A 41,948-nucleotide genomic window follows, 5' to 3' on the forward strand; every position below is an offset into this window, starting at 1 on the left:
CGCGTTGTCCGGGCCGATCGCGGAAGGCAAGCTGCGCTCGATCGCCGTCGAGGTATGCAGCGCGCTCGGCGGCAAGCCGGAGGCGTGGCAGTGAGGCGCACGCCAATGCATCGTCGACATCTCACGAGGGACACACCTTGACCCGCAGCCTGCCGCCGAACGTCTCCGCCGCTCAGTTCGACCGCGCGCTCGCCGGCTGGCGCGCGATCGTCGGCGAAGCGCAGGTGGTGAGCTCCGCGGCCGGACCTGCCGCGTATCTCGATCCGTTCGCGCCGGGCGAGCCCGCCGCGTTTTCGGCGAGCGCCGCGGTGTTGCCCGCCTCCGTCGACGAGATTCGCGCGGTGCTACGGATCGCAAACGAATTCCGCATTCCGTTGTGGACGGTCTCGACCGGACGCAACTTCGCCTATGGCGGCGCCGCGCCACGGCTGCCGGGTTCGGTGGTGCTCGATTTGCAGCGGATGAACCGCATCATCGAGGTGAACGAGACGCTGGCCTACGCGCTGGTGGAGCCGGGCGTCAGCTACTTCGAGCTGCACGCGCATCTGCGCGAGAAGGGCTACCGGCTGTGGGTCGATCCGCCGGCGGCGGGTTGGGGCAGCGTGGTCGGCAATACGCTCGAGCGCGGCTTCGGCTACACCGCTTACGGCGATCATGCGGCGACGCAATGCGGCATGGAAGTGGTGCTCGCCAACGGCGACGTGTTGCGCACCGGCATGGGCGGGATCGACATCGGCACGGCATGGCAGTTGTATCAGCCGGGCTATGGGCCGTCGTTCGACGCGATGTTCATGCAGTCGAACTACGGCATCGTCACCAAGCTGGGCGTCTGGCTGATGCCCGCGCCGCCCGCGTATCTGCTCGGCGAGATCCAGTTTCGCCACGAAGCGGATCTCGAAGCGATCGTGGACATCCTGCGGCCCTTGCGGCTCGATGACACGATCCGCAATCACGCGGTGATCGAGGGCGGTGTGCGCCGTGCCGCCGGATTGTCGGCGCGCGCGCACTGGTACGAGGGCAAGGGCGCGATGCCCGAGAGCGCGGTGACGGCGATGCTGGAGAAGCTGAACGTCGGCCGCTGGAACCTGCATTTCGCGCTGTACGGCACGCCCGAACTGATCGACGCGCGCTATGCGATCGTGCAGCGCGCGTTCGCTCGCGTGCCGCAGGCAAGGCTCTTCGCCGCGCGTTACGCGGGCGACGCCGAGCCCACCGCGGGCGGCGATCGCAACCTCGCCGGCATTCCGGCGATGAGCGCGTTTCGCATGCTCGACTGGCGCGGCGGCGCGGGCGCGCATGTGGACTTCGCGCCGATCTGTCCGGCGACCGGCCGCGACGCGCTGCGCCAATACACGATGGTCAAGGCGCGCGCCGCGGAATACGGCTTCGATTACTACGGCGGCTTCACGGCGGGCGTGCGTCATCTGCATCATATTTTCGCGGCGATCTTCGACCGCGACGACGCCAACCAGGTCGAGCAGGCCGGCTTGCTGCTGGGCTCGCTGATGAGCGACGCGCGCGCGGCCGGCTACGGCGAATATCGCGCGCATCTCGCGTACATGGATCTGGCCGCGGCGCAGTACAGTTTCAACGACGGCGCGTTGCTGCGGCTCTCGGAAACGATCAAGGACGCGCTCGACCCGAACGGCATTCTCGCGCCCGGCAAGCAGGGCATCTGGCCGGCGGCGTGGCGCGACCGGCGCGGTTATACGTGAGGCGCGCGTGGCACAACGTACGCGCGGCATGAAACGGCAAGCGGATCGAACAATGGACCGACGCACGTTCGTATTGACAGGCGCATGGCTGTCCACCACGGCGGGCGGCGCATGGCCGTGGCTCGCGCAGGCGGCCGCGCGCGGCAACACGCTGGCGGTGGTCGATTCGACGCTGGCGTGCGGCCCCGCGTTCGCCGCATACGTCGCGCGCATGAAGCTGCCCGCGTTCGACACCGGCGACGACATCGGCGCGCTCTGGTACACGACGCTGGCGCCGCTTCTCAGCCGCACGCTCGCGCCGGCGCCCGCATCGCTGATCGGCCTCACGCGCGCGTCGGATTACTTCGTGCTCAAGGAACTCGCCGTGCGCGCGGGCCAGATGGTGGCGCACAGCCATGAACAGAGCGCGGGGCGTGAGGTGGACCACCGGGTAGACCATCGGGCCGGCCATCAGGCAGGCCGCGGCGCGCAAGCACCCCACGTCGCATTCGTGCTGGCCCCGCGCGCGATCCGCTAGAACTTGTACGCCTTGTTCTTCGGATCGAAGGTCGAGTCGTCGAAGGTCTTCGGCGTGATGGTTTCGAAAACGATTCGTTCGAAGATCTTGCCGTCGTTGTCGTAAGACTCGACGCTGCGGAAATACGGATGCCGCAGATCGAGCCCGAGCGTCTCTTTCTTCGCGTAGAAGCGCGGCTGGCCGATCGGCGTTTCGAACGTGAAGGCCACCACGCGCACGCCTTCGATCGTTTTGACTTCCACCTGAACCGAGCGCGGCAAGCCGGCCTCGATGTATTTCTTGCCCTCGGCAAGGTACTGCCTGGCGATGTACTCGGTGCCGAGATCGCGCACGTGGTGATTCGATTGCGAACGGGCGAGGGCGCCGTTCAGCGAGGTCCACAGCGGCATGACGTTCAGCATGCCGCCGAGGTGCCCATACATTTCGTCGGCGCGTTTGGACTCGTCGTAGATGATCTCCTGGCCCGCGTGCGCGCCGTCGGGCAGCCACTTCGCGTAGATTCGCAGCGGGTCGCGCGCGAGGCGCACAAGCATGTGATCGGGCTTATCGGGCCATTGACCGCGAATGCGTTCCGAGCGCGACATCGTGAACTCGTAGGACGCATAGCCGTTCGGCCCCGCCTTGATGTAGCGCGGCAACGCGAGCGGATCGAGCGACTGGAACAGCGCGACCAGTTGCGCGTCGTCAAGCGCTGCGAGCGCGCCGCTTTGTTGCGCGTCGCGCAGCCATTTGACCTGCTGATCCAGCGTGAGCTTGCCGACCTGCGAAGCCGGCGTGGCCGGCGCCTTGACGGCGCTCGCGGTTTCCAGCGGGGGCGGCGTGTCGTCGTTTTGCGCGAGGGCCGGCGGCATGGCCAACGCCGCGAGGCAGGCCCCCAGCGCGCCGAGCAAACATTGCCGCGACAAGCCGGCAAGCAACGGCCGCCATGAACGCATGTTGCTCAATCGGCGCAAGCTCACGGACATACTCTGCTTCACGAGTCTCTCTCCACGAATAGAGCGCCAATATGCATGAAGCTCGTGCAAGCAGCGCCTTACCTGTCAGGCAGGTTTTTGCTTCGCGAGTTCCTCGTCTCGCAGCGCGCGGCGCAGAATCTTGCCGACGTTGGTTTGCGGCAACTCATCGCGGAACTCCACCTGCTTCGGTATCTTGTAGCCCGTCAGATTCTTGCGGCAATGGGCGATCACCTGTTCCTCGGTCAACGACGGGTTGCGTTTGACGATGAACACCTTCACCCGCTCGCCTTGCGCCGCGTCGGGCACGCCGATCGCCGCGACTTCGCGCACGTCGGGATGCGCCGCGATCACGTCTTCGATTTCGTTCGGATAGACGTTGAAGCCCGACACCAGGATCATGTCTTTCTTCCGGTCGATCAGACGAATGTAGCCGCGCGAATCCATCACGCCGATGTCGCCGGTGGCGAGCCAGCCGTCGCTGTCGATCGTCCTCGCGGTTTCTTCCGGGCCGTTCCAGTAGCCTTTCATCACCTGCGGACCCTTCACGCACAATTCGCCCGCTTCGCCGATATTCGCCCACGTGCCGTCGTCCTTCCTGAAGCGCACCTGGGTGGAGGGCGCGGGCAAGCCGATCGAGCCTTCGAAGTCGCGCAGATGGGCGAGGTCGACGGGGTTCATCGAGACGATCGGCGAGCATTCGGTGAGCCCGTAGCCTTCGATGATCGGTTTGCCCGTCACCGCCTTGAAGCGCTCGGCCACCGACTTTTGCGTCGCCATGCCGCCCGCCATCGCGAGCTTCAGGTTGGAGAAATCGCGCTGGCGAAACTCCTCGTTTTCGAGGAACGCGTTGTAGAGCGTGTTCACCGCCGTCATGCCGGTGAACTTCTCGTGGCGGATGATCATCATCACGCGCTTCATGTCGCGCGGATTGGCGATCAGGATGTTGCGCCCGCCGAGTCCCATGAAAATCAGCGCGTTCACGGTGAGCGAATAGATGTGATAGAGCGGCAGCGGCGTGAGCACCGTTTCCGCGTCGCCGCTCAATTGCCCCTCGGCCCACGCCTTCGCCTGCAGCAGATTGGCGACGATGTTCCTGTGCGTGAGCATCGCGCCCTTGGCGACGCCGGTCGTGCCGCCGGTGTATTGCAGGAAGGCGATGTCGTCATGCGTGGGGCGCACGGGCGTCAAGGGCCGCGAGTAGCCGATCGCGAGCGCTTCGAGCAGCGGCACCGCTTTCGGCAGGTTATACGCGGGCACCATCTTTTTCACGTGACGCAGCATGAAATTGAGCAGACGTCCCTTCAGATTCAGCCCGTCGGCGAGCAGATCGCCGAGACCCGTCACGATGACGTTCCGCACCTTCGTGCCCGGCAGCGCTTCCTCGACCACCTTCGCGAAGTTCTCGAACACGACGATGGTTTGCGCGCCGCTGTCCTTCAGTTGATGCGCGAGCTCGCGCACCGTGTAGAGCGGATTCACGTTCACCACCACCGCGCCGGCTTTCAACACGCCGAACAGCGACACCGGATACTGGAACGTATTCGGCAGCATGATCGCGACGCGCTCGCCCGGCTTCACGCCGATACTTTGCAGATACGCGGCGAACGCGGTCGCCTTGCGGCCGAGTTCGCCGTAGGTCAGGCTCGCGCCCACGCTCACATACGCCACGCGCTCGCGGAACTTCGCGATGCATTCGTCGAAGAACTGCACGAGCGATTCGTATTGCGTGACGTCGATTTCGTGCGGCACGTCGGCGGGGTAGGACGCGTACCAGATGCCGTCGGTGTTGGGCGCCTGGGCGGGCGCGTTGGCCGATGCCGGGTTCGGCGCCTGAGGGGGAACCTCGCTCGCCGCGTGGGCCGATGACGCGGACTCGGTCGGCGTCGAGGGCGGGGCTGGGTTGGGCTGGGTCATCGGTCGTCTCCTGAAGCGGTGGCTTCGTCTATTCGTGTGCTGGTCTCGCGGCCAGTCATTGAAGCAATCAAGGCAAATCTAGCGATAGCGTTTGAAGCGAAAACATGCGGTGAAACAAGTGCTAAAACAACGTTGAAACGGAGCGACGCTCAGCGTTCGAGAATCGCCACCACACCCTGGCCGCCCGCCGCGCAGATCGAGATCAGCCCGCGCGCTGCGCCGGCCGGCTTGTCGAGTTGCGCGAGCATTTTCGCCAGGCCGGCGACGATGCGCCCGCCCGTCGCGGCAAACGGATGACCCGTGGCGAGCGAACCGCCGTTCACGTTCAGTTTCGTCCGGTCGATCGCGCCGAGCGGACCCGGCAAACCGAGCTGCGTGCGGCAATATTCATCATCCTGCCACGCCGCGAGCGTGCACAACACCTGCGCCGCGAACGCTTCGTGGATTTCGTACATATCGAAGTCCTGCAACCGGAGCCCGGCGCGCGCCAGCATGCGCGGCACCGCGTAGGCGGGCGCCATCAGCAGCCCTTCCTGCTTGTCGAAATAGTCGACCGCGGCGGTTTCCGACCAGCTCAGATAGGCGAGCACCGGCAAGCCGTGTTGCGCGGCCCATTCATCGCTCGCGAGCAGCACGGCGGAGGCGCCGTCGGTGAGCGGCGTGGAATTGCCGGCGGTGAGCGTGCCGGCATCGCGGTCGAACGCCGGCTTCAGGCCGCTGAGTTTTTCGAGCGTCAGGTCCGGGCGCAGATTGTTGTCGCGCGCGAGGCCCCGGTACGGCGTCATCAGATCGTTGACGAAGCCGCGCGCATACGCGTCGCCGAGCTTGCGGTGGCTCTCGTAAGCGAGCACGTCCTGGGCTTCGCGCGAGATGTTCCAGCGTTTGGCCATCAGTTCGCAATGCTCGCCCATCGAAAGCCGGGTGCGCGGCTCGCCGTTGCGCGGCAGCAGCGGCTTGAAAAACATGCCGGGACGCAGCTTCGCCAGCGCGCCGATGCGCTGCCCGGCGCTCTTGCCGCGATTCGCTTCGAGCAGGATCTGGCGCATCCGTTCGTTGACGGCGATCGGCGCATCGGAGGTCGTGTCGACACCGCCCGCGATGCCCGCGTCGATCTGCCCGAGCGCGATCTTGTTGGCGACCAGAATCGCTGCTTCGAGTCCCGTGCCGCAGGCTTGCTGCACGTCGTAGGCGGGCGTTTCCTTCGCGAGCGTGGTGGATAGCACGGACTCGCGCGTCAGATTGAAGTCGCGCGAATGCTTGATGACCGCGCCCGCCGCGACTTCGCCCAGACGTTCGCCATGCAGGTCGTAGCGGTCGACCAGGCCTTGCAGCGTGAAGGTCAGCATGTCCTGATTCGACGCGCTCGCGTAAGCGGTGTTCGAGCGGGCGAACGGAATCCGGTTGGCCCCCACGATGGCGACGCGGCGCACGGCTGGCAGCGGGTTGGACATGCTCGGCTCCTTTGGGTCGTGCCCGGGCGGTTCAATGATGCGAACGGCGATCGGTTCAAGGCGTCCTGATTCAACAACGATTCGCGGCGGCGCGAATTCCATGCATGGATGAAATCCCGCGCACGCCTGCGTGCCTCATTGCAGCCGCCACTGCATGCGGCCGCGCAAATGCGGTTTGTCTCCGGCGATATCCCGCACCTCGATGTCGCGTTCGATCAGCGAGGGCGACGCGCTCCACAGCGACGCTTCGCCCGGCAGCAGCATCGGCACCTTGAATTCGGCGCTCAGCGTGGCCTCGGCGAGCGGCTTCGGCGGTTGCAATGCGGAGGCTGCGCGCGCGAGCGTCCACATGCCGTGTGCGATCGCGCGCGGAAAGCCGAACGCCTTCGCGGATAGCGCGGTGAGGTGAATCGGGTTGTAGTCGCCGGACACGCCCGCATAGTCGCGGCCGAGTTGCGGCGCGAGTTGCCAGCGCGCGATGCGCTCCAGCGCGGCGGGGCCGAGTTCGAGCGGATCGAGCGGATTGCCGGTCGCCGGCACGCCGCGTTTCAGATAGACGCTGTCGCCGTCCCACACCGCTTCGCCGCGGCGATACATGCGCGTATGCAGCACGAACGCCTGGCCCTTGTCGTGCCGCAGCAGCGCGCCGAATTCCACCTCGACGCGCAAGACGTCCTTGTACGCGAGCGGCCGGCGCAGCCGCACATGATTGGCCAGATGCACGAGGCCGAGCGCGGGCCAGGGAAACGCCGGGTCGGTCAGCATCAGCAGATGCAACGGAAACGCAAGCAGATGCGGATAGGTGAGCGGCACGCCGTGCTCGGGAATGAAGCCGCACACGCGCGCATAACGCCAGATCGGCCCGGGGTCGAGCGCGACGGCGGGGCGCACGAGGCGCAGCGCGGGCAGTTGCGTGGCCCGAGCGCGCTTGACGATGCCGGTCAACGCGCGCGCATAGAGCTTGGCCGGGACGGGCAACGGCTCGACGACCACGGTTTTCGGGCGCGCCGCGCTCACGGTAAGACCGCCCCCGAACGGATCACCCGGCTCACGCATGGTCACGCTCCAATCAGGCTTTGTCCGCACACGCGCACGACCTGGCCGGTGATGCCCGCCGAGCCCGGATGCGCGAGCCATGCGATGGTTTGCGCGACGTCGACCGGCTGGCCGCCCTGGCTCATCGCGTTCATGCGGCGGCCGGCTTCGCGCAGCGTGAACGGCATCCTGGCGGTCATCTGCGTTTCGATGAAGCCCGGCGCGACCGCGTTGATCGTGATGCCGCGCGCGCGAAGATGCGGCGCCATGCCTTGCACGCGGCCGATCACGCCGGCCTTCGAGGTCGCGTAATTGGTTTGCCCGAGATTGCCCGCGATGCCGCTGATCGACGACACGCCGATGATGCGCCCGCCGTCTCGCACGATGCCGGCGGCGAGCAGCGCGTCGTCGATCCGCTCCTGCGCGCACAGGTTGATGTCGATCACGCTTTGCCACACGGAGGCGGTCATCTTCGCGATGGTTTTGTCGCGGGTGATGCCGGCGTTGTGCACGACGATGTCCACGCCTTGTTCGTCGAGCGCCGCCGCGATTTGCGCGGGCGCTTCGGGCGCTGCGATGTCGAAGGCGAGGGCCGTGCCGTTCAACTGACGCATGGTCAGATCGAGCGCGTCGCGCGCGGCGGGAATGTCGATGCCGATCACATGCGCGCCCTCGGCGGCCAGCACGCTCGCAATCGACGCGCCGATGCCCCGCGCGGCGCCCGTCACGACCGCGCGCCGGCCCGCGAGCGGCGCTTTCCAGTCGAACGCGGGTGCGGCGGCTTGCGGGCCCGCGCCGGCAGCGCTGCCGATGCGCACGACCTGGCCCGACACATACGCGGAACGCGGCGACAGAAAGAATCGCAGCGAGGTTTCAACGCCGCTTTCCGCGCCTTGCTCGACATAGACGAGATTCGCGGTGATGCCGCGCCGCGCCTCCTTGCCGAGCGAACGCGTGAAACCTTCGAGCGCGCGCTGCGCGGTCCATTGGCGCGGGCTCGCGCAGCTTTCCGGCGGACGCCCCAACACGACGATGCGCCCGCACTTGCCGAGCGAGCGCAAGGTGTCGTGGAAGAATCCGTGCAGCGGTTCGAGCTGGCTGCTGTCGTCGATGCCGCTTGCATCGAACAGCAGTGCGGCGAGCCTGCCGGGCGAGCCGGAATCCGCCGGTTCGAAACGGCCCGTCATCAAGCCGTGGCGAGTCGCGAGCGGCACCCACAGCCCGGCGCTTTCATGCGCGACGCTCGTCACGCCGATGCTGGCCACCAGATTCGCCAGCGCATCGAGCAACTGCGGTTCACGTCCCGCGCCGATCGCCACCACGCCGCCGAACTCGGGCTCGTCCGCGCGATGGCGGCGCAGCACCTCGGGCTTCGGCAAGCCGAGTGAGCGCGCGAGGCGCGCGCCGAGCGGCGAGTTGACGAAGTTCAGATAAGAGTCGTTCATATCGGTCGTTGCTCCGCTGACAGCGCGCCGCGGGAAGTGCCCCTTGCGGGCGTCGGACGGTGTGTCAGTGTGCACTGAGTTGGACGCATCCGGGGTGCCTCGCCGGGATGTTTTTTGCAGGCGCTCGTCAAGACGCTCGCAACCTTGTCAGGCTGCGGCTTCCAACGCCTTGTCGAGCGCCTCCTTGCGTTGTTGCAGACCGGCGAGCATGTCGAAGTCGGCCGCGAAATCGTCGACCTTCACGACTTCCGCGCCGTAGCGCGCATAGTCGTCGAGCACGCGGCGCTCGTCGGCGTCGAGCAAGCCTTTCTGCTCGGCGGACGCGGTCCACCCGGGCAGTTGCGCGAAGCTCTGCGGCATCGGTTCGAGCAGCCCTTGCTTGACCGCTTCACGCAGCTTCTGCTCGATCCGCATGAAGCGCGGGTTCAACTGGAACGCCAGTTCGCCGTAGCCGAGCGCATCCACATCGGGACGCGGTACATACGAATCGGCCACGAGACGCTCGCGCGCCGCGCCGGGCGTCTGCATCAATTCGGCGATGTCGCTGCCGAGCCGGTCGGACGGCTCGCGGTACGGCAGGCCGAATGGAAATGCCAGCGCCCGCACGAGGCCGGCGGCGAAGCGGTTCGGATAGTTCGCGAGCACGCCGTCGAGCGCGTGCTGCGCTTTGTACAGCGAATCCTCGACGCCCCAGCGCACCAGCGGCAAGTCTTCTTCCTGACGGCCTTCGTCCTCGAAACGCTTGAGCGTCGCCGAGATCAGGTAGAGCTGCGAGAGCACGTCGCCGAGACGCGCGGAAATGCGTTCGCGCCGTTTCAGATCGGCGCCGAGCACGAACATGGAGACGTCGGCGAGCAATGCGAACACGGTCGAGAGGCGGGTCGCCGCGCGGTAATACGGCAGCAGCGGACCGTGCGCCGCGCGCGGCCTCGCGATGAACGCGCCGCCCGTCACGCCGTGGACGAAACAGCGCACCACGTTGGAGAGCGTGAAGCCCGCATGGCCGAAGAACGCCGCGTCGAAATCGCGCAGCGCGCGGGCGCGATCGGTTTCGCGCGTCGCGGCCATTTCCTTCAGCACATACGGATGGCAGCGAATCGCCCCCTGGCCGAAGATGATCAGGCAGCGCGTCAGAATGTTCGCGCCTTCGACGGTGATCGAGATCGGCACCTGCTGATAGGCGCGCGCGAGAAAGTTCGACGGCCCCATGCAAACGCCCTTGCCGGCGACGACATCCATGCCGTCGTTGATGACCGTGCGCGCGCGTTCGGTGATGTGATACTTGGCGATCGCCGAAATCACCGAGGGCTTCTCGCCGAGGTCCACCGCCTGCGCGGACAGGCGGCGCGCGGCATCCATCACGTACAGATTGCCGCCCATGCGGCCGAGCGCTTCCTGCACGCCCTCGAACTTGCCGACGGCGGTGCGGAACTGGCGGCGCATCGCGGCGTAGGCGCCGGTGCCGCGCACGGCGATCTTCGCCATCCCCACGTTCGAGGACGGCAGCGAAATCGCCCGGCCCGCCGCGAGACATTCCATCAGCATGCGCCAGCCGTTGCCGACCTGCGCGCGTCCGCCGATCACCCAGTCGATGGGAATGAAGACGTCCTTGCCCGAGTTCGGGCCGTTCTGGAACACCGCGTTCAGCGGCCAGTGACGGCGGCCGATATTGACGCCGGGGTGGCGGGTCGGAATCAGCGCGCAGGTGATGCCGGGTTCGTCGTCGGCGCCGAGCAGATGGTCGGGATCGAGCGCGCGAAATGCGAGGCCGAGCACGGTCGCAATCGGGCCGAGCGTGATATAGCGCTTGTCCCACGTCACACGAAAACCGAGCGTTTCGCGGCCTTCGAAGGCGCCCTTGCAGACGATGCCCACGTCGGGAATCGCCGCGGCATCCGAGCCCGCGTAGGGGCTGGTCAACGCGAAGCAGGGGATGTCCTCGCCGCGCGCGAGGCGCGGCAGGTAGTGGTTCTTTTGCGCTTCGGTGCCGTAGTGCATCAGCAGTTCGGCGGGGCCGAGCGAGTTCGGCACCATCACCGAAACGGCGGCGGCCGAGCAGCGCGTGGCGAGCTTCATGATGACCTGCGAATGCGCGTAGGCGGAGAACTGCTTGCCGCCGTACTGCCTCGGAATGATCATGCCGAGAAAGCCGCGCTCCTTGATGTATTGCCAGCTTTGCGGCGAGAGGTCCTGCCACACCATCGTGGTTTCCCAGTCGTTCGCGAGGTCGCACAAATGCTCGCATTCGACGTCGAGAAACGCTTGCTCCTCGGCGGTGAGCGTGGCCGGGCCGTAGCCGAGCAGCGTGTCCCAATGCGGGCGCCCCGAGAACAGTTCGGCGTCCCACCAGACGGTGCCGGCTTCGATCGCGTCGCGCTCGGTCGGCGACATCTGCGGCAGGATCTTGCGGAAGAGCTCGAGCAGCGGCTTCGCGAGCCATGCGCGGCGCAGCGGTTTGATGGTCAGCACGAGGGCGGGGAGGACGAACAGAACGGCAAGCAAGACCGTCGCGGCCGGACCCGCGGCTCCGCTGACCTGCGCGGCCGCTACCCAGACGATCATGCAGGCGAGCCACCATGACGCGCGCGCCTGAACGTAGACGAGCGCGAGCGCCGCAATGACGAGCACCAGGATGAACCACGGCATGACGTTTCCTCCCTTTTCGCTGGGTCTTTTCGCTGCGTGCGAACGCATCCACGGGCGCGGATGCGTTCGCCGTCATGTTGTTTTTTTAAAGCTGACGCTTCGGTTCGGCTGCTTCGCCTGGACGCCTGGGCGACGACTTTGCCGGGCGGCCTGCTCGCGGCTTCGGGTCGCGCCTGCTTGCGCTTCGCGTCCAATCACCAATCCCAGTTCGGCAGCGTGACGTCGCTGAGATGCGGGACCTGGATGTGCGGCGCGGGTAGATGGCGCTCACGGCGTTCGGCTATGGACCGGCGGGTTCCTTAAGGTACATCGCCCGCATTCTCCGTGCCGCTTCCTCGCTAAGCCGCCCCTTGCGACGCATGATGAAACGAGTTCGCCGGAAGATTGCCGCCAGGGCGCTCGGCTTCCGGCATGGAAGCAGGTGGCGGTTGCTTACCGCCTTGCGCCTGCAGCGCGTCTGCCGCCGCAGCCGCAGCGGCTGCACCAGCACCAGCACCAGCACCAGCACCAGCACCAGCACCAGCACCAGCACCAGCACCAGCACCAGCACCAGCATCCGCATCCGCACCCGCACCCGCACCCGCACCCGCACCCGCACCCGCACCCGCACCCGCACCCGCCGCACCCGCCGCATCCGCCGCACCCGCACTCGGGCATTCGCCTGTATCCGTCAGGCCGCTTTCGGTGGCGTCGCCCAGCACCGCCGCGAACGCGGCCAGTTGCGTGCTGTCCGGCAACGGCGCCTTCAGCGCGGCGACCATCAGCGAGGCGAGGCGCGCTATCAGTTGCAGGTCGTTCATCGACTTGCCCTGCGAGAACTCGGCAATCAGGTCGTCGGTATCGGCGCCCGCCAGCACGCCGGAGAGCGCGCCAATCGCGAAGTGCAGACGCCAGCCGAGTTCCTCGCGCGGCAGATGCGGCAACGCGCGCTGGAACGCATCGAAAAAGCGCACGGCCACCGACTCGTAGTGCGCCTTCAGAAAGTCGCGGATGAACGCCGACGGATCGGTATAAGCGCGCCCCAGCAGCCGTAGAAACGCCTTGCCGCCGGCGCGCGGATCGCGTGAGAGCCGCAGCGCCGGAATGAACATCGCGCCGAGCACGTGCTCGCAGGTGAGCCGCGCGCCGAGCATCTGGTCGAAGCGGTCGAGCAGCTTGAGCCGCTCCTGGTTGAGCCGGTCGAGCCGGCGCGACAGCATCGCGTGAATCAGCGATTCCTTGCTGCCGAAGTGATAGTTGACCGCCGCGAGATTGACTTCGGCACGCGAAGTGATCTGACGCAGCGACATCGCCTCATAACCGCATTCGATGAAGAGCGTTTCGGCGGCGTCGAGGATGCGGGACTTCGTGTCGCCGGCATGCCGGCCTGTCGTGCGAACTGCCATGGGCGTCTCCTGGTTGCCGGCCGTGCGGCCCGCGAACAAGCGATTCAAGTGCGAATTTGAAACAGGCGTTTTTTTGAGGATAAGAAGGATGACGATGGCGATCAAGGCCGTCCGTGGACTAACTCCTCTAGAGGACCCGACGAAGGCCGGTCTTGTCCGTGACGCGCGGCGCGTCGGAGCGCGCGGAAATAAAAAGGCCGTTCCGATCGTGATCGGAACGGCCTCATGGGGCTTGCTTCTCCCAAGCGGACTGTTTCAGGTGACGCGTGCCGCGACCTGTCGTGCCGACTGCGTCATGTCGATGCCGCGGCGCTCGCGGCTGAACGGAATCAGTGCGGCGATCACGAGCGCCACGATGCCGATCACCACCGCCATCACGAGCGCGTAGTTGTTGCCGTGCGCTTCGGCGGCGCTGGCTTGCAGCGGGCCGTTGACCGAGGCGATCAGATTGCCGAGTTGATACACGAGGCCTGGGAACGTCGCGCGAATTTCGTCGGGCGAGATTTCATTCAGGTGCACCGGAATGACACCCCATGCGCCTTGCACCGAAATCTGCATGAGGAAGGCGCCTGCCGCGAGCAGAACCGGCGTGCTCGAGAAAGCCCACAGCGGCAGCACCGGCAGCGCGATCAGCGCCGCGATGAGGATCGCGCGCTTGCGGCCGATCCTCTCCGACGCGAAACCGAAGAACAATCCGCCGATAATCGCGCCGACGTTCAGCGTGATCGTGATCCACGAGACGGTATGCGCGTCGAACTGATGCTGCACGCGCAGGAAGGTCGGATATAGGTCCTGCGAGCCGTGCGAGAAGAAGTTGAACGCGGTCATGAGGACGATCGCATAGAGCGACAGCCCGACATTGCGCTTGAGCGTGGCGACGAGGCCCGGACGCGCCCGCTTTTCGAGCGTCTGGAAGGCCGGCGACTCCGGCACGTGCGCGCGCACGTACAGCACGAGCAGGGCGGGCAGCACGCCGACGAAGAACATGCCGCGCCAGCCGATGTATTGATAGAAAACGCCGAACACGACCGACGCGAGCAGATAGCCGCTCGGATAACCGGCTTGCAACAGGCCCGAGACCACGCCGCGCGACTTCGGCGGCACGGTCTCCATGGTCAGTGCGCCGCCCACGCCCCATTCGCCGCCCATCGCGATACCGAACAGCGCGCGCAGCACCAGCAGGGTGATGAGATTCGGCGAGAAGCCGGACAGCAATTCCAGCAGCGAGAAGCACGCGATGTTGACCATCAGCGTGGGGCGACGGCCATACTTGTCGGCGAGCCAGCCGAAGATCAATGCGCCGACGGGACGCATCATCAAGGTCAGCATGATGCCGAACGCGACCGCCGGGATATTCGTATTGAATTCCGCCGCGATATCTTTCAATACGAACACCATGAGAAAGAAATCGAATGCGTCGAGTGTCCAGCCGAGATAGGCGGCGATCGTGACGTTTCTTTGTTCCCGTGTCCAACTCATTGATTGTTCTCCAAAGTCCCCCAGATACCCGTTCAACCGCGGGCGGCTATGCGGGCCATATGCCTGTGGCATTGGCTTCGAGCGAGTGTACGCCGACTGTCAAGCGCTTGCATTGAATCGAACAGGCGAATATCCGGATTAATCGCAGCGCAATTGACTTACACAATCTCAATGCAGGGTGAATGTCGGAGAGATGTAATTATCGTATTAATGGCGTTGAATTTTAGTTTGGTTTTTGTAATGTATTTCTTTGGCGTGTCGCCAGCTATTCCGGTAAGGCCGACCTGAGCTTTTGGCAGGGGGCAATGCTTCTCGCGTATTCCAGCGCCTCGACCAGCACCTCGACTTCCTGCCGTGTTTCATCGAGCTTCTTGCGAAGCAGCCGATTCTGTTGAAGCGCTTCCAATAGATTCATGCTCTCGGCCAGATCGTTGCTCCGCAGCGCATCTGTTTGGTCCAGGTTCGACGTCCACGCTTTCCAGCCGGAGAGGACGCTGCCCGCCGAACCCGAGCCAGGGACTTCGTTGGGCCGCAACCCGCCGCGAGCAACACGCCGGCTGTCCATGCGGTCGCTTTCCGCGCTCTCGTCGAAGGCGGCGTGGCAACGCTGTGCTGTGCGAGACGGACCAAACAGCATCGAGCTGCTCCTGTGAAATGCGAAGCCAGGCGCGAGGCCGCTAAAGGCAAGCGGCTGCGTTTGGCCGGGTTTGAGCGAGTCTGAGCGGGTTTGAGTCGATAACGAGCGTGCTCCGGCGGCCCAAGCGCCGGACCACGCGACATGACCGGCTTTACTTGAATTGATACATGTAGCCCAGCCGGGCCGCGGGAATGAAACGCTTGCCGACGAGCGGACTATCGGAAATGCCGCTGCCGAGATGGGTGACCTGCAGATCGAGGCTGACGGACTGCTGTTGCGTGAGCCGGTAAGCGACTCGCGTCCCGATGGTGGTGTTCAGCGTGGATGTCCCGTCGTAAGCCGGCCGTCCCGCACGCGCCTCCGACTGCGTCACGCCATAGTAGTAGTCGACGTATTTGTCGCTCAGCCACCTCGTGTCGACATGCGGTTCGACGGTCCATTTGCCGAATTCGAAGGCTTTTCTGAAGTCGACGGCGGCCTGCTGCCCTTTGTTTCCGCCGACGAGGTAACTGGCGGTCAGCGTGCCGAATCCGCTCTGCCACCCGAGTGCCGGGCCGTACCAGAAGGTGACGCTCTTCCGGTTCTCCATGCCGTTGAGGATCGGCGCGTCGGAGCCCTTGTAGCCCTCCAGAATGCCCACTTTGCCACGCAGGGCCAAGGTGACGCCGTTCCATTGCCCGACTTTCAGATCGAGCGTCGTGGCGAACGCGCTGATCCATTTGTTATCGACGTAGAAAAGCGGAATCGGCGTGATCCTCGCGCTGTCGCCCTTATACGGCGAGGGTTCGATACCGACGCCCGCGCCCAGTCCCCAGTGGGTGACGTTGGTGGCATTGCTCAGGACGGTGAAGCCGGAATCGTCGGGATTGGTCGCGTTCTGCGCCCGGACGCTGCCGGAACCCAGCATAAGCGAGGCGGCGGCCAGCAGCGCCCGGTATTCGCGGCGACGATTTTTTCTCGCGGCATGCGCCAATGCGGCGCCTTCACGCCGCGCCGTTTTCGATGAAATTGCCATTCAGGAACCTCCAGTCGGGGAGCCCGAGATTACGCAGGAGATTCAACGGCATGATGTGCGGTTTTTTACGGCGCCGATACAATGTGTCGCCCCTGAAATACTGGGGATGAACGGCTGACATCAATCGTCGGGCCGCTCCGGTTAGCATTTGGGAATGACTGATATGCCGCACGTACTGGTGGTTGACGACGAGGAGGACATCCGGTCCTTGCTGACCGGCTTTTTTCGCAAGCATGGCCACGAGGTCAGCATCGCGACCGACGGACACAGCCTGTTCGCGGCACTCGATGTCCAGCACGTCGATATCGTCATTCTGGATGTCATGCTGCCGGGCGAGGACGGCTTCAGCCTGTGCCGGCGGATACGCGCAACCTCGAAAGTGCCGGTCATCATGCTCACGGCGGTGGCGGATCACGTCGATCGGGTAGTGGGTCTCGAGATGGGCGCCGACGATTACCTGGTCAAGCCATTCGATGCAAGGGAACTGCTCGCGCGAGTCAAGGCCGTGCTGCGCAGGACGACGCAAACCGGGGCCGCGGTGGTGGGCACCCACACCAGACCGGTACTGTCGTTTGGCGGGTGGCGTCTGGATATCGCCCGGCGCGAACTGCGCTCGGCGGACAACACACTGATCATTCTTTCCAGCAGCGAATTCGATCTGCTGCTCGTGTTTGCCGAGCACGCTCAGCGGGTGCTGACGCGCGATCAACTGCTCGACCTCACGCGCGGGTCGTCGCACGAGGTCTATGACCGGAGCATCGACGTGCAGGTCGGCCGTCTGCGCCGAAAACTCGACGCCGACGCCGAAACGCCTTCCGTCATTCGTACGGTTCGGGGCGGCGGCTATATGTTCATGCCAGCGGTTCGACGCGGATGAGCATCCGGTTGCGTCCGCCGGACACCATCGCGTGGCGGATTGCGCTCACGGTCGGCGCGGCCATCATCGGCGTGCTCGGGCTCGCCGTGCTCTTTAGCCAGCTTGCCGGTCCGACGGCCCGAGAGACCGCGTTGCTCGACCGGGCCGACGACACGGTCCGCATGATCGATGCGGCGTCGGCGATCGATCGCCCGCGACTGGCCCGCGCCGTGCAGATCGAGTCCAACCGGGCCGAATGGTATGCGGCCAACTCGACGGTCGCTCGCCGCCTCGCCGTGGCGCAACCGCCCGATGCGGATTCCGATCTGTCCAGGTGGTTTCTGATCGAGGGCCGCCAGCGTCCTCGCGTATTTTTCAGCTCGGACGATCCGCTCTCCGCCGGCATCCAGTTTGATCGCGGTCAACATTCCCGCGCCTATTTTCTGGCCGTTGAACTGCGCGACGAAAGCTGGGTTGTATTCATCGCCACACAGCGTGACTGGGGGCTGCTGCAACCCCGCCAGATCGCCGTGGCACTGGGATGTGTCGGGTTGTCGATTCTCGCGGCATCGGTGCTTGCGACTTACTTTCTCTCGAAGCCGATCCGGCAGTTCGCGGACGAACTGCGCCGCATCGGCGGCGATCCGCGCGCCGGTCCCGTCCGCGAGACCGGGCCGGGAGAACTGCGCGCGGCGATCGCGGCGTTCAACGCATTGCAGGCGCAAGTGCGCAAATTCGTCGAGGACCGAACGGTGATGCTCGCCGCCATGTCGCATGATCTGCGCACGCCGCTCACGAAGATCCGGCTTCGCGGCGAGTTCATCGAGGACGACGAGCAACGGGCGCGCCTCTTTCGCGACGTCGACGACTTGCAGGCGATGGCGGACTCGGCCCTGTCCTTTTTCAGGGACGACTATAAGGACGAGGAGACCACGGTTTTCGATTTCGCGGGACTTCTGCGCACCATCACCGACGATTATGGCGACCAGGGGCAGCCCGTCTCGTATGCCGGCCCCGATCGCCTCGCGTTCAACGGGCGGCCGTTCTCACTGCGGCGCGCGTGTATGAACCTCGTCGACAATGCGCTGAAATACGGCAATAGGGCGGAGCTGCAACTGAACCATTCCGCGACGGAAATCGTGGTCGAGATCAGCGATCGAGGCGCCGGCATTCCGCCTCACGCGCTCGAGCAGGTATTCGCGCCGTTTTTCCGCCTCGAGCAATCGCGAAACCGCAGCACCGGAGGGATGGGCCTGGGACTGACATCGGCGCGCGCCGTCATCCGCGCTCATGGCGGCGATATCGCGCTTCGCAACCGGGAATGCGGGGGATTGCAGGTTAGTGTGACCTTGCCGCTGATATCGTGATTGCGGGGTGTCATACTCGAATCGACGCAGATGCGCCCGAAGCGTGACGACAGACGAGGTAATCGGCACGACCGTGCCGGCAATGAAGACAACCGCCCGATATGTTCAACAGGAGCACGCCATGATTTCCAGCCGCAGTGAAGTGACGCAGATGATCGTTTCGGCGAAAGTCGCGCGAGGTCTCAAATGGAGCGGGATCGCGGAGCGCATCGGCGCGAGCAAGGAATGGACGACGGCCGCGTGTCTCGGGCAGATGACGTTCACGAAGCAGCAAGCGGAGATTGCCGGCGAGATCTTCGGTTTGTCCGACGAGGCGGTGGCGTGGCTGCAGATCGTGCCGTACAAGGGCTCCTTGCCGACCGCCGTGCCGACCGATCCGCTCATCTACCGGTGGTATGAAATCGTCAACGTCTACGGCACGACGATCAAGGAATTGATCCACGAGGAATTCGGCGACGGCATCATGAGCGCGATCGATTTCTCGATGGACATCCAGCGCGAAGCCGATCCGAAGGGCGATCGCGTGAAGGTGCTGCTGTCCGGCAAATTCCTGCCTTACAAGACCTATTGACAGCCTGTTGACAGTGAAGCGGTCCATGCCGCGTACACGAATCGCCGCGCTCACGACGCTCGCCATGATCGCGTTTGCGGGGAACTCGTTGCTGTGCCGCCTGGCGCTGAAAGGCGCCGGGATCGATGCGGCGACGTTCACGTTGGCGCGGGTGGTATCCGCCGCGCTCACGCTCTGGTTGATCCTGCGAATACGTGGTGCGCCGCGCGGCATCGCAGGCAACTGGTATTCGGCATTTGCGCTTTTTGTCTATGCAGGCGGATTTTCGTTCGCATACCTCGGCCTGCCGGCCGGCACCGGCGCGTTGCTGCTGTTCGGCGCCGTGCAGGCGACGATGATCGGCTACGGCCTTTGGACGGGGGAGCACCTGCGCGTGCCGCAGTGGGCCGGGCTGGTGTTGGCGCTTGGCGGTCTCATCGGGCTCGTTCTGCCGGGCATCTCGGCGCCGCCTCTGGGTTCGTCCCTGTTGATGCTGGGCGCGGGCGTCGCGTGGGGCGTTTATTCGCTGCGCGGCAGACGGTCCTGCGATCCGACGACCACGACCGCCGGGAACTTCCTGCGAGCCGTGCCGTTCGCGGCGGCGGTGAGTATGCTCACGCTTGCGCACACCTCGTTCGAACAATCCGGACTGATGTACGCGATCCTTTCCGGGGCAGTGACCTCCGGCGTCGGCTATGTCGTCTGGTACACCGCCTTGCGGGAATTGAAAGCGGCTACCGCGGCCACCGTGCAATTGAGCGTACCGGTCATTGCGGCGATGGGCGGTATCGTGTTGCTCGGCGAACCCTTGACGCCGCGCCTGCTGGTCGGTTCGGCCGCCGTGCTCGGCGGCATTGCATTGGTGGTGGCGAAAAAGCAGACCGTCAGATAGCGACACTTGCGTGTCGATCGGCCTCGCGCATGGAGATCCGCTCGAGCGCTGTCGGCGGACCTGAGACGGATGCGGTCCGGCGCCGGGTTCGGGCAGGTGATATTCTTTCTGCTCACCGCGTTTCCACATGTGGATGCTGTGTGGCACATCCCTTCGTCAGTCGCTCGTGAGGCGCGACATCCTCATTCTTTTCCGCATGGCGCGGCACGGCGCGATGCGTCGACTCGAAGCGAAGGTGAACACCAATACAGGATTGAACGTGATGCACGACAAGCGAGATGTGGCGCCGGACAGCACGGCAGCGCGCGTCGCGTTGTGGCGCGCGCTGCATGTCGAGGCCGATCCGCCGCCGCATGTGCTGGAAGACCGGATCGGTCTCGCGTTGCTGTCGCCGGACGAGGACTGGCGCCGCCGCGCAGATAGGGACCCGCGATTCACGCCGTATCTCGGCGCACGATCTGACGCAACGCTACTTCGCCGGCAGGACAGATGAGCTGCGCCCGCCGAGGAATACGGAGGCATTGCTGGTGGTAAGCACCTGGCTGGGGGGCCGTGTCGACACGTTTGCGCTGCAAAACACCGGGTTGTGGTTCGGGCACGGCAATAGCGGAAGGACCGCGCCGAGCACGACAGAAGATGTCGACGCGGCCATGCTCACGCCGCGCGCTTCGGCTTCCCGTTTACAAGTCATATAGCGAGTCATAGCGATCAGGCGTTCGCGAGAGCGCCTTTCAGCGGAGAGGTCAATGAAAACAGGGAAACCAAAACGGACTCGTCGGGATGCGGACGATCTGTTCCCCGACTTGCAACAGAGCGGCGTCAATCGGGCGAGCCGCCCTGATAACCCGTTCGGACATGAAACCTTGCAGCGGGCCGCTCGCACCGATCGTGACGAGGCCTCACTCTGGAAAGACAATCTCATCACGCTGCCCATGGCGATCGAGTTGCCCCCTGGCTATAAGTCGGTGTCTCATGTGCGCGACGTGATGGCGCGCGTATGGCGGGTGAAATGGCTTAGGGAAACCAGCAATGAAGTCGTTGCGGATTTCCCCGAGGGTTGGTCCGCCGTTCGTCCGAAAAGCGGACCCGTGGAGTTGCGCGATCCGGCCGGTATCGTTCGAGGCGTCCATGGTTGGGCGGAAGACGCCGAACTCAGGATCTTGCCGAGGTATCGGGTGGAATCGCAGGAGAATAGTTCGAGCGGGCTCGGCAGTTTGCTTGTTCGCGACCGCGAGACTGGGCAGATTCTCGAACGGTCGTCGCAGTGGTCGGCGCAGACCGGCACCCATCATCCGGACTGGGCGAGGCTCTCCGCATGGCTCGACTCGCACTATCCGCTTCATCGCGATCCGCTGCGGTTATGGACGGACTGCGAAAGCAATCCTGGTTGAGCGGGGAAGTGCCTTGCCGGTCGTTGGCTTGTCTAATGAAAGCCGATGTGTTGTAAAAAGGCTAGCGTGCCGTGACCTCTCGCCGATTACGGAGGCCCTCCGCTCACGCTGTGTCGGCTTTTAGAAAGCTTGAGCGGAGCGCTTGAACGCACTTGCGATGTGGCGTATGCCTGGCGCCCAAAGGCTCGATCAATCGTATCGACTCGCTCACGTTTCATTGCGTTGCCCGAATTAACGATTGGATGCGGGACCTTGCGCCTCGTTTGATAATCATCCGATTATTGCGGCCATTATTTGCGAAGGGCGCCTTGGCGCATGACCTGCGTCCACCCAATCCTTGACCGAGGCGCGAGTTGTTTACGTTTGCCCTTCATCGGTAATATTCAGAAACAAATTTATTACGGCAAGTAACGCAACGCGCAATTGATGCGCCGTTATGCGTATGGAATGATAGCGGCTCTCATTTAGACACCAGCCAGCCATCCCGTCGTCCTCAACTTTGTGGAAGACCGGCAGCCAGCCAAACTGCCGACTTGTCATCGATACCGTGCTTTTCATGCGGATCTGGCAAGCACACATCTGACGGGATTTCCAATGTTCAACCACACGCCGCTCGCGACTGCGTTAGCGCTAGCTTTTGCCGTTCCATTCGCCTCGCCTGTACTCGCACAGACCGCTTCACCCTCTCCAGTGCAATCGTCGCCGTCCACCAAGGCGGCTGACACTACGACGCTGCCGGCCATCGGCGTCGCGGCCCAGGCCGAACAACAGGATTTCCAGGCGGAACGCTCGACCGTGGGCGCGAAGACGCCGACGGCCTTGCGCGATATTCCGCAAACCGTCACCGTGATCAACAAAGCCGTGCTGCAATCGCAGGGCGCGACCTCGTTCCAGGATGCGCTGCGCAATGCGCCGGGCGTGACCATCGGCGCGGCCGAAGGCGGGCAGATCGGCAACAACGTCAATCTGCGAGGCTTTACCGCGCAGAACGACATCTACCTGGACGGCTTTCGCGATCGCAACCAGTACTACCGCGACACGTTCGATCTCGAACAACTCGAAGTGCTGTACGGTCCGTCGTCGATGCTGTTCGGCCGCGGTTCGACCGGCGGCGTGATCAATCAGGTGAGCAAGAAGGCGAATCTCAAGGACTCGGCGGAAGTGTCGGCCATGATCGGCACCGACGACCGCTATCGCACGACCGTCGACGTGAATCACAAGCTGACGGACACCGCGGCGATTCGCGTCAACGCATTCGGTCAAAGCCTGGGTTCGACGCGCGACGCGATGAAGAACAAGGACTACGGCATTGCGCCGCAAGTGCGTTTCGGCATCGGCACGCCGACCGAAATCACGCTGTCCGCGCTGATCCAGCACAACCGCGACATGCCCGATTACGGCGTGCAGGCGTTGAACGGCCATCCGGCGCCGGTGCCGAAAAACACCTTCTACGGCCTGACCACCGACCGCACCGTTCAAGACGTGCAGATCTTCACCGCCGGCATCAAGCACAAGTTCTCGGACAGTCTCACGCTGAGCAACCAGACGCAGTTCTCGCATTCGACGACCGACGCGCGCGAAACCGCGCCGCAAGCGGTGTTGACCGGTCCGCTCGCCACCAGTCCCGCGCTGAGCAAGGGCAATTACACGACGTTGTCGCCGTCGCAACTGTTCATCAAGTTGCAGAGCCATGATCGCGTGATCCAGAACCGCTCGGTGTACAACGACACGATGCTCGAATACAAGTTCGACACCGGCCCGCTCAAACACGATCTGATCGCCGGCTTCGAACTCGGCCACGACAGCTATTCGAACCAGGCGTATACGCGCAACAATTTGCCGGTCGTGTCGATGGTGAATCCGGCGTATCTGTCGTCGCCCGCCGGCGTGACCACGATCACCGCCAACCACGCCGATTCCGGATCGAACGAGATCGGCGCCTATCTCAACGACACCGTTTCTATCGGCCACGACTGGAAGCTGATCGGCGGGCTGCGTTGGGATCGCTTTCAGGCGCAGATTCACAACACGGTCAGCTTGCCGGGCTACGCGACGCAAACCAATTTCTTCACCAGCGTGCGCGCCGGCGCGATTTATCAGCCGACCGACTGGCAGTCGTATTACGTGTCGTATGGCACGTCGTTCAATCCGTCGCTCGAGGCGCTGACGGTGACCAATCTGACGCAGAACCTCGCGCCCGAGTCGACCCGGTCATATGAAGTCGGTGCGAAATGGGATCTGCTCGGCGGCAATATCTCGGTGACCTCCGCGTTCTTCCGCGAGGAAAAGACCAACGCGCGCACCCAGGTCTCGCCGACCGAATACGAGCTCGACGGCAATGTGCGCGTCGACGGATTCCAGGCCGGCGTCACGGGGCATCTCACCGACAAGTGGCAAGTGTTCGGCGGCTATACGTACATGGACGCGATCATTCTCAAGGCGCGCGACGGCAACCAAGGTCATGTCCCGGCGAACACGCCGCGCAATACGCTGACGTTCTGGACCACGTATGCATTGACGCCGCATTGGGAGATCGGCGGCGGGCCGATTTATATGTCGCCGCGTTATGCGTCGAACACGAACTACGTGCGGGTTCCCGGCTACACGCGCTGGGACGCGACCGCCGCTTATCATGCGAAGAAATTCGACGTCAGGCTGAATCTGCTGAACCTGACCAACAAGCAATACTACGATGCACTGATTCCATCGGATGGCGGCCGTTCGGTGCCGGGCATCGGGCGCACGTTACTGGCGACGTTCGACTACCGGTTCTGACCCGGCTCGATTGAAACCGCGGGCTTGCGCCTCCGTACGGGCAAGCCCGCATACAGGACACTCAAGATGCTGCTGCATATACCGAATGTGCTGGATGCCGGGCAATTGCGCTTTCTGCGCGAGCGGCTCGACACGGCGGGCGACGCGTGGGTCGACGGCCGCGCGACGGCGGGCTACCAGGGCGCGCCGGTCAAGCGCAACCAGCAGATCGCCGAGCACTCGCCGGTGGCGCGCGAACTTGGCGACGTGATCGTCGCGTCGATCGAGCGCAATCCGCTATTCATCAGCGCGGTGCTGCCGAACCAGGTGTACCCGCCGCTCTTTAACCGTTACGAAGGCGGCATGCAGTTCGGCAGCCACGTCGACGGTGCGGTGCGAGTGCTGCCCAACGGCGTGAAGCTGCGCACCGACGTGTCGGCCACGCTCTTCATTTCCTCACCCGATGAATACGACGGCGGCGAACTGGTGATCGAGGATACCTACGGTGTGCAGCAAGTGAAATTGCCGGCCGGCGACATGATCGTCTATCCGGCCACGAGCCTGCATCAGGTCACGCCAGTGACGCGCGGAGTGCGCGTCGCGAGCTTTTTCTGGGTGCAGAGCCTCGTGCGCAGCGATACGCAGCGCGCGTTGCTGTTCGATATGGACACGGCGATTCAACGCCTGAATGCCACTCAGGCCGACGACATTGCGCGCCGCAGTCTCGTCGGTTGCTATCACAATCTTTTGCGGGCCTGGAGTGAAACCTGAGCGATCGCTCAAGGTTTGTTTGCGACCTTCTGAGCCGACAAAAAATCGTATAGGCGTTCAGACTGACATGCGTCCAAGCCACTCGCGGACGTAGCGGGAGTGCGGCGGCCGCACCGCCGAGTGCTCGCGAGACTTCGGCTTGCCGACGAATAGAAAGCCCAGCACGCGCTCCGACGGTTCGAAGTCGAGCGCGGCCTGCAAGTTCGCGTCGTAAGCATCGGCGCCCGTTGCCCAGAAGCCTCCATAGCCGAGCGCATGGATAGCGTTGAGCATGTTCATCGCGGCCGCGCCGACCGAAAGCAACTGCTCCGTTTCCGGAATGTGCGAGTGCGCCGAAGGCGCCGCGGCAATAACGATCACGAGCGGCGCGGTATAAGCGAGTTGCCGACGATGCTCGTGCTCCGCGCGGGGTTTGCCGGGCTCGCGGCGTGCCGCCACATCGACGAGCACATCGCCGAACTCGGCGCGCGCGTCGTCGCGTATCAGCGCGAAGCGCCACGGACGCAGCGCGCCATGATCCGGGGCGCGCATCGCGGCATCGAAGATCAGATCCAGTTCGGTATCGTTCGGGCCCGGTTCGGCCAGCGGCCAGTACGACTGGCGCGAGAGCAAGGTGTCGAAGAAAGCTTGCTGCGATGGTGAAGCGGTGTCGCCGCTAGGGCGGATCTGCGAGGTATCCATAACGGTCGGCTCCGAGTTTCGATCAGCGAAATCATGACGACAAACCCGCGATAATGCAAATGATTCTTATTTGCTTGTCTGACGAAAGATTTTGTCTTAAGCTTCGTTTTCGATTGCGGCAGGCACAAAAGATCCGCATTTGCATGCGTGTTGAATGACGCGTGAATCAACGCGAACCGGTGGCGAATCGGTGGCGCTTGCGCAAAGCGGAGCGGCAAAAAGGCGGCTGAAGTGGCTTCATCCATCAACCAGACGCAGACAATTTCCACTCGGAGGCGCAATGAGCTGGGGTGACGAAAACAGCAATTTCGTTGTCGTTGTAAATCATGAAGAACAGTATTCGATCTGGCCGGACTACAAGGCCATTCCTGCCGGCTGGCGCGAGGCGGGGAAGTCCGGCAAGAAGGACGAATGCCTGCAATGGATCGACGAGGTATGGACGGATATGCGTCCGCTGAGTTTGCGCGAGGCGCTGGCCGACAGCGCGGCGCAAGGCGTCACCAATGCGTGAGCCGCGGGCATCCAGTCGATGACCACGCCGAATCGTCCAACGCACGCGCCGAGCGCGCTAAACCTGGTGTGCCTCGCGCACGCCGGCGGCAGCGTGGCGCTGTATCGGGACTGGCAGCGTCGGCTGCCGCCGTTCGTGCAGGTGCGCACGCTCGAATTGCCCGGCCACGGCATGCGCCGTTCGGCGCCGCCGCATACCGAATGGCCCGCGCTCATCGCCGAACTCGCGGATGAACAGCTCGCGCTCGTGGCCGGCGGCGCGCCGTTTGCATTGTTCGGTCACAGCATGGGCGCGCTCGTCGGACTCGAATTGATGCATGCGCTGCGGCAACGCGGCGCGCGTGCTCCCGTCTGGTTCGGCGCATCGGCCACCGTATCGCCGGCGCGGCGCAAGCACGAAACACACTGGCTCACCTGTTCGCGAACCGAAATGATCGACTGCCTGCGCGAGCGTGGCGGCACGCCCGCCGAACTGCTCGACGACGCCGATTTCATCGACTTCATGCTGCCGCTGCTGCGCGCCGACTTTCACTTGTGCGGCGCGCATCCGGCGCGGCTCGCCGGGCGCGTCGTCGCAGAGGCCTGCGCATCAGCCGCGCTCGACTGTCCCATCGACGTATTCGTTGGCCGCGACGACCCCGCCACGTCCAACGCCGAAGACGTCGGCGCATGGGCGCAACAGACGCGCGGCGCATGCGCGGTGCACGAGTTCGGCGGCGGGCATTTCTTCATCGACACAGCGCGCGAAGCCGTACTCGCCGTCGTTGCGAACGCGCTTGCGCAACATGTACGACATACGCCGAGCGCCGTCATCATGACGAAACCGTTGACCGGCGCATGCGCGTGAGTTCCTCGCGCGAGCCGCTTCGCAACCATCACTCGCAGTATCGAGGCAACCCGGATAAGGACCGAATGACCATGAGCACCATGAGCCAGGCTTCGCTGCCGATCTTCGATTTCTCACCGTTCGTTGGCCAGAGCGAGCGCTACGTGGCGCTCATCAAGCAGTTCGCCGCCGCGGAGCCGTTCCGCAGCGCGACCGTCGACGAACTGCTGCTCGACGACGATTTCCATCGCCGCCCGCTGCGTCCCGAGGACTTCGAGTTCCTCAAGTTCATGAAGCCCGTGCGCCGGCACAACGTGAGCCGTCTTCCGGCGCTCGCGTCGGGCCGCACGCTGATGTCGATCTACGAGCTCGACGTCGCGCGTGCCCCCGCGAGCGGCGAGCCGGCCGAATGGCAACGCTTCGCCGATTTCTATCGTGAAGAGACGCGCGTGCTCGGCGCGCAGATCGCGCCGTTCTTCGAAGCCTACGCGTTCGAATATCTGACGAACGACATCGACACGAACGAAAGCGTCGATGCGGTGAGCGCGCGTCTCGCGCACATCGTCGACGAGGAACTCGCTTTCTGGTCCGCCACATTCGAGCGGCTGATGCGCAACGACTACCTCGAGGAAGGGCTGCGCTTCGGCATGGTGCAGCGCTGGTCGCTCGCCGTCTCCAAGCGGCGCGCGCTCGCACGCGCCGCTGCGAGCGGTTTTTTCGACATGCTCGCGCCGGACGAACGCCCGAGCCTGCATCGCGAGGCGCCGGACGACGCGCTGCTCGAACGCGTCGCGGCGGCGGTCGGCGTCACGCGCCGGCAGCACGCCTACTGGCAGTTCTATCTGCCGACCAGCACCGCGAAGTGCAACCTGCTGTATGCGCTCGCGCGCCGTCCGGATCGCGCGTTCGGCCTGATCGGCGCGGCCTTCGCGGCCGAGGCCGAGTGGCTCGCGTTCGGCCTCGCGCTGGAGCGCGCCTGCGCGCATCTGCAACCGGCCGGCCGAGCCCCGGCTGATCCGTCAGCACTGAAAGCCGCGCTCGAACAGCGCTGTGCGCGCGCGTTGCGGCGCATTGCCGACGGTTCCGGCGACGCCGCGCGCGCTCAGTGCGTGCAAGGCATCGTCGCCGGCGAGCGGCTTGCCGAACGCGGGCGCTGGGATCTCGGCGAGCAACTGCGCTGGCTCTCGTCGATTCGCGACTACGTGGCTTTCGCGCACCGCATCAGCTCGCGCATCGACGCGGAGTGTCCCGGCATCGACCGCGAGACCTTCGTCGAGCCGCACGAGATGTGCTCGACGACGCACGTTCACAACGATCACCGTCTCGTGACGATCGAGGAGGGCGACATGCTCTTCTGGGGCAACGTCGGCATGCAGCTCGCGATGCACAAAGGCGACATGGTGCTGATTCCCGATGGTCGTCTGCACGGCTCGACGGTGGTCTCGGGCGAATGCACGTATCACCAGCCGATCATTCCCGACGACTGGATCGAGGCGCTCGTCGCCGAGCTGGACGAACCGGTGGCAGCCTCGACCTGATTCGACCTGATAGCCGGCACGATTTAGATGCAAGTTGCACAACGCGGCACAACGCGGGCGCTCCCGACGGAGATCGACAACAAAGGCGCCTCTTCCCCACGACAGCAGTATCGACGTCCCGGCCGATCGGCCTGGGATGCCTCGCGCGTTCGACGCGCGCAACAGTGGGTCAGGAAGAGAGAGCGAACGATGGAAGCAGGCAATAGTGCTATCGCGCAGGCCGATCGATTCGAGGTCAGCGACTGGAAAAGCCGGATCATCGCCGGCAGGGCGACGGGTGCGGCGGTGTCCGCGCCCGCGTGGCTGGACGCTTCATATGCAACGCTGCGCGAGCAGGTGCTCGATCCGGCTTATCCGTGCTTCTTCGGCACGATGGCCGAGCGGCGCGGCGAGATGTTCTACTCGTTCGTCAACGGCCGCGACCTGCGCGATCTGCCCGCGACGATGCAAACCTTCGCGGAGCTCGCGCTGCAACCGGAATACAGGAGAAACAACATCGCCGTATTCTTCGAGCCCGATCCCGAGCCGCTTGCGCACGAGGCGTACCAGGCGCTTTTCTGGGGCATCCTGCAGCGGTTGCACGACGTCGACCCGGACCCGGCGGCGGACCAGCAGCCGGACCCGATGGACGAAGCCTGGGAGTTTTCATATGCCGGCGTGCAGGTGTTCGTGGTGTGCGCGTGCCCGTCGTTTCGCGCGCGCCATAGCCGCAACCTTGGCCCCGGCATGGTGCTGCTGTTTCAGCCGCGCTCCGTGTTCGTCGATACGATCACGAACAAGGTCATCGGCCGCGAGGCGCGCAATCAGGTGCGCAAGCGTCTGGAAACGTGGGACGAGATTCCCGCGCATCCCGATCTCGGCTTTTACGGCGACCCCGGCAATCTCGAATGGAAGCAGTATTTCCTCGACGACGCCAACGCGCCCATCGACGACCGCTGCCCGTTCCTGAAACGGCGCAGGCAGGCACAGCAGGCGTCGCCCGCCGACGCACAGCCGGCGCAGACAGCCTGGCGGCATGCGTCGCGGGACGAGGCTTCGGGCGCGCACATGGCGCCTGTCGCGCACAGGCCGCATGAGCCGCACGTGCCGCACCCGCCGCACGACGGGCGCAACGAACACGAAAGACCCTTCGCGCATGCGGGCGCCGCGCGAGGCGACGATAACTGACGCGGCCGGCGCGCGAGGATGTTTGCTGGCGCCGGTGGCATTCGCTACCATGAGCCGGCCCGCGGTCCTCCCGCACCGACGCCGCAACGAAAGGAGCTTCATGTCCGTACTTTTGCAACTGGTCAGCAAGTCCCGCTGGATGCTCGCCGCCGCGCTCGTTGCAAGCGTGCTCGGCGGCCTCGGCAATGCCGCGCTGCTGGCCCTCATCAATCAGGCGCTGGTCGCGTCGTCGGCGGAACTCGCGCGGCTCGGCTGGCGGTTCCTCATGGTCGGCCTCGCCGTGCTCGCGATGCGCGCTCTCGCGCAGTCGCTCTTCATGTGGCTCGGCCAGCAGGCGAAGGCGACGCTGCGCATGCGCACGATCCGCCGCATCGGCGACGCGGCGTTTGCGCATCTGGAAAAGCAGGGCGCGGCCAGGTCGCTCGCGGTGCTGACCCAGGACCTCGACACGATCGTCGTGTTCTTCGTCAGCCTGCCGTCGCTCGCGATGCAAAGCGCGGTGATCGTCGGCTGCCTCGCGTATCTCGGCTATATGTCGTGGCCGATTCTCGCGGTCGCGATCGTCACCATCGTGCTCGGCATGACGGGCTTTCGCTACGCTCACAGTCGCGCGATGTTTCATCTGCGCGCGTCCCGCAAGCGCGAGGACGATCTGGTCAAGCACTTCCGCGCGCTCTTCGACGGCGCGAAGGAACTCAAGCTGCATCGCGCCCGCAGGCGCGCGTTCGTCGAGGACACGCTCGCCACCAACGTCGAGGCGGTGCGCGTGCAGCGCACGCGCGGCTACATGCTGTACGCGGCGGCGACGAGCTGGGGCAACTTCATTCTGTTCGCGTTCATCGGCCTCACGCTGTTCGTATTCGCGCGCTACATCAAGGTCGATTCGCACGTGATGTCGGGCTATGCGATCGTGTTCGTCTACATGATCATGCCGATCGAAGCGGTGCTGTCCGCGATTCCGGGCCTCAGTTCGGCGCGCGTCGCGCTCGAGCGCATCGAGCAGGTCAACGCGGAGTTGCCGCCGGAAGTCATGCTCGAGCCGCCCGTCGCGGCGTCGTTCGACACCATCGCGCTCGACGGCGCCACGCACCGTTATTTCCGCGAGAAGGAAAACGAGGTGTTCACGCTCGGGCCGATCGACCTCACGTTCCGGCGCGGCGAGCTCGTCTATCTGATCGGCGGCAACGGCAGCGGCAAGACCACGCTCGCGAAGATGCTGGTCGGCCTGTACGTGCCGGAGAGCGGCCGCGTGCTGCTGAACGGCGAACCCGTCGACGAGGCGCGGCGCGACGCCTACCGCCAGCATTTCTCGGTCGTGTTCAGCGATTTCTTCCTGTTCGACACGCTGCTCGGCATGCACGGCGACGGACTCGACGCGCTCGCGCAGCAGTTGCTCGTCGACCTCCACCTCGACCACAAGGTCACCGTGAAGGACGGCGCGTTTTCGACGCTGGATCTCTCGCAAGGGCAGCGCAAGCGGCTCGCGCTCGTCGTCGCGTATCTGGAGGACCGGCCGTTCTACGTGTTCGACGAATGGGCCGCCGACCAGGACCCGCTCTTCAAGGACGTGTTCTACAAGCGCCTCTTGCCCGAACTGAGGGCGAAGGGCAAGACCGTGCTCGTCATCACGCACGACGACCGCTATTTCCATCTTGCCGAGCGCTTCATCAAGCTCGATGTCGGCCAGATCGTCGAGGACGGCTCCGGCGCCGCGCATGTGGCCAGCCTCACGTCCGCTTATTCCTGATCAGGATTTCACCTCACATGAACGCCAACCCGTCCGTTTTTTCCGCTCACGTCGCGCACGGCGAACCCATGTACGAACTCGACGGCGTGTCGTTTAGCATCGGCGAGCGCGTGCTGCTGCATCCGCTCGCGCTCACGCTCCCGAAGGGGCGCGTATGCGGCCTGATCGGCCACAACGGCTCGGGCAAGTCGACGCTGCTCAAACTGCTCGCGCGTCAACAGCCGCCCACGGCCGGCACGCTGCGTTTCGCGGGCCGCCCGTTGCGCGACTGGGAGAACCGCGAGTTCGCCCGTCAGGTCGCCTATCTGCCGCAGCAGCAGCCCGCCGCGAGCGGCATGACGGTGCGCGAGCTGGTCGCGCTCGGCCGCTATCCGTGGCACGGCGCGCTGGGCCGCTTCACCGGCGTCGACGCTGAAAAGGTTCACGAGGCGATGCAGTTGACCGACATCACGCGTTTCGCGGACCGCGCCGTGGACAGCCTGTCGGGCGGCGAGCGGCAACGCGCGTGGATCGCGATGCTCGTCGCGCAGGACAGCCAGTGCCTGCTGCTCGACGAGCCCATCTCCGCGCTCGATATCGCGCATCAGATCGAAGTGCTGGATCTCGTGCGCGGCCTGAGTCAGCGGCGCGGTCTGGGCGTCGTGGTGGTGCTGCACGACGTCAACATGGCGGCGCGTTTCTGCGACGACCTGATCGCGCTGAAGGGCGGCCGCCTGCTCGCAAGCGGCGCCGCGCCGGAACTGATCGAGGAAAAGATGCTGGGCGCGATCTACGGCGTGCCGATGGGCACCGTCGCGCATCCGCGCGGCGGCACGCCGATCAGCTTCGCGTATTGACCGGCAGGCGTCGTCGGGCGCTTGGCATCCACACGATGCAAGGCCGGCGGCGCGCCGCGATCGATACGACACAGACCTAACGGCGTTCCCAAGAGACGCCTTGCTTTCCCCGCAATGACGAAATTCACGCCGCCGGCGCAGCGCATGCGACGGCGACGGCTTGCCGTGCGCCGCGTTCAAAGGCGTCGCACGGCGATGATAGCCGCGCGGCGCGCGGCAAATCTCGGGAGGCGAGGATGTCTGTTATCAATACGCCGCGCCACGATGGCGCGGAGTCACATGCGGCGAACCGGGTTGCTCAGGACGATGCGACGGCCCGTGCCGCAAGCAACGCGCGGACGGCCAACGCGGCCAACATCGCCGTGGCGCCCGCGACCGACCTCGTGTCGGTGATGAAGCTGCATGTCGCCCAGCGCCCGCATCAACTGGCGGTGCGTTTCCTGGCCGACGGCGACGCCGACGCGCGCGAGCTGACGTATGCGGCGCTCGACGCGCGCGCGCGCCGCTTCGCAGCCGTGCTGCGCCGGCACGGCGCGCCGAACGACCGCGTATTGCTGATGCTGCCGAGCGGGCTCGATTACATCGTGTCGTTCTTCGCTTGCCAATACGCGGGGATGATCGCGGTCCCCGCTTATCCACCGGAAGCGCTGCAAAGCGGGCACGTCGAACGGTTGCGGCGCATGTCGCAGGATTGCATGGCGCGCATCGCGGTGCTCGACCAGGCGTCGCACGCTTTTTGCGGCGATGCCGATGCCGATGCCGATGCCGGATCCGAGTTGCCGCTCAACGGCGCGACGCTCGTGTCGCCCGACGAGGCCAGCGACGCCGCCGGTTTTTGCATCGACCACGCGGACCCCGGCGCGATTTCATTTCTGCAATACACCTCCGGTTCGACCTCGTCGCCGAAGGGCGTGATGGTGAGCCACGAGAACGTGTGCGCGAACGTCAGCGCGATGTCGCGCGGCATGGATTGCCGCATCGGCGGCCGTATGTTTTCCTGGCTGCCGCTCTATCACGACATGGGGCTGATCGGCAGCGTGCTGATGCCGGTGCTGTGCGGCTTTCCGGTCACGCTGATGTCGCCGCTGCATTTTCTCGAACGCCCGGCGCGCTGGCTCGCGGGCATCGCACGCGAACGCGCGACCGTGACGGGCGGCCCGGACTTCGCTTATCGCCTCTGCACCGACCGCGTGCGCGACGCGCAACTCGCGGGACTCGATCTCTCCTCGTTGCGCGTGGCGTTCTGCGGTTCCGAGCCGATCCGGCAGACCACGCTCGATGGATTCGCCACGCGCTTTGGCAAGCACGGCCTCGATCCGCGCGCGATGTACGCGTGCTACGGGCTGGCCGAGGCGACGCTGTTCCTCACGGGCGTCGAGGTCGGCGCGGGCGCGCCCGAAACACGCTTTTCGGCAGCGGCGCTCGCGCAGCGCTCGCCTGTCGCGCGGCCTGCCAACGATGGCGATGACGACGGCAAGGCCGTGGTCGGTTGCGGCGCGATTGCGTTGGGCCATGCGCTCGCCGTCGTCGACCCCGACACGTGCGAGCGTTTGCCGGAGCGCCGCGTCGGCGAGGTCTGGTGCGGCGGCCCGAGCATCACGCAAGGCTACTGGCGCAACCCCGAGGCGACGGCCGCCGTGTTTCTCGACGACGCGCCCGGTTTTCCGGGGCGCTGGCTGCGTACCGGCGACCTGGCTTTTGTCGACGGCGGCCAGTTGTTCTTCTGCGGACGCCGCAAGGACATGATCGTGCTGCGCGGCGAGAACGTGTATCCGCAGGATCTCGAAACGGTGCTGGCGGATCGCGTCGAATGGCTGCGCCGTGGCCGCGTCACCGCGTTCGCGGTGGAGACCGCCGATGGCGCCGAGGCAATCGGCGTGGCCGCTGAAGTGCCGCGCGGCAGGGCGCGCCAGGTGGCGCCCGAAACGATTTTCGCCGCGATCGCCGCGGCGCTAGGCGAGGCGTTTCAATACGAAGCGGCGTTGATCCTGTTGCTGGAGCCCGGCGATCTGCCGCGCACGTCGAGTGGAAAATTGCAGCGCAGCGCCTGCGTGAGCGCGTGGCAAAGCGGCGCGATCGTGCCGTTCGCGATATGCGACGCAAGATCGGCGCAGCCGCAAGCCCGCGTTACGAACGCACCGGCGACGGCCGCTTCCGGGGACACCTCGACGCCGACCGCGCAAGCCATCGCGCAAGTGTGGAGCGAAGTGCTCGACGTGCCCGCGCCGCGCGCGTCGGACGACTTTTTCGCGCTCGGCGGCCGTTCGCTGCTGGCGCTGAAGGTCGCGTCGCGCTTACGCGCGCGTTTGGGGCGCGACGTGCCGGTCGGCCTGCTGTTCAGCCACCCGACGCTCGCGAGTCTCGCCGCCGCGCTCGATGCCTGGTGGGCCGCGCCGTCGCATGCCGCCGGGCCGGTCGCGGCGCTGACGCGGCGTGAGGAAAGCGCCGCGCCGCTCTCACTGCCGCAAGAACGTCTGTGGGTGCTCTGGCAACTCGAACCGGACAGCCCGGCCTACAACATTTCCGCCGCGCTCTCGTTGACCGGCTCGCTCGACGCCGCCGCCGCGAAAAGCGCGCTGGATGCGCTGGTGCGTCGTCACGAGATGCTGCGCACGCGCTTCGACGATATGGGTGACGCGCCGCGCCAGATCATCGCGCCTGCTGCGCAGGCCGCCGATGCATGGCGTTGGGAAACCGTGGACGCGCGCGACGCCACCCCCGCGGAATTCGATGCGCAGTTGCGCCGACGCGCTCGGGAACCCTTCGATCTGACGCGCGGCCCGCTGTTTCGAGCGACGCTGTTTGAATGCGGTGAGCGTGGTGAATGCGATGCACGTGGTGAGCGTGGTGAACGCGATGCACGCGGTGAACGTGGTGAATACGATGCACACGGTGAACATGGCGCGCGCGGTGAATACGATGCACACGGTGAACATGGTGCGCGCGGTGAACGCGATGCACGTGGCGAACATGGCGCACGCGGTGAATGCGATAAACATGACACCAGACGTCATGTGCTGCATTTCGTCATGCATCACATCGTCTCCGACGGTTGGTCGATCAACGTGTTGCTGCGCGATTTCGCGGCGGGTTATCGCGCGGCGCTGCGCAGCGGCACTTCATCGCGACCCACGCTGCCCGCGCCGGCCGTCCAATACGCCGACTACGCCGCCTGGCAGCGCGAGCGGTTCAGCGGCGACGGCGCCGCGCAACTCGATGCGCAACTCGACTACTGGCGCAGCCGTCTCGCGGGCTACGACACGCCGCTCGATCTGCCGACCCTGCACGAGCGCGGCCGTCCCTGCGACCCGCGCGCCGCGCGCATCGCCGCGCAAATTCCCGCCGCGCTCGCTGTTCGATTGGAGACGCTCGCGCGCTCGGAAAACGCCACGCTTTTCATGGTGTTGCTCGCTGCGTTCGCCGCGCTGCTGTCCCGCTACAGCGGCGCGCAGGATGTGGTGATCGCGGTGCCCGTCGCGGGCCGCGACCGGCTCGAGACCGAAGAGCTCATCGGCTTTTTCGTCAACACGCTGGCGATGCGCGCGTCCGTGAAGGGCGCGAAGCCGTTCGCGGCGCTGCTGCGCGAAGTGCGCGACGACAGCATCGACGCACAGGCGAACGCCGATGTGCCGTTCGAGCGCGTCGTGGCCGCGTTGCCGTCCGCGCGCCGCGCGGGCGGCACGCCGCTCGCGCAGCTCAAGTTCGTGCTGCACGACGAATTCGACAGCGCGCTCGATATCGACAGCGTGCGTTGCGCGCTGATCGACGCCGACGCCAGCGACGCGCGTTTCGAACTCGCGCTCGACGTATGGCGCGAAGGCGCGCACGGACTGCGCTGCGTGTTCGCGTACGCCGCTGAACTCTACGACGATGCATTCGTCGCGCAATTCGCGCGGCACTACGTGGATCTGCTCGAACAGCTCGCCGACACCCCGCAACGCGCGCTCGGCGAATTCATCCTCGACGACGACGAAACGGTGGACGGAATAGCGCCCGTCGCGAGCGCCTACGCGCTTTGAGCACAGCGCCTTCCTTCACCTGACTTCATCCACCAGATGCATCGAGCCCGCGCTTGCCGCGCGGGCGCCCGACACCCGGATCAGATCACGGACACCATGCAAGCCATTCATTTCGACACCGATTTTCTGCCTGCCCGCGTCGCGCGGTTTGCCATCGAACGGCCGGACGCCGTTGCGCTCGTCGACAGCACGGGGCCGCTCGCCTGGCGCGAACTGTGGGCATGGTCCGGCCGCCTCGCGGCGGCGCTCGCCGCCGAGGGCGTGCGGCCCGGCGATCACGTGGTGCTCGCGTTGCCGCGCTCCGCGGCGCTCGTCGCGACGATCCTCGCCGTTTGGCGGCTGCGCGCGTGTTACGTGCCGCTCGACCCGGCGTTGCCCGTCGCGCGGCTGCGCTGGCAGGCAGAGGACTGCGGGGCGCGTGTGGTGGTGATGGGGGGAGGGGTGGGCAGCGCGGTCGCGGACACGGCGTCCAATGTGTGGAGCGGTGTGCGGGTCGACGCGGCGTCCAATGCAACAACCGAATCATCCACGCCCTGGCTCCCCCACGGCGTATCCACCCTCGATCCCTACGCGTCGCGCGCAGCGCTAGATGCCGCCGACAACATCGACGGCATCCCTAACGCCGGCCCGACACCGCAACCCGACGACCGCATCTTCGCGTGGCCCGCCTATGTGATCTACACGTCCGGCTCGACCGGCAGACCCAAGGGCGTCGTCCTCAGCCACATGGCGCTCGCCGCGTATCTGCGCGGCGTATCCGAACGGCTGTCCGAAGGCGTCGCGAGCGCCGCGTATCTGTCGACGCCCGCCGCCGACCTCGGCCACACGTCGCTGTTCGGCGCGCTGTGGCACGGCTGGACGCTGCATCTGATCGACGCGCAGATCGCCGCCGACCCCGACGCATTCGCCGCCTACATGCACGACCATTCGGTCGATTTGCTGAAGATCGTGCCGAGCCATCTCGATGCGCTCTTGCAGGCGCAGTCGCCCGAACGGGTGCTGCCGCGCCGCTGCCTGCTGATGGGCGGCGAGCCCGCGCCGACGCGGCTGGCCGAGCGTATCGCGGCGCTGCGGCCCGAGTGCCGGTTGATCAACCACTACGGCCCGACCGAGACGGCAGTCGGCGTGCTCACGCGCGCCGGCGCGCAAAGCCGCGCCGCGACGCTGCCGCTCGGCCAGCCGCTCGCGCATGTGGACGCGCGCATCGTCGACGCCGATGGCAACGCCGTGCCCAAGGGCGCGGCGGGCGAGTTGTGCATCGGCGGCCCGAGCGTCGCGAATGGCTATCTGAACCGGCCCTCGCTCACGGCCGAGCGCTTCGTGCCCGATCCCGACGGTCACGGCGCGCGGCTCTACCGGACGGGCGACAAGAGCCGCCGTCTGCCGGACGGCGAGTTCGCGTTCCTTGGCCGTCTCGACGACCAGGTGAAGATTCGCGGCTTTCGCGTCGAGCCGGAGGAAATCGCCGCGCGCCTGCGCGCCGAGCACGGCGTGCGCGACGCGGTGGTGATCGCGCATGCGGACGGCGAGGGCGCCGCGCTGCGCCTCGCCGCTTATCTGACGGCCGCCGAACCGCTCGACGTCGACGCGATCCGCGCGCATCTTGCCGCGGAACTGCCGGACTACATGGTGCCGTCGTCGTTGCAGGTGCTGGCCGCGCTGCCGCTCACGCCGAACGGCAAGATCGACCGCGCGGCGCTGCCCGCGCCGCGCCAGGACGACGTGGCGCACGCGACGCGCGTCGAGCCGCGCGACGACACCGAGCGCGCGCTCGCGGAAATCTGGAAGCGGGTGCTCAAGCGCGACGACATCGGCGTGACGGACAACTATTTCGAAATCGGCGGGGATTCGATCCTTAGCTTGCAGATCATCGCGAAGGCGCGCGGCGCGGGGCTCAAGCTCACGCCGAAGCAGATGTTCGACTACCCGACGATCGAGGCGGCGGCGCGGGTCGCGGTGGCGGTGGCAGTGGCGGCATCACCGGCGCGTGCGGGCGCGAGCGCGATTCAGCGAGCGACGAGCGTCAGCGCGGCGATGGCAGCGGCGACGACAGCGACAGCGACAGCAGCAGCGACGACACCAGCGACAACACCAGCGACAACACCAGCGACAACACCAGCGACAACACCAGCGACAACACCAGCGACCACACCAGCGACCACAGAACCGGCAACGGCATCAGCAGCGGGAACAGCAGCGGCAACGCAAACCACCGACGACGATCGATGGTTCGCCCAAGCCAATATCTCGCGCGACACCGTCGAAGCAGTTTATCCAGCGACGCCGATGCAGCAGGGCCTGCTGTTTCACGGCATGCTCGACGGCGAGCCCGGCATGTACGTTTCGCAATTGCGCCTCACGATCGACGCGCTGCACGTCGAGACGATGCGCGCGGCGTGGGACGCGGTCATCGCGCGGCATCCGGTTTTGCGCACGCGCTTCGTGTGGCCGGCCGGCGGCGAGCCGTTGCAGATCGTCGAGCGGCAGGTGCGGATGCCGTTCGAGTCGCATGCGCGCATCGCCTCGGCGCAGGATGCGCAGGACGCGCAGGACACGCACGACGAATATGCAGCGGCCTACGAAGCCGCGTGCGAAGCGCTCGTTGCGCGCGGCTTCGATGCAGGCGTCGCGCCGCTGATGCGCGTCGATGTTTTCGAGCGTCCCGATGGCGCGCACGATCTGCTGTGGACCCACCATCACGCGCTCACCGATGGTTGGAGCACCGCGCGGGTCGTGACCGAAGTGACGCGCGCGTATGCGGCGCTCGCGGCCGGCGGCATGCCCGAGACGACGCCGGGCGCGCGCTACGCGGATTACGTCCGCTGGCTGCGGCATCAACCCGACACGGGCGCGTTCTGGCGCGCGCGCCTCGCAACGCTCGATCAGCCGGCGCGCCTCGCCGATGCGCTCGGCAACGCGTTCCGGCCGTCGTCCGCGAACGCTGCCGATAGCGGGCCGGCGCACGTGATGGTCCGCGAACTCGACGGCGCGTCGCACGCGCGGCTGCGACACGCCGCGCAGCGCGCGCAAGTCACGCTGAACACGCTCGTGCAAGGCGCGTGGGCGCTCGTGCTCGCGCGTTTTTCCGGGCGCTCGCAGGTGGCGTTCGGCATGACGGTGTCGGGCCGGCCGGTCGATCTGCCCGACGCGGAATCGATCGTCGGTCTGTTCATCAACAGCCTGCCGCTGTGGGTCGATGTCGAATCCGCCGCCACGGTGCGCGCGTGGCTCGCCGCGTTGCAGCGGCATAACGCCGAGTTGCGCGAGGTCGAGCACACGCCGCTCGCGAACTTGCAGCAATGGGCGAATTCGAGCGTCGACGCGCTGTTCGACAGTCTCATCGTGTTCGAGAACTATCCGCTCGACGATGCGCTGGGCGCGCTCGGCGGCGTGCCGCGCGTGCGCGCCGTCGAGGCTTATAACCGGAGTCACTTGCCGCTGATGCTGGTGGTCGCGCCGCGCCATGTGGGCGGCGGCGACAGGCTCAGGCTGGAGTGGCATCGGCATGCGGCGCGGGTGTCCGCGGATGGCGTGGCGTGCGTCGCCGACTATTTCGAGCGGACGCTGGATCGTCTCGCGAGGGCGCTGGTGGAAGCGGGCGATGCGGACGTGAGCTTGCGTGAGATTGCAGGCGACGACGCCGCGGAAGATGCGGCGACGGCCGTGGCGGCGTTTGCCTATGAGCCGGTGACAGCGCGCATCGCCGCGCAGGCGAATGCGCGTCCTGACGCGATCGCGCTGGTCGATGGCGAGGAGCAGGTGACGTATGCGCAACTGGATGCGTGGTCGCGTGCGATCGCGCATGAACTGCGACGGCTCGGCGCGACGGCGGAAATGCGGGTCGGCGTCGCGATGCAGCGCTCGGCGGCGCTGGTTGCGTCGCTCGTCGGCGTGCTGCGCGCGGGCGCGGCGTACGTGCCGCTCGATCCGTCGTATCCGGCGGAACGCCTTGAACATATCGTCGAGGATTCGCAGCTTGGTCTGATCGTGACGGATGCGGCAAGCGTCGCGCAGCATGCGGCGCTGTTCGGATCGCGGACCACGCTGGATGCTGCTGCGTTGCGTGACACCGTGCCCGCCGCGGCGAACGATGCGGACGTGCAACAACCGCATCCGCGGCAGCTTGCCTACGTGATCTATACGTCCGGTTCGACGGGAACGCCGAAGGGCGTCGGCGTCACGCATGAGAACGTCGCGCGGCTGTTCGATGCGACCCGGTCGCGCTTTGCGTTCGGTACAAGCGACGTCTGGACGCTGTTCCACTCCTACGCATTCGACTTCTCGGTATGGGAAATCTTCGGTGCGCTGGTGCATGGCGCACGGCTCGTGATCGTGCCGCACTGGACCGCGCGCGAACCATTGGCTTTTCATGCGCTATTGCGCGACGAACGCGTGACGGTGCTGAACCAGACACCCTCGGCGTTCGCGCAGCTCACGCAGGCCGATGGCGAGAACACGCTCGACGCGCTGCGTGCGGTGATCTTCGGCGGCGAACGGCTGGAGCCGGCGTCGCTTGCCCGATGGGCGGACGGCGCGCGCCGCAGGGGCGTGTTGCCGGCGCTGGTGAACATGTACGGCATCACCGAAACGACCGTCCACGTGACGCATCGCGCACTCGATGAAGCCGCGCTGCGCGATGCGCGCAGCGTGATCGGCGCGCCGCTCGACGACCTCACGCTGCATGTGCTGGACGCGGACCTGAACCGCGTGCCGGTGGGCGCGGTGGGTGAGCTGTATGTCGGCGGCGCGGGTCTCGCGCGCGGGTATCTGGGACGCCCGGCTCTCACGGCGCAACGCTTCGTGCCGGACCCGTACGGCGCGCCGGGCGCGCGCCTGTACCGCTCGGGCGATCTCGCGCGACGGCTGAAGGACGGTGACCTCGAATACCTGGGCCGCAACGACGATCAGGTGAAGATCCGCGGTTTCCGCATCGAACTGGGCGAGATCCGGGCGGCGCTGCTGGGTCATCCCGAGGTGCGCGATGCGGCGGTGCTGGTGTCGGATAGCGACAGCGGCGACCGGCGGCTCGTGGCCTACGTGGTGCCGCGGGGCGAAGCGGATGCCGGCGACGCGGCCCGCTGGCAGAGCTGGCTCAGCGCGCGGCTGCCGGGTCACATGGTGCCGTCGTCGTATGTGGAACTCGCGCGTTTTCCGCTGACGCCGAACGGCAAGCTCGACCGTCGCGCGTTGCCCGCGCCTGAAGCCGTGGCCAATGCATCGGGCCGCGCGGCCTACGTTGCCCCGCGCGATGAATTCGAGACCCGGCTCGCGACGATCTGGCAAGACGTGCTCGGCGTCGAACGTGTCGGCGCACGCGACGATTTCTTCCTGCTGGGCGGTCATTCGCTCCTGGCGGTGCGGGTGATGTCAGCCGTGCGGACGGTTTTCGGCGACGCGCCCGGGCTGCGCGCGGTGTTCGAACATCCGCTGCTCGAAGACTTCGCGGCGTTGTTGCGTGGGGCGCAATCGGCTGCTGGTGGTGCGCGTGTGCCGGAGTCCTGCGTGTCTGTTGCTACTGCTGATTCCGCTGCCACTGTCGGTGCTCGCGACGCTAGTGGTGCTGCTGTTGGTGCGGGTACTGCCGCGGTTATCGCGAACGCTGACGCTGCTGTAGCTGCTGCGCCATCTGCACAAGTTGGACAAGTCGCCCAAGCCACGCGGGCTGCGCAAGTCGGACAAGCGGCGCTGGTTGAACAAGGCACGCAAGCCACACAAGGCACGCAAGGCACGCAAGGCACGCAAGGCACGCAAGGCACGCAAGGCACGCAAGGCACGCAAGGCACGCAAGGCACGCAAGGCACGCAAGGCACGCAAGGCACGCAAGGCACGCAAGGCACGCAAGGCACGC

29 protein-coding genes and 1 pseudogene (1 of these 30 only partly in view) are annotated in these 41,948 nt (G+C 65.8%); 19 read left to right on the top strand and 11 right to left on the bottom strand.

The genetic code is table 11. The features are described 5' to 3' along the window. The 3 genes in view from ACTJLC_RS23065 to ACTJLC_RS23075 are tightly spaced (at most 52 nt apart) and all read left to right on the top strand, a layout consistent with a single transcriptional unit that may run on beyond the window. Positions 1 to 94 carry the final stretch of an anti-sigma factor family protein gene (locus tag ACTJLC_RS23065; RefSeq protein WP_073429885.1) on the top strand. The gene continues 749 nt to the left of window position 1, outside the view, so only the last 94 of its 843 coding nucleotides appear in the window; its start codon lies beyond the left edge, outside the window; the stop codon is at positions 92 to 94. A 43-nt stretch (positions 95 to 137) separates the two neighbouring features. After that, on the top strand, positions 138 to 1,715 hold the full coding sequence (locus tag ACTJLC_RS23070) for an FAD-binding protein (RefSeq protein WP_440845211.1): 1,578 nt from the start codon (positions 138 to 140) through the stop codon (positions 1,713 to 1,715). 52 nt (positions 1,716 to 1,767) lie between these two features. Further along, complete coding sequence (locus tag ACTJLC_RS23075) at positions 1,768 to 2,232, top strand: hypothetical protein (protein ID WP_073429887.1); 465 nt, start codon at positions 1,768 to 1,770, stop codon at positions 2,230 to 2,232. On the opposite strand, the gene ACTJLC_RS23080 is transcribed toward ACTJLC_RS23075, so the two are convergent. The 10 genes from ACTJLC_RS23080 to ACTJLC_RS23125 all read right to left on the bottom strand — a co-directional run bounded on the left by ACTJLC_RS23080 (position 2,229) and on the right by ACTJLC_RS23125 (position 16,195). Next, the gene (locus tag ACTJLC_RS23080; protein WP_073429888.1) at positions 2,229 to 3,167 is read right to left on the bottom strand and encodes a DUF1571 domain-containing protein; all 939 of its coding nucleotides are present in this window, start codon (positions 3,165 to 3,167) and stop codon (positions 2,229 to 2,231) included. The genes ACTJLC_RS23075 and ACTJLC_RS23080 overlap by 4 nt on opposite strands. Positions 3,168 to 3,272: 105 nt before the next feature. Further along, positions 3,273 to 5,102: an AMP-binding protein gene (locus ACTJLC_RS23085; RefSeq protein ID WP_073429889.1), complete on the bottom strand. Its 1,830-nt coding sequence runs from the start codon at positions 5,100 to 5,102 to the stop codon at positions 3,273 to 3,275. A gap of 149 nt (positions 5,103 to 5,251) precedes the next feature. Beyond that, positions 5,252 to 6,553, bottom strand: a complete 1,302-nt coding sequence (locus tag ACTJLC_RS23090) for an acetyl-CoA C-acetyltransferase (RefSeq protein WP_310134598.1) — start codon at positions 6,551 to 6,553, stop codon at positions 5,252 to 5,254. A gap of 135 nt (positions 6,554 to 6,688) precedes the next feature. After that, positions 6,689 to 7,609: a MaoC/PaaZ C-terminal domain-containing protein gene (locus ACTJLC_RS23095; protein ID WP_310134600.1), complete on the bottom strand. Its 921-nt coding sequence runs from the start codon at positions 7,607 to 7,609 to the stop codon at positions 6,689 to 6,691. A gap of 2 nt (positions 7,610 to 7,611) precedes the next feature. Beyond that, positions 7,612 to 9,033, bottom strand: a complete 1,422-nt coding sequence (locus tag ACTJLC_RS23100) for a 3-oxoacyl-ACP reductase (protein WP_310122759.1) — start codon at positions 9,031 to 9,033, stop codon at positions 7,612 to 7,614. 147 nt (positions 9,034 to 9,180) lie between these two features. Beyond that, entirely contained in the window at positions 9,181 to 11,679 is a 2,499-nt protein-coding gene (locus ACTJLC_RS23105) for an acyl-CoA dehydrogenase (protein ID WP_310134604.1), read from the bottom strand. Between the two features lie 338 nt (positions 11,680 to 12,017). Further along, positions 12,018 to 13,064, bottom strand: a complete 1,047-nt coding sequence (locus tag ACTJLC_RS23110; protein WP_440845215.1) for a TetR/AcrR family transcriptional regulator — start codon at positions 13,062 to 13,064, stop codon at positions 12,018 to 12,020. A 255-nt stretch (positions 13,065 to 13,319) separates the two neighbouring features. Beyond that, positions 13,320 to 14,543, bottom strand: a complete 1,224-nt coding sequence (locus ACTJLC_RS23115; RefSeq protein WP_073429894.1) for an MFS transporter — start codon at positions 14,541 to 14,543, stop codon at positions 13,320 to 13,322. Between the two features lie 265 nt (positions 14,544 to 14,808). Further along, entirely contained in the window at positions 14,809 to 15,180 is a 372-nt protein-coding gene (locus ACTJLC_RS23120) for a hypothetical protein (RefSeq protein ID WP_073429895.1), read from the bottom strand. A 151-nt stretch (positions 15,181 to 15,331) separates the two neighbouring features. After that, positions 15,332 to 16,195, bottom strand: a complete 864-nt coding sequence (locus ACTJLC_RS23125) for a MipA/OmpV family protein (RefSeq protein WP_084561427.1) — start codon at positions 16,193 to 16,195, stop codon at positions 15,332 to 15,334. Positions 16,196 to 16,349: 154 nt separating this feature from the next. Here ACTJLC_RS23125 and ACTJLC_RS23130 point away from each other — a divergent pair, with 154 nt between their 5' ends. The 8 genes and pseudogenes from ACTJLC_RS23130 to ACTJLC_RS23165 all read left to right on the top strand — a co-directional run bounded on the left by ACTJLC_RS23130 (position 16,350) and on the right by ACTJLC_RS23165 (position 24,776). Next, complete coding sequence (locus ACTJLC_RS23130) at positions 16,350 to 17,072, top strand: response regulator (protein ID WP_440845218.1); 723 nt, start codon at positions 16,350 to 16,352, stop codon at positions 17,070 to 17,072. Continuing rightward, positions 17,069 to 18,418, top strand: coding sequence for a sensor histidine kinase (locus ACTJLC_RS23135; protein WP_310134614.1), 1,350 nt, complete (start codon positions 17,069 to 17,071; stop codon positions 18,416 to 18,418). The genes ACTJLC_RS23130 and ACTJLC_RS23135 overlap by 4 nt, the downstream gene beginning before the upstream one ends. Positions 18,419 to 18,539: 121 nt before the next feature. Next, a complete protein-coding gene (cynS, locus tag ACTJLC_RS23140) occupies positions 18,540 to 18,989 on the top strand; it encodes a cyanase (RefSeq protein ID WP_073429898.1) in 450 nt (149 codons plus the stop codon). A gap of 25 nt (positions 18,990 to 19,014) precedes the next feature. Beyond that, positions 19,015 to 19,860: a DMT family transporter gene (locus ACTJLC_RS23145; protein ID WP_073429899.1), complete on the top strand. Its 846-nt coding sequence runs from the start codon at positions 19,015 to 19,017 to the stop codon at positions 19,858 to 19,860. Positions 19,861 to 20,122: 262 nt separating this feature from the next. Then, positions 20,123 to 20,299 (top strand): annotated as a pseudogene (locus ACTJLC_RS23150) (SAM-dependent methyltransferase); the annotation flags it as partial. 307 nt (positions 20,300 to 20,606) lie between these two features. Further along, complete coding sequence (locus ACTJLC_RS23155; RefSeq protein ID WP_073429900.1) at positions 20,607 to 21,251, top strand: hypothetical protein; 645 nt, start codon at positions 20,607 to 20,609, stop codon at positions 21,249 to 21,251. Between the two features lie 594 nt (positions 21,252 to 21,845). Continuing rightward, positions 21,846 to 24,026, top strand: a complete 2,181-nt coding sequence (locus tag ACTJLC_RS23160; RefSeq protein ID WP_073429901.1) for a TonB-dependent receptor — start codon at positions 21,846 to 21,848, stop codon at positions 24,024 to 24,026. A 66-nt stretch (positions 24,027 to 24,092) separates the two neighbouring features. Beyond that, the gene (locus tag ACTJLC_RS23165; RefSeq protein ID WP_073429902.1) at positions 24,093 to 24,776 is read left to right on the top strand and encodes a Fe2+-dependent dioxygenase; all 684 of its coding nucleotides are present in this window, start codon (positions 24,093 to 24,095) and stop codon (positions 24,774 to 24,776) included. Positions 24,777 to 24,833: 57 nt separating this feature from the next. On the opposite strand, the gene ACTJLC_RS23170 is transcribed toward ACTJLC_RS23165, so the two are convergent. Further along, a complete protein-coding gene (locus tag ACTJLC_RS23170) occupies positions 24,834 to 25,457 on the bottom strand; it encodes a nitroreductase family protein (RefSeq protein WP_073429903.1) in 624 nt (207 codons plus the stop codon). Positions 25,458 to 25,737: 280 nt separating this feature from the next. On the opposite strand from ACTJLC_RS23170, the gene ACTJLC_RS23175 reads away from it, so the two are divergent. The 8 genes from ACTJLC_RS23175 to ACTJLC_RS23210 form a co-directional block, all read left to right on the top strand. Beyond that, entirely contained in the window at positions 25,738 to 25,968 is a 231-nt protein-coding gene (locus ACTJLC_RS23175; protein ID WP_073429904.1) for an MbtH family protein, read from the top strand. 18 nt (positions 25,969 to 25,986) lie between these two features. Then, positions 25,987 to 26,814 carry a thioesterase II family protein gene (locus ACTJLC_RS23180; RefSeq protein ID WP_440845222.1) on the top strand — a complete coding sequence of 276 codons (828 nt, stop codon included), beginning with the start codon at positions 25,987 to 25,989 and terminating at the stop codon, positions 26,812 to 26,814. A gap of 80 nt (positions 26,815 to 26,894) precedes the next feature. Next, positions 26,895 to 28,331 carry a peptide synthetase gene (locus ACTJLC_RS23185; protein ID WP_440845235.1) on the top strand — a complete coding sequence of 479 codons (1,437 nt, stop codon included), beginning with the start codon at positions 26,895 to 26,897 and terminating at the stop codon, positions 28,329 to 28,331. Between the two features lie 189 nt (positions 28,332 to 28,520). Next, the gene (locus ACTJLC_RS23190; protein ID WP_440845224.1) at positions 28,521 to 29,498 is read left to right on the top strand and encodes a YqcI/YcgG family protein; all 978 of its coding nucleotides are present in this window, start codon (positions 28,521 to 28,523) and stop codon (positions 29,496 to 29,498) included. A 100-nt stretch (positions 29,499 to 29,598) separates the two neighbouring features. Further along, positions 29,599 to 31,245: a cyclic peptide export ABC transporter gene (locus tag ACTJLC_RS23195; RefSeq protein ID WP_440845226.1), complete on the top strand. Its 1,647-nt coding sequence runs from the start codon at positions 29,599 to 29,601 to the stop codon at positions 31,243 to 31,245. Between the two features lie 17 nt (positions 31,246 to 31,262). Then, complete coding sequence (locus tag ACTJLC_RS23200) at positions 31,263 to 32,081, top strand: ATP-binding cassette domain-containing protein (RefSeq protein WP_440845228.1); 819 nt, start codon at positions 31,263 to 31,265, stop codon at positions 32,079 to 32,081. A 236-nt stretch (positions 32,082 to 32,317) separates the two neighbouring features. Then, positions 32,318 to 36,100 carry a condensation domain-containing protein gene (locus ACTJLC_RS23205; RefSeq protein WP_440845230.1) on the top strand — a complete coding sequence of 1,261 codons (3,783 nt, stop codon included), beginning with the start codon at positions 32,318 to 32,320 and terminating at the stop codon, positions 36,098 to 36,100. A gap of 96 nt (positions 36,101 to 36,196) precedes the next feature. Then, positions 36,197 to 41,948 (top strand): amino acid adenylation domain-containing protein (locus tag ACTJLC_RS23210; RefSeq protein WP_440845232.1); only part of this gene is annotated, 5,752 nt, incomplete at its 3' end.

This window comes from Paraburkholderia sp. 22099 (assembly GCF_052045835.1).
GTDB lineage: Bacteria > Pseudomonadota > Gammaproteobacteria > Burkholderiales > Burkholderiaceae > Paraburkholderia > Paraburkholderia terricola.

Excerpts from the sequence above, each read along its gene's own strand:
- ACTJLC_RS23075 (WP_073429887.1), top strand. The coding sequence starts at position 1,768 with ATGGACCGACGCACGTTCGTATTGACAGGCGCATGGCTGTCCACCACG.
- ACTJLC_RS23080 (WP_073429888.1), bottom strand. The coding sequence starts at position 3,167 with ATGCGTTCATGGCGGCCGTTGCTTGCCGGCTTGTCGCGGCAATGTTTG.
- ACTJLC_RS23085 (WP_073429889.1), bottom strand. The coding sequence starts at position 5,102 with ATGACCCAGCCCAACCCAGCCCCGCCCTCGACGCCGACCGAGTCCGCG.
- ACTJLC_RS23090 (WP_310134598.1), bottom strand. The coding sequence starts at position 6,553 with ATGTCCAACCCGCTGCCAGCCGTGCGCCGCGTCGCCATCGTGGGGGCC.
- ACTJLC_RS23095 (WP_310134600.1), bottom strand. The coding sequence starts at position 7,609 with ATGCGTGAGCCGGGTGATCCGTTCGGGGGCGGTCTTACCGTGAGCGCG.
- ACTJLC_RS23100 (WP_310122759.1), bottom strand. The coding sequence starts at position 9,033 with ATGAACGACTCTTATCTGAACTTCGTCAACTCGCCGCTCGGCGCGCGC.
- ACTJLC_RS23105 (WP_310134604.1), bottom strand. The coding sequence starts at position 11,679 with ATGCCGTGGTTCATCCTGGTGCTCGTCATTGCGGCGCTCGCGCTCGTC.
- ACTJLC_RS23110 (WP_440845215.1), bottom strand. The coding sequence starts at position 13,064 with ATGGCAGTTCGCACGACAGGCCGGCATGCCGGCGACACGAAGTCCCGC.
- ACTJLC_RS23115 (WP_073429894.1), bottom strand. The coding sequence starts at position 14,543 with ATGAGTTGGACACGGGAACAAAGAAACGTCACGATCGCCGCCTATCTC.
- ACTJLC_RS23120 (WP_073429895.1), bottom strand. The coding sequence starts at position 15,180 with ATGCTGTTTGGTCCGTCTCGCACAGCACAGCGTTGCCACGCCGCCTTC.
- ACTJLC_RS23125 (WP_084561427.1), bottom strand. The coding sequence starts at position 16,195 with ATGGCAATTTCATCGAAAACGGCGCGGCGTGAAGGCGCCGCATTGGCG.
- ACTJLC_RS23130 (WP_440845218.1), top strand. The coding sequence starts at position 16,350 with ATGACTGATATGCCGCACGTACTGGTGGTTGACGACGAGGAGGACATC.
- ACTJLC_RS23135 (WP_310134614.1), top strand. The coding sequence starts at position 17,069 with ATGAGCATCCGGTTGCGTCCGCCGGACACCATCGCGTGGCGGATTGCG.
- cynS (WP_073429898.1), top strand. The coding sequence starts at position 18,540 with ATGATTTCCAGCCGCAGTGAAGTGACGCAGATGATCGTTTCGGCGAAA.
- ACTJLC_RS23145 (WP_073429899.1), top strand. The coding sequence starts at position 19,015 with ATGCCGCGTACACGAATCGCCGCGCTCACGACGCTCGCCATGATCGCG.
- ACTJLC_RS23155 (WP_073429900.1), top strand. The coding sequence starts at position 20,607 with ATGAAAACAGGGAAACCAAAACGGACTCGTCGGGATGCGGACGATCTG.
- ACTJLC_RS23160 (WP_073429901.1), top strand. The coding sequence starts at position 21,846 with ATGTTCAACCACACGCCGCTCGCGACTGCGTTAGCGCTAGCTTTTGCC.
- ACTJLC_RS23165 (WP_073429902.1), top strand. The coding sequence starts at position 24,093 with ATGCTGCTGCATATACCGAATGTGCTGGATGCCGGGCAATTGCGCTTT.
- ACTJLC_RS23170 (WP_073429903.1), bottom strand. The coding sequence starts at position 25,457 with ATGGATACCTCGCAGATCCGCCCTAGCGGCGACACCGCTTCACCATCG.
- ACTJLC_RS23175 (WP_073429904.1), top strand. The coding sequence starts at position 25,738 with ATGAGCTGGGGTGACGAAAACAGCAATTTCGTTGTCGTTGTAAATCAT.
- ACTJLC_RS23180 (WP_440845222.1), top strand. The coding sequence starts at position 25,987 with ATGACCACGCCGAATCGTCCAACGCACGCGCCGAGCGCGCTAAACCTG.
- ACTJLC_RS23185 (WP_440845235.1), top strand. The coding sequence starts at position 26,895 with ATGAGCCAGGCTTCGCTGCCGATCTTCGATTTCTCACCGTTCGTTGGC.
- ACTJLC_RS23190 (WP_440845224.1), top strand. The coding sequence starts at position 28,521 with ATGGAAGCAGGCAATAGTGCTATCGCGCAGGCCGATCGATTCGAGGTC.
- ACTJLC_RS23195 (WP_440845226.1), top strand. The coding sequence starts at position 29,599 with ATGTCCGTACTTTTGCAACTGGTCAGCAAGTCCCGCTGGATGCTCGCC.
- ACTJLC_RS23200 (WP_440845228.1), top strand. The coding sequence starts at position 31,263 with ATGAACGCCAACCCGTCCGTTTTTTCCGCTCACGTCGCGCACGGCGAA.
- ACTJLC_RS23205 (WP_440845230.1), top strand. The coding sequence starts at position 32,318 with ATGTCTGTTATCAATACGCCGCGCCACGATGGCGCGGAGTCACATGCG.